Origin of the sequence: Kitasatospora sp. NPDC058063, from assembly GCF_042885395.1 — a bacterium.
GTDB classification, from domain to species: Bacteria; Actinomycetota; Actinomycetes; order Streptomycetales; family Streptomycetaceae; genus Kitasatospora; species Kitasatospora lactacystinica.
Genome location: NZ_JBHVSD010000004.1, coordinates 118,185 through 175,855 on the forward strand (window position 1 = coordinate 118,185; position 57,671 = coordinate 175,855).

Annotated in this window: 39 protein-coding genes (2 of these 39 cut by a window edge); 28 read left to right on the top strand and 11 right to left on the bottom strand. The window is 72.8% G+C overall.

The window, feature by feature from the left end; genetic code table 11:
- Positions 1–34 carry the end of a DUF2306 domain-containing protein gene (locus ACFVUY_RS08595; RefSeq protein ID WP_387728343.1) on the top strand. Its footprint begins 683 nt before the window's first position, so only the last 34 of its 717 coding nucleotides appear in the window; its start codon lies beyond the left edge, outside the window; the stop codon is at positions 32–34.
- Between the two features lie 138 nt (positions 35–172).
- On the top strand, positions 173–535 hold the full coding sequence (locus ACFVUY_RS08600) for a YciI family protein (protein WP_387694960.1): 363 nt from the start codon (positions 173–175) through the stop codon (positions 533–535).
- A 109-nt stretch (positions 536–644) separates the two neighbouring features.
- On the opposite strand, the gene ACFVUY_RS08605 is transcribed toward ACFVUY_RS08600, so the two are convergent.
- The 4 genes from ACFVUY_RS08605 to ACFVUY_RS08620 form a co-directional block, all read right to left on the bottom strand.
- Entirely contained in the window at positions 645–2,099 is a 1,455-nt protein-coding gene (locus tag ACFVUY_RS08605) for a multicopper oxidase family protein (RefSeq protein WP_387728345.1), read from the bottom strand.
- A 54-nt stretch (positions 2,100–2,153) separates the two neighbouring features.
- Positions 2,154–3,173 (bottom strand): alcohol dehydrogenase catalytic domain-containing protein, encoded by a 1,020-nt coding sequence (locus ACFVUY_RS08610; RefSeq protein WP_387728347.1) that lies wholly within the window; start codon positions 3,171–3,173, stop codon positions 2,154–2,156.
- Positions 3,174–3,194: 21 nt separating this feature from the next.
- Entirely contained in the window at positions 3,195–4,427 is a 1,233-nt protein-coding gene (locus tag ACFVUY_RS08615; protein ID WP_387728349.1) for a cytochrome P450, read from the bottom strand.
- An 87-nt stretch (positions 4,428–4,514) separates the two neighbouring features.
- Positions 4,515–5,693, bottom strand: coding sequence for an acyl-CoA dehydrogenase family protein (locus ACFVUY_RS08620; protein WP_387728351.1), 1,179 nt, complete (start codon positions 5,691–5,693; stop codon positions 4,515–4,517).
- A gap of 262 nt (positions 5,694–5,955) precedes the next feature.
- Here ACFVUY_RS08620 and ACFVUY_RS08625 point away from each other — a divergent pair, with 262 nt between their 5' ends.
- From ACFVUY_RS08625 to ACFVUY_RS08675, 11 genes are all read left to right on the top strand, one after another.
- The gene (locus ACFVUY_RS08625) at positions 5,956–6,369 is read left to right on the top strand and encodes an SgcJ/EcaC family oxidoreductase (RefSeq protein WP_359912889.1); all 414 of its coding nucleotides are present in this window, start codon (positions 5,956–5,958) and stop codon (positions 6,367–6,369) included.
- A 70-nt stretch (positions 6,370–6,439) separates the two neighbouring features.
- Entirely contained in the window at positions 6,440–7,597 is a 1,158-nt protein-coding gene (locus ACFVUY_RS08630; protein WP_387694966.1) for an epoxide hydrolase family protein, read from the top strand.
- Positions 7,598–7,730: 133 nt separating this feature from the next.
- Positions 7,731–9,320: a PQQ-binding-like beta-propeller repeat protein gene (locus tag ACFVUY_RS08635; RefSeq protein WP_387728353.1), complete on the top strand. Its 1,590-nt coding sequence runs from the start codon at positions 7,731–7,733 to the stop codon at positions 9,318–9,320.
- Between the two features lie 674 nt (positions 9,321–9,994).
- Complete coding sequence (locus ACFVUY_RS08640) at positions 9,995–11,278, top strand: PQQ-dependent sugar dehydrogenase (protein ID WP_387728355.1); 1,284 nt, start codon at positions 9,995–9,997, stop codon at positions 11,276–11,278.
- 35 nt (positions 11,279–11,313) lie between these two features.
- Positions 11,314–12,480 (top strand): inositol-3-phosphate synthase, encoded by a 1,167-nt coding sequence (locus ACFVUY_RS08645; protein ID WP_387728357.1) that lies wholly within the window; start codon positions 11,314–11,316, stop codon positions 12,478–12,480.
- Positions 12,477–13,379, top strand: coding sequence for an SCO3242 family prenyltransferase (locus ACFVUY_RS08650; protein ID WP_387728359.1), 903 nt, complete (start codon positions 12,477–12,479; stop codon positions 13,377–13,379). Before ACFVUY_RS08645 ends, ACFVUY_RS08650 begins: the two co-directional genes overlap by 4 nt.
- On the top strand, positions 13,376–14,275 hold the full coding sequence (locus tag ACFVUY_RS08655) for a sugar phosphate isomerase/epimerase family protein (RefSeq protein ID WP_387728361.1): 900 nt from the start codon (positions 13,376–13,378) through the stop codon (positions 14,273–14,275). The genes ACFVUY_RS08650 and ACFVUY_RS08655 overlap by 4 nt, the downstream gene beginning before the upstream one ends.
- Positions 14,272–14,985, top strand: coding sequence for an EboA domain-containing protein (locus ACFVUY_RS08660; RefSeq protein WP_387694972.1), 714 nt, complete (start codon positions 14,272–14,274; stop codon positions 14,983–14,985). Before ACFVUY_RS08655 ends, ACFVUY_RS08660 begins: the two co-directional genes overlap by 4 nt.
- Positions 14,982–15,842 (top strand): TatD family hydrolase, encoded by an 861-nt coding sequence (locus ACFVUY_RS08665; protein WP_387694973.1) that lies wholly within the window; start codon positions 14,982–14,984, stop codon positions 15,840–15,842. Before ACFVUY_RS08660 ends, ACFVUY_RS08665 begins: the two co-directional genes overlap by 4 nt.
- Positions 15,839–16,981: a metabolite traffic protein EboE gene (gene eboE / locus ACFVUY_RS08670; protein ID WP_387728363.1), complete on the top strand. Its 1,143-nt coding sequence runs from the start codon at positions 15,839–15,841 to the stop codon at positions 16,979–16,981. Before ACFVUY_RS08665 ends, eboE begins: the two co-directional genes overlap by 4 nt.
- Complete coding sequence (locus tag ACFVUY_RS08675; RefSeq protein WP_387728365.1) at positions 16,978–18,366, top strand: alkaline phosphatase family protein; 1,389 nt, start codon at positions 16,978–16,980, stop codon at positions 18,364–18,366. The genes eboE and ACFVUY_RS08675 overlap by 4 nt, the downstream gene beginning before the upstream one ends.
- A gap of 10 nt (positions 18,367–18,376) precedes the next feature.
- Here the strand turns inward: ACFVUY_RS08675 and ACFVUY_RS08680 are convergent, their stop codons facing one another.
- Both ACFVUY_RS08680 and ACFVUY_RS08685 read right to left on the bottom strand, forming a co-directional pair.
- Complete coding sequence (locus tag ACFVUY_RS08680) at positions 18,377–19,627, bottom strand: RNA polymerase sigma factor (protein WP_387728367.1); 1,251 nt, start codon at positions 19,625–19,627, stop codon at positions 18,377–18,379.
- Positions 19,628–19,631: 4 nt separating this feature from the next.
- On the bottom strand, positions 19,632–19,994 hold the full coding sequence (locus tag ACFVUY_RS08685) for a YciI family protein (protein WP_387694977.1): 363 nt from the start codon (positions 19,992–19,994) through the stop codon (positions 19,632–19,634).
- Between the two features lie 210 nt (positions 19,995–20,204).
- Between ACFVUY_RS08685 and ACFVUY_RS08690 the strand changes: the two genes are divergently transcribed.
- Together ACFVUY_RS08690 and ACFVUY_RS08695 are read left to right on the top strand one after the other, a co-directional pair.
- The gene (locus tag ACFVUY_RS08690) at positions 20,205–21,791 is read left to right on the top strand and encodes an MFS transporter (RefSeq protein ID WP_387694978.1); all 1,587 of its coding nucleotides are present in this window, start codon (positions 20,205–20,207) and stop codon (positions 21,789–21,791) included.
- A gap of 150 nt (positions 21,792–21,941) precedes the next feature.
- Positions 21,942–22,586, top strand: a complete 645-nt coding sequence (locus tag ACFVUY_RS08695; protein WP_387728369.1) for a dihydrofolate reductase family protein — start codon at positions 21,942–21,944, stop codon at positions 22,584–22,586.
- A gap of 75 nt (positions 22,587–22,661) precedes the next feature.
- Here ACFVUY_RS08695 and ACFVUY_RS08700 read toward each other — a convergent pair whose 3' ends face one another.
- From ACFVUY_RS08700 to ACFVUY_RS08715, 4 genes are all read right to left on the bottom strand, one after another.
- Positions 22,662–23,030, bottom strand: coding sequence for a YciI family protein (locus tag ACFVUY_RS08700; protein ID WP_380551084.1), 369 nt, complete (start codon positions 23,028–23,030; stop codon positions 22,662–22,664).
- 127 nt (positions 23,031–23,157) lie between these two features.
- Positions 23,158–24,528 (bottom strand): FAD-dependent oxidoreductase, encoded by a 1,371-nt coding sequence (locus ACFVUY_RS08705; RefSeq protein WP_387728371.1) that lies wholly within the window; start codon positions 24,526–24,528, stop codon positions 23,158–23,160.
- A 39-nt stretch (positions 24,529–24,567) separates the two neighbouring features.
- Positions 24,568–25,374, bottom strand: a complete 807-nt coding sequence (locus ACFVUY_RS08710) for a TIGR03084 family metal-binding protein (RefSeq protein WP_387694981.1) — start codon at positions 25,372–25,374, stop codon at positions 24,568–24,570.
- A gap of 282 nt (positions 25,375–25,656) precedes the next feature.
- Entirely contained in the window at positions 25,657–27,144 is a 1,488-nt protein-coding gene (locus tag ACFVUY_RS08715; protein ID WP_387694982.1) for an MFS transporter, read from the bottom strand.
- Positions 27,145–27,352: 208 nt separating this feature from the next.
- Between ACFVUY_RS08715 and ACFVUY_RS08720 the strand changes: the two genes are divergently transcribed.
- On the top strand, positions 27,353–28,027 hold the full coding sequence (locus ACFVUY_RS08720; RefSeq protein ID WP_387694983.1) for a TetR/AcrR family transcriptional regulator: 675 nt from the start codon (positions 27,353–27,355) through the stop codon (positions 28,025–28,027).
- A gap of 476 nt (positions 28,028–28,503) precedes the next feature.
- Positions 28,504–29,229 (top strand): helix-turn-helix transcriptional regulator, encoded by a 726-nt coding sequence (locus tag ACFVUY_RS08725; RefSeq protein ID WP_387728745.1) that lies wholly within the window; start codon positions 28,504–28,506, stop codon positions 29,227–29,229.
- Positions 29,230–29,404: 175 nt separating this feature from the next.
- Here the strand turns inward: ACFVUY_RS08725 and ACFVUY_RS08730 are convergent, their stop codons facing one another.
- Positions 29,405–30,781, bottom strand: a complete 1,377-nt coding sequence (locus tag ACFVUY_RS08730; protein WP_387694984.1) for an MFS transporter — start codon at positions 30,779–30,781, stop codon at positions 29,405–29,407.
- 664 nt (positions 30,782–31,445) lie between these two features.
- On the opposite strand from ACFVUY_RS08730, the gene ACFVUY_RS08735 reads away from it, so the two are divergent.
- From ACFVUY_RS08735 to ACFVUY_RS08785, 11 genes are all read left to right on the top strand, one after another.
- Positions 31,446–37,478, top strand: a complete 6,033-nt coding sequence (locus tag ACFVUY_RS08735) for an acyltransferase domain-containing protein (protein WP_387728373.1) — start codon at positions 31,446–31,448, stop codon at positions 37,476–37,478.
- Positions 37,475–39,301 carry an amino acid adenylation domain-containing protein gene (locus tag ACFVUY_RS08740; RefSeq protein WP_387694986.1) on the top strand — a complete coding sequence of 609 codons (1,827 nt, stop codon included), beginning with the start codon at positions 37,475–37,477 and terminating at the stop codon, positions 39,299–39,301. The genes ACFVUY_RS08735 and ACFVUY_RS08740 overlap by 4 nt, the downstream gene beginning before the upstream one ends.
- A gap of 37 nt (positions 39,302–39,338) precedes the next feature.
- The gene (locus ACFVUY_RS08745; protein WP_387728375.1) at positions 39,339–41,123 is read left to right on the top strand and encodes a beta-ketoacyl synthase N-terminal-like domain-containing protein; all 1,785 of its coding nucleotides are present in this window, start codon (positions 39,339–39,341) and stop codon (positions 41,121–41,123) included.
- Positions 41,120–42,361, top strand: coding sequence for a cytochrome P450 (locus ACFVUY_RS08750; protein ID WP_387694988.1), 1,242 nt, complete (start codon positions 41,120–41,122; stop codon positions 42,359–42,361). Before ACFVUY_RS08745 ends, ACFVUY_RS08750 begins: the two co-directional genes overlap by 4 nt.
- Positions 42,358–42,555, top strand: coding sequence for an MbtH family protein (locus ACFVUY_RS08755; protein ID WP_359906749.1), 198 nt, complete (start codon positions 42,358–42,360; stop codon positions 42,553–42,555). The genes ACFVUY_RS08750 and ACFVUY_RS08755 overlap by 4 nt, the downstream gene beginning before the upstream one ends.
- A 50-nt stretch (positions 42,556–42,605) precedes the next feature.
- On the top strand, positions 42,606–43,301 hold the full coding sequence (locus tag ACFVUY_RS08760) for a formyltransferase family protein (protein ID WP_387694989.1): 696 nt from the start codon (positions 42,606–42,608) through the stop codon (positions 43,299–43,301).
- Positions 43,302–43,594: 293 nt separating this feature from the next.
- Positions 43,595–44,017, top strand: coding sequence for an XRE family transcriptional regulator (locus ACFVUY_RS08765; RefSeq protein ID WP_387695000.1), 423 nt, complete (start codon positions 43,595–43,597; stop codon positions 44,015–44,017).
- A 109-nt stretch (positions 44,018–44,126) separates the two neighbouring features.
- The gene (locus ACFVUY_RS08770; RefSeq protein ID WP_387728377.1) at positions 44,127–44,642 is read left to right on the top strand and encodes a ParH-like protein; all 516 of its coding nucleotides are present in this window, start codon (positions 44,127–44,129) and stop codon (positions 44,640–44,642) included.
- Positions 44,635–45,981, top strand: coding sequence for an MAB_1171c family putative transporter (locus ACFVUY_RS08775; protein WP_387728379.1), 1,347 nt, complete (start codon positions 44,635–44,637; stop codon positions 45,979–45,981). Before ACFVUY_RS08770 ends, ACFVUY_RS08775 begins: the two co-directional genes overlap by 8 nt.
- Before the next feature lie 532 nt (positions 45,982–46,513).
- Positions 46,514–50,929 carry a LamG-like jellyroll fold domain-containing protein gene (locus ACFVUY_RS08780; RefSeq protein WP_387728381.1) on the top strand — a complete coding sequence of 1,472 codons (4,416 nt, stop codon included), beginning with the start codon at positions 46,514–46,516 and terminating at the stop codon, positions 50,927–50,929.
- Between the two features lie 91 nt (positions 50,930–51,020).
- Positions 51,021–57,671: the 5' portion of a polymorphic toxin-type HINT domain-containing protein gene (locus ACFVUY_RS08785; protein ID WP_387728383.1), read on the top strand. The gene runs 252 nt beyond the window's last position; only the first 6,651 of its 6,903 coding nucleotides appear in the window; the start codon lies at positions 51,021–51,023; the stop codon falls past the right edge of the window.

The following is a 57,671-nucleotide window of genomic DNA, read 5'->3' on the forward strand; positions in this document are numbered from 1 at the left end:
GACCGGCCCCCGGGCCGCCCAGCTGGTGCGCTGACGTCCCTCCCCGCGCGGCCGGCCGTGGATCGCCACGGCCGGCCGCGCGCTTTCGTGTCGAGAACGGGCCGTCGGCTCCGACGTCTCCTGTGACGGCCCCCGGAGACGCCCGGAGGCCACGTCCCGAGGAGTGAGAACCATGAAGTACCTGCTCGTGATGCACATGGACCCGGTGCTCTGGGAGGGCCTGTCCGTCGACGAGCAGCAGGCCGTCTTCACCGGCCACGGCGACTTCATGAAGCTCATCAGGGAGTCCGGCGAGCTGGTCACCACGCAGGCGCTGGCCGAACCGGGGCAGAGCACGACCGTCAGGGTCCGCGACGGCGGCCCGGTGCACACCGACGGCCCGTACCTGGCCGGCAAGGAGTTCGTCTGCGGCTTCTACCTGGTCGACGTCGAGACCAGGGAGCGCGCGGTCGAACTGGCCGCACTGATCCCGGACGCCCGCCACACCGGCGTGGAGGTCCGCCAGGTGATGTTCGAGCAGGGGCTTGAGATGTGACCCGGGGCCCGGCTCCGCCCGCGGGGGCCGGAGCCGGGCCCCGGCTCACTGTGCGAACGCCGACGGCGGGCCGGGCCGGATGCCCGGCCCGGCCCGCCGTCGGGGCGGATCAGTCGACGATCTCCATCTGGCCCATCATGCCCGCCGAGGAGTGCTCCAGCATGTGGCAGTGGTACATGTAGCGGCCGAGGTAGTCGGTGAAGGTCGCCTGGACCCGGACCGAAGTACCGGGCGGAAGCGGCACGGTGTCCTTCAGGCCCGCGTCACCGGGCAGCGGCGGCCGGCCGTCCCGGTCGAGCACCCGGAACTGCGCCAGGTGCAGGTGGAAGGAGTGCTGGATCGGACCGTACTTGGTGGCGCTGTCGCCGTTGGTGACCGTCCAGATCTCGGTGGCACCGCGGCGGACCCGCTGGTCGACCCGGTCCGGGTCGAAGGGCAGGCCGTTGACCAGGCCGGTCGGCGTGCCGTTCAGGTCGAAGGAGAGCGTCAGCTCGCGGTGGACCGTGGCCGGCGGCAGCTCGGGCAGCGGCCGCAGCGTGGCCGGCACACCGCTGCGGTCGCGCGCCCGGCGGTCCACCGCGAACTGCAGCACCGGCTCGATCCGGTCGTCGCCGGTGTACTGCCCCTGGTTGGTGAGCGCGGCCCTGCTGCCGACCGCCAGCCCGGAGAAGTCCACCACCAGGTCCACCCGTTCACCGGCGGCGAGCGGGAAGTCCGTCCCGGTCCGGTCGACCGGCGCGGGCAGCAGACCGCCGTCCGAGCCGATCTGGAGGACCGGCAGGGAGCCGAAGTTCAGCTTCAGGAACCGCAGGGACGAGCTGTTCAGCAGGCGCAGGCGGTACTTGCGGGCGGCCACCGGGAAGTACGGCTTGGAACGGCCGTTGACCAGGATCACGTTCCGCTTCGCCGGATCGCCGTGGACCAACTGCCCCGCGGCGTCGAACTCGGCGTCCCGGATCGCGATCGGCACGTCGTACTCGTCCCTCGGCAGGTCGTGCCGGCGCTCGTCCTCACCCTCGATCAGGTAGAAGGCGTGCAGGCCGCGGTAGACGTGCTCGGCCTCCGCGTGGTGGCTGTGGTCGTGGTACCAGAGGGTGGCCCCGGGCTGCCGGTTCGGGTACTCGTAGCGGCGCTCGCCACCCGGGTCGATCAGCTGCATCGGGTGGCCGTCGCTGTCGGCCGGGACGTGGCCGCCGTGCAGGTGCACGTTGACGGCCTCCGGCAGCCGGTTGCGGTAGGTGACCAGCACCCGGCGGCCCTCCCGGGCCCGGATCGTCGGGCCGACGAAGCTGCCGCCGTAGGTCAGGCAGCTGGTCCTGACCCCGGGGAGCAGTTCCAGGTCGGCGGCCAGGACATCGAGCCGGTAGACGTCGGTGTCGTCGGTCCGCGCCACCGGCCGCAGGGTCGGCGGCACCGGCATCCGCACGGAGAACGGCCCCTTGGGCGGCCCTCCGCCGATCCGTACGGGGGGCAGCGGGTCCCCGCCGGCCATGGCGCCCACCGGCAGGCCCACCCCGGTCACCGCGGCGATGCCGGCGAGGCCCAAAAATCTTCGTCTGAACACAGTGTCCTCCCCACGTCGGTCCCCAGGCGTTCGCCCGGGGTCGCTGCCGGTGCGTCAGGCGTACGACACGACCGCGCGGAAACGGACCTCGCCGCGTTCGACCCGTTCGAGCGCCTCGGCGACCCGCTCCTTGGGGAAGGTCTCGATCATCGGCGTGACGGCCCCGGAGGCGACCAGGTCGAGGGCCTCGGTGAGCTGGTCGAGGCCGTTGTGGGTGGCGCCGATCACCTGCTGGCGCTGCGCCCAGAACGGGCTGGTGGGCGGGATCGTGAAGGAGTCGACCGGGTCGATGGTGGCGAGCACGATCCGGCCGTTCGGGCGCAGTCCCTGGAGGGTCTCGGTGGCGGCCCGGTAGGAGGTGCCGGTCACCAGGACCACATCGGCGCCGCCGGCCGCCCGCAGCTGCTCACCGTCGGCGACCACGTGGTCGGCGCCGAGCGTGCGGGCCAGCTCGTGCTTGTCCGGCGAGCGGGTGACGGCCACCGTCTCGAAGCCGGCGGCCCGGGCGAACTGCACGGCGAGGTGGCCGAGTCCGCCGATCCCGAGGACGGCGACCCGCTCGCCCGGCTCGGGGTTCGCGGCGCGCAGCGCGCTCCACGCGGTGTACCCCGCGCACAGCACGGGCGCTGCGGCCTCGTACGACAGGGCGTCCGGCAGCAGCACCGTGCTGGCGGCCGGCACCGCGACGTACTGGGCGTGGCCGCCCTGCACGGTGAGGCCGCTCATCACCGACTCCGGGCAGTTCATCCCGGACTGCCCGGTGAGCGGAAGGTTGAGCCGGCAGTAGTCGCACCGGCCGCAGGTCGCCTGCACCCAGGTGGTGCCGACCCGGTCCCCGACCCGGCGGGCGGTCACGCCCGGGCCGACCTCGACGACCTCCCCGGCGGCCTCGTGGCCGACCACCACCGGGTCGAGCGGCGGAAAGGGAAAGACGCCCTGGCTGACCCAGAGGTCGTTGTGGCAGACCCCGCAGGCGTGGACCCGGATCAGTACCTGACCCGGACCTGCCGTGGGGGTGGGGATCTCGCGCAGTTCCCAGCGCGCCTTGGCCTCGGGTACGACGGCTGCCCACATCGGACGGACCTCCCTTTCCTGTCAGCGGTTTCGCGGCGTGAGGCGGACCGGGAGGGTCTGCACGCCGTTCATGATGAAGGTGACCTGCGGTGCCAGTTCCTCGGCGGGAACGGCGAGTTCGAGCTCCGGGAAGCGCCGGAACAGCGCGGAGAGCGCGATTTCGGCCTCCATCCGGGCCAGCGGCATGCCGATGCAGCGGTAGACGCCGTGGCCGAAGGAGAGGTGCTCCTTGTCCGACCGGGCGGCGTCGAAGGCGTCCGCGCTGTCGCCGTGCACGGTGCGGTCGCGGCCCACCGCCGCGAAGTTGATCAGGACCGGGTCGCCCTTGGCGATGACGACGCCGCCGATCTCGATGTCCTCGACCGCGAAGCGGAACGGCAGGTGGGCGACCGGTGCCTCGACGCGCAGGGTCTCCTCGATCACGTCCGACCAGCTCACCTCGCCGCTGCGCAGCAGCGCCAGCTGCTCCGGGTGGGTGAGCAGGGCCCGGGTCGCGTTGGCGAGCAGGTTCATCACCGGCTCGGTGCCGGTGGCGAGCAACAGGTGCAGGGTGCCGACGAGTTCGGAGTCGTTCAGCCGGGAGCCGTCCTCCTCCTGGGCCTGGACCAGGTCGCTGGTCAGGTCGTCCCCGGGGCTGCGGCGCTTGGACTCGACGAACTCCTGCATCTCCCGGTGCCACTGCTCGACGTTGGCCGCCGACTCCTCGGGGGTGAGGGTGGTGTCGATGTTCGCCTCGCCGCCGCGGAGCATCTGCACGCGGTCCTCGGCCGGCACGCCGAACAGGTCGCAGATGACCCGGGCGGGCATCGGGCGGGCGAAGCGGGCCTTGAGGTCCACCACCTCGCCGGGCTCGCAGCCGTCCAGCTCGTCCAGCAGCTCGTCGACGGCCTTCTCGACCTCGGCCCGCATGGCCTCGACCCGGCGCGGGGTGAAGGCCCCGGCGGTCAGCCGGCGCAGCCGGGTGTGGTCGGCGCCGTACCGGGTGGTGAGGTTGTCCATCAGCACCCAGCCGATGAGCGGGAAGTCCTCGCCGATCCTGCCCTCGGCGAAGGCCGTCCAGTGCTGGCGCGGGTCCTTGGAGAGCCGGTGGTCGGTGAGGGCCTGGCGGGCGGTCTCGTGGTCGGTGATCGACCAGCCGAGCACGCCGCCGGGCAGTTCGATCCGGGCGACCGGGCCGTTCGCCCGGATCCGCGCGCCCTCGGCGTGGATGTCGTGTCCGGCGGGGTCGATGACGACGGGTTCGGGGATTGCCATGGGGATCCTCCGGGCGGTCGGTGGGAACGGCGGGCAGGGCATGCCGGACAGGGCCGCTCGGTGCGGCCCTGTCCGGTGGGGCGCCGGCTACAGGTAGAGGGTGTTGGGCCCGAGGCCGCAGGCGACCCGTCCGTACAGTTCGAGGTTGGTGTTGGGGTGCAGGATGCCGTGCAGGTTGAGGGTCTGGACGTCCCGCTCGATGCGCTGGATCGGGACGGTGGTGTAGATCGAGGAGCCGCCGCTGGCGGTGTTGAGGATGTCCACCGCCTCCTTGGTGCGCGAGCAGACGGCACCGAGGTCGAGCCTGATCCGGGCCCGCTCCTCCAGGGTCCACTCCTCGCCGGTGGGGCCCTTGGTGTCGATCAGGGCGGCGGCGCGGTGGGCGTGGAACTCCACCTCGTCGATCCTGGTGATGGCATCGGCCACCTGGAGGTGGGTCACCGGGGCCTCGGCCTGGTTGGCGTACTCGGTGTAGCTGATCTTCCGGCCGGGGAGCCGCTCGAAGAACGCCTCCTTGGCGGCCTTGGCCAGCCCGAGGGCCGGTGCGGCCACCGTGGCGCACGCGGTGGGCATGAACGGCGCCCGGTAGATGGGCGATTCGGCGTTCGCCAGGGAACGGTGGTGCCCCTGGAGCACCGGGACCATCGGCAGCACCCGCGGCTCGGGGACGAACAGGTCGGTGGCGACGGTGGTGACGCTGCCGGAGCCGCGCAGGCCGGTGGTGTGCCAGTCGTCGACGATCTCCAGGTCCGCCAGCGGGACGGCCACCATGATCGGCTGCGGCCCCTCGGGGGTCATCAGCACGGCCGCGTTGGTGTTCCAGGAGCTGTGCAGCGCGCCCGAGTTGAACGTCCACTTGCCGTTCAGCAGCACGCCGCCCTCGACCGGCACGGCGACCGCGGTCGGGCTGAGGATGCCGCTCACCCGCACGCCCGGGTCGGCGAAGATCTCGTCCTGCACCTCGTCCGGGAACAGGCCGGCCATCCAGGAGCTGATGGCGTAGACCGCCATGACCCAGGCCGTGGAGCCGTCGCCGCGGGCCAGCTCGGCGATCACGTCCACCGCGGTGCGCATGTCGGACTCGTAGCCGCCGTAGCGGACCGGCACCCGGATCTGCAGCAGTCCGGAGTCCGTCAGCGCGGTCAGCGTCTCGTCGGAGAGCCGGCGGTGCTCCTCGTGCCACAGCGCGTTCTTCTGCAGCAGCGGCACCAACTCGGCGGCGCGGCTCACCAGTTCTTCCCGGGACGGGGATTCCTTGGCTGTCATCGGGGGCTCCTCCGAAGTGGGCGGCCCACGCGGGACGGTTGGCCGTCCGGGCCGCGGTCGTTGATCGGCCCTGTCGAGGCTGGCAGCCGGGCGGGACGCCCGCATCTCCCGGATTGCGGCGCGTCCGGAGCGTGTCCAGGCCACCCGGCGGCCCGACGATCGAGCGCAATCGGGGAGTTGTCACCCTCCGAGGCCCGGTGTGAGGCTGGCCGTCACCCGGCCGCCGTGATCGCGGCCGGGACCACCGGAGAAGGAGAGAGCCATGTCCGCCACTCCCCCGCCCAACTCCCCCGAGGCCTCCGCGCTGCGCGCCGTTCCGGAGCGGATCGTCGCGGCCTGGGCCGCCCAGGACGCCGACGGCTTCGCCGAGGTCTTCACCGAGGACGCGACGCTGATCCTGCCCGGCGACATCTACCTGACGAGCCGTCAGGCGATCCGCGCCTTCATGACCCAGGCGTTCGCCGGCCCGTTCAAGGGAACCCGGGTCACGGGCGAGCCGGTGTCGGTCCGCCCGCTGGCCGCGGACGTGGCCGTGCTGGTCACCCAGGGCGGCGTGCTGGCGCCTGGGGACACCGAGGTGACGGCCGAGCGCGCGATCCGCGCGACCTGGGTGCTGGCCCGTCAGGGCTCCGACTGGCGGATCGCCTCGTACCAGAACACGCCCATCGCCGCCTGAGACCCGGCGGGCCGGCTGCGGCCCGCGCTGCCCGCACCTCCGATCCGAGCGTCCACTGAGAGGACCCGGCATGCGCCCCTTCCGTATCGACATCCCGCAGGAAGCCCTCGACGACCTGGACCGCCGGCTGGCGGCGACCCGCTGGCCCGGTGAACTGCCGGGCGTGGGCTGGCAGCGCGGGGTGCCGCTCGGCTACCTGAAGGAGCTGGCCGAGTACTGGCGCACCGGCTTCGACTGGCGCAAGGCCGAGGAGCACCTCAACACGTTCCCGCAGTTCCTGACCGAGATCGACGGCGTGGACATCCACTTCCTGCACGTGCGCTCGCCGGAGCCGGGTGCCACGCCGTTGATCATCACCCACGGCTGGCCCGGCTCGGTGGTCGAATTCCTGGACGTGATAGGTCCGTTGACCGATCCGCGGGCACACGGCGGCGATCCGGCCGACGCGTTCCACGTGGTCGTCCCCTCGCTGCCCGGCTACGGCTTCTCCGGCCGCCCCCAGGAGGCGGGCTGGGACACCGCCCGGGTCGGCCGGGCCTGGGCCGAGCTGATGCACCGCCTCGACTACGACCGGTACCTCGTCCAGGGCGGCGACTGGGGCATGCCGGTCTCCCTCCAGCTCGGCCTGGCCGATCCGGCGCACGTCGCCGGCGTCCACCTCAACATGCTCGCCACCTTCCCGCCGCAGGACCCGGCCGAGTTCGCGAACCTGGACGGGGCGGACCTGGCCCGGCTGGAGTTCGCCGCACACTTCGAGCAGGACGGGGCCGGCTGGCGGAAGATCCAGTCCACCCGGCCGCAGACGATCGGCTACGGCCTGACCGACTCGCCGGTGGGCCAACTCGCCTGGATCGTGGAGAAGTTCAAGGAGTGGACGGCCGCGGAGTCGGCGCCGGAGGACGCGGTGGCCCGCGACCGGCTGCTGACCAACGCCGCGATCTACTGGTTCACCGCCTCCGCCGGCTCCAGCGCGCAGCTCTACTACGAGTCCAACCGGCTGGACTCCGACTTCATCCGTACCTGGGCCGGCCCCTGGCCGCTCGCCGCGCCGGTCGGGGTGGCCGTCTTCCCGCAGGACGCCGTCCGGCCGATCCGCCGCTGGGCCGAGCAGATCCTCCCGACCCTCGCCCACTGGTCCGAGTTCGAGCGCGGCGGGCACTTCGCCGCGCTGGAGGAGCCCGAGCTGTTCGTCGGCGACGTCCGGGCGTTCGCGCGCCGGGTGCGCTGACCGCCGGCGCACCCGCGAGACCGCCGACGACCCCGGGAGGGACGGCCGGGGAACCCGGTCCGCCGTCCCTCCCCACCCAGGTTTCACCCAGGCCCGGAGTCGAGCAACGACACCGGACGGAAATGGAGTCGATGTGTCCTTGATCCTGAAGTCCCGCGGCACCGGGCGGCGCGGCCGCCGCAGACCCGGCTGGCTGGTGCTCACGGCGCTGGCCGCCGCCGCGCTGGCGATCGGGCCCGGCATGGCCGCCCCGGACCTCGCCTCCGCGGGCCCGGAGGCGGCCGAGGGAAGCCACGGCCGCCCGGTCCACCCGCGGGACTGGCCCCTCTCCAACGGCGATCTGACCAACACCAGGAACGTCACCCGGACGCCGATCAACTCCCACAACGTCAAGAACCTCAAGGTGAAGTGGCGGCTCCCGCTGGAGGGCACGCCGACCTTCGCCGGCATCATGGCCTCCAATCCGGTCGTGGTGGGCGACACGGTGTACCTGATCAATCTCAACTCGGACGTCTACGCGGTGGACAAGGAGACCGGGAAGGTCCGCTGGAAGCGCGTCTTCAACAGCCCCTCGGTCGGGCCGAACGGCGTGGCCTACGCGCGCGGCCTGCTCTTCGGCACCACGTTCACCGGCGCCTTCGCACTCGACCCGGCGACCGGCCGGACCGTCTGGTCGCGGGAGCTGATCGCCGCCGGCCAGGGCGGCATCGACGTCGCCCCCCAGGTGTACGAGGACACCGTCGTGGTCAGCACCGTCCCGAACACCTTCGGCAAGTACGTGCCGGGCGCCATGGGGACGATCTTCGCGCTGGACACCGCCACCGGCAATCCGCGCTGGAGCTTCAACACGGTCAAGGACGGCGACCTCTGGGGCCACCCGGAGATCAACAGCGGCGGCGGGACCTGGTTCGCGCCGGCCCTCGACGAGCACGGACGGCTCTTCGTCTCCATCGCCAACCCCGCCCCGCTCCCCGGCACCCCCGAGTACCCCAACGGCAGCAGCCGGCCGGGCCCCAACCTCTACACCAACTGCCTGCTGGCACTCGACAGCAGGACCGGCAAGCTGCTCTGGTACCAGCAGGCCGCACCGCACGACCTGCGGGACTACGACCTCCAGGAACCCCCGATCGTGACCACCACGAAGGTCCGCGGGGTGCCCACCGAGGTCGTGGTGACGGCGGGCAAGATGGGCAAGGTCTTCGCCTACCGGGCCGACGACGGAACCCCGCTGTGGACCCTGCCGGTCGGCACCCACCTGAACGACGAGGGACCGCTGCCGGACACCCCGGTCACCGTCCTGCCCGGCATCATCGGCGGCATAGAGACGCCGATGGCACTCTCCCGCGGGCGGCTCTTCGTTCCCTGGGTCGACAACCCGAGCAAGCTCGGCGCCACCGGCGGGCTGGAACTGCCCGACAACGCCGCGGGCCGGGGCGGCCTCACCGCCGCCGACGTGGCGACCGGCAAGGTGCTCTGGCAGCGGGACCTGCCGCAGATGGCGCTCGGTGCCGCCACGGTGGCCAACGACGTGGTCTTCACCTCGACCTTCGACGGCCAGGTGTACGCGTTCGACACCGCCACCGGCTCAACCCTGTGGACGGCCAGGACACCGGCCGGCATCATCTCCTTCCCGGCGGTGAGCGGCAACCTGCTGCTGGTCGGCGCGGGCGCCCCCGGGCTCTCGACCAGCCACTCGTTCGAGCTGGTCGCCTACTCGCTCTGACCCTTTCGCACGTACCGCCCCGCTCTCCCACCGCTCCTGCCCCGACGGCCACCGGCCGGCGTCCCACGCCGCGCCGGTGGCCGTCGTGCGTGCGTTCCCGGCGCGTGTTCCGGCGGCGTGCGGCGGGCGCGCGGGCCGGGGCCGCACGGCAGAAGATCTCCCGAAATTTCTGCCGTCCGATGTCGATCCGCGGCGGTCGGCTTCGTCTACCAAGTGCCGGGCCTGGACCCCGGCGGTCGAGGGCCCTGGTGCCTCGACACGGTCGCGGTCGCCGGGGAAGGAGTGGACGCCTTCCCCGGCGGCCGTCGACCACTGCGACCACGAGGGAAGGGAGCCCGCCGGGAACTACCGAGAGTGACCACTGAAGGGCGGCTCGGACTCCGGCCCACGCACGGACGACAGTCGCGCAGGGCCCGTCACCGGTGCGCGGGAGCGCCCGGGACTTCTCGTGTCGTGCGGTGCCCACGCGGGCCCACGGCCCCGGTCCGACCTGCTCCCCACAGCCCTCACACACCGCCTGAACTGCGCATTTCCCGACCGTGTCGATAAACACGCGGCCAACGGCGAGCGCCCGGGCGGTTCTTGACCATGCTTCGTGGACGCTGCTACACATCGACCCGTCGCCGACCTCACCGGGGCGGCGGATCTTCTGTGGGCACGACCGTGGAGGAACCGTGGTGCAATCACCCACCGTACTGGCCGACGGGCTGGACTTCCCGACCAGCCTCACCTTCGACGACGCGGGCCAGGTGTATCTGGCCGAGTCCGGACTGCCCTTCGGGGGCGCCGCCCCCGGCGGCCGGATCTGGCGTCTGGGCCCGGGAACCGACACCTCGTCACGCACGCTGATCGCCGACGGCCTGGCCGCCCCGGTGACCGGACTGCTCTGGCACCAGGACCACCTGTACGTCTCCGAGGGCGGGGCCGGCCGGATCACCCGGATCGGCCCGGACGGGCAGCGGGCCGTCATCGTCGACGGCATGCCGGGGCCCGGCAACTACCACATCGACATGGCCGTGGCCGGCCGGGACGGGAAGCTGTACTTCGCCCAGGGCGCGATGTCCAACCTGGGGATCATCGGGCTGGACGCCTACGAACTCGGCTGGCTGGGACGCCTTCCGCACTCGTACGACATCCCCGGCCTCGACATCGAGCTCACCGGCTTCAACGTCACCACGGACGACCCGCTGGCCGGCCGGCCCGGCGCGCGGACCACCACCGGCGCGTTCGCCCCGTTCGGCACCGCGACCCGGCCGGGGCAGCGGATACCCGCCGGGCTGCCGTGCAGCGCGGCCGTGCTGCGCTGCGACCTCGACGGCGGCAACCTGGAGCTGGTGGCCTGGGGGATGCGCAACGCCTTCGGCCTGGGCTTCCTGCCGGACGGGCGCCTGCTGGCGGTCGACCAGGGCGCCGACGACCGCGGCAGCCGCCCGATCGGCAACGCCCCCGACCTGCTGTTCGAGGTGCGCGAGGGTGCCTGGTACGGCTGGCCGGACTTCATCGGCGGCATCCCGGTGACGGACCCGGCGTTCAAGCCCACCCGCGGCCCGCAGCCGACCTTCCTGCTGGCCAACCACGGCGAACTCCCGCCGCCGGAGCGGCCGGTGCTCGACTTCGAGTCGCACGTCGCGGCCACCAAGTTCGCCGTGGCGCCCCCGCGCTCCCCGCTGGCCGGGCAGCTGGTGGTCACGCTGTTCGGGGACGAGGCGCCGATGACCCTGCCGCCGGGCGGCCCCCAGCTGGGGCGCGACCTGCTGCTGGTCGACCCGGCCGACTGGTCCACCCGGGGCCTGCCGTCCGGTCCCGAACTGCACCGGCCGATCGACGTCGGCTTCGCGCCGGGCGACGACGCGCTGCTGATCCTGGACTTCGGCGAGTTCGAGATGACCGACCACGGCGTCGAGTCCCGGCGGGGCACCGGCCGGCTCTGGCGCTGGGCGGGCTGGGACCGCTCGTAGGACGTCATCCCTCCTCACCGAAAGGCAGTCGCACCATGGCAGGCAGGACCGGACTTTGGCTGGTCGGCGGCAGGGGGTCGGTGGCCACCACGGCCGTCTGCGGCCTCGCCGCGTTGCGGGCCGGGCTCGTCCCCGCGACCGGCAGCGTCAGCGAGCGGCTCGACCTCGATCCGGGCGTCTTCCCCGGCTGGTCCGAGCTGGTCACCGGCGGCCACGACCTCGTTTCCACCCCGCTGGGCAAGCGGGCCGAGGAGCTCGCCGCCGCGGGTGTGCTGCCCGGCCGGCTCCCGTCGGCGGTCGCCGAGGAACTCGCGGCCGCCGACCGGGAGATCCGCCGCGGCCACGACCCGGACGACGACGCCCCGGCCACCCAGGCCGAGGCCGCGGACCGGCTCGCCGCCGACCTCGCGGACTTCCGGCGCTCCCACGGCCTGGAGCGGGTCGTGGTGGTCAACGTCTCCTCCACCGAGCCCCCGCTCCGGGCGCTGCCCGAACACGCCGACCTGGCCGCCCTCGACCGCGCCCTCGCCCAGGAGGGGCGCCGGGTGCTCGGCCCGGCCGCCCTCTCCGCGTACGCGGCGTTCTCGGCCGGCTGCCCGTACGTCGACTTCACCCCGTCGCCCGGTCTGCGCATCCCGGCGGTCACCCAACTGGCCGACCGGCACGGCCTGCCGTACGCGGGCTGCGACGGCAAGACCGGCGAGACCCTGCTGCGCAGCGTGCTGGCACCGATGTTCCTCGCCCGCGGGCTGCGGGTGCGGTCCTGGTCGGGGACCAACCTGCTCGGCGGCGGGGACGGCGCCAACCTCGGGGTGGCGGGCCGCGCGCAGGGCAAGCTGGAGTCCAAGACCCGCGGGCTGGCCGCGCTGCTCGGCGGGGAGGTCACCGCCCCGCTGCACATCGACCACGTCCCCGACCTCGGCGAACGCAAGGTCGCCTGGGACCACGTCTCCTTCGAGGGCTTCCTCGGCACCTCGATGAGCCTGCAACTGAGCTGGGACGGCTACGACTCGGCGCTCGCCGCGCCGCTGGTCCTCGACCTCGCCCGGCTGGTGGCCGGTGCGCACGCGGCCGGGGAGTCCGGGCCGCTCGGCGCACTGGCCTTCTTCTTCAAGGACCCGCTCGGCAGCGACGAGCACCGGCTCGCCCAGCAGGAACAGGACCTGGTGTCCTGGGTGCGGCGGATCGAGGTGGCCCGATGAGGGCCGCCCTGCGTCCGTGGCTCGACCTGGTCCGGGCACCGGCGGCGCTCACCGTCCTCGGGGACACCGTGGCCGGCGCGGTCGCGGCGGGCCGTCCGCTGCGCGGCCGACGGCTGGCCCTGCCGCTCGCCTCCGTCGCCCTGTACTGGTCGGGGATGGCGCTGAACGACTGGGCGGACCGGGCGGTCGACGCGCTGGAGCGCCCCGAGCGCCCCGTCCCGTCCGGTCGGATCGCGCCCGGGGCCGCGCTCGCCGCGGCGGCCGGGCTCGGCGCCACCGGACTGGCCCTGGCCGGTCTCGCGGGCGGGTCCGACGCGCTGCGGATCGCCGTGCCGCTCACCGCCGCGGTGTGGGCGTACGACACCGTGCTGAAGCCGACCCCCGCCGCCCCGCTGGGCATGGCGGCCTGCCGCGGCCTGGACGTCCTGCTCGGCGCCGGATCCGGGCACTGGCGGGCGGCCGGCGTCCCGGCGCTGGCGCTGGCCACCCACACCCTGGGCGTGACCGCGCTGTCCCGCGGCGAGGTCCACGGCGGCCGCTCCGCCGACGCCCGGCTGGCGGTGGCCGCCACCGCGGTCACCGCCCTGCTGACCGGCACGGGCCGGGCCGCCTCGGCCCGGCACCGCACGGCCGGGGCGCTGTGCGCACTGGGGTACGCGGCCGCCACCGGCCCCGCCCAGCTCGCCGCCGGCCCGGTGCGGTCCACCGGACCGACCGCGGACGGCACCGCGGGCGGCACGGCGGCGGCGGTCCGGACCGCGACCGTGGCCGGGATCCACGGCATGGTGCCGCTGCAGGCCGGGCTGGCCGCACGGCTGGGCTCGCTGCCGGCCGCCGCGCTGGTGCTGGGCGCCCTCCCGCTGGCCCGCCGGCTGTCCGCCCGCAGGAGCCCGACGTGAGCGCGATCGCCGTCGGGTACGGCACCAACGGCTTCGCCAACCACCGGCTCGCCGACGCGGTCCGGGTCATCGCCGACCTGGGCTACACCTCGGTCGCCCTCACCCTCGACCACCACCACCTCGATCCCTTCGGCCCGGACCTGGCCCGGGAGACCGACCGGCTGGCCGCGCTGCTCTCCGCCGCGGGCCTGCGCTGCGTGGTCGAGACCGGCGCGCGCTTCCTGCTCGACCCGTACCGCAAGCACCACCCCACGCTGGTGTCCGGGGACGCCGCGCCGAGGATCGACTTCCTGCTCCGCGCCGTCCGGATCGCCGAGTCGCTCGGCGCCGACTGCGTGTCCTTCTGGTCCGGCGTGAGCGAGCCCGGGGTGGACGGACGGACCAACCGCGCACGGCTGGTCCGGCACCTCGGCCCGGTCCTGGCCGAGGCAGGGCGCCGGGCGGTGCGGCTCGGCCTGGAGCCCGAACCCGGCATGGTCGTCCAGCACCTCGACCAGGCCCTCGACCTGCGCCGCGAGCTCGGCGAGCCCGATGCCCTCGGCATCACCCTCGACGTCGGGCACTGCGTGGCCGTGGAGCCGGTGGACGCCGCGCAGTGCGTCCGGCGCGCGGCCGGGCTGCTGGTCAACGTCCAGCTGGACGACATGCTTCCGGGTGTCCACGAGCACCTGGAGTTCGGAGCGGGGCGACTCGATCTCGCCGCGACGCTGGCCGCCCTCGACGGGATCGGCTACAGCGGCGTCGCGGCGGTCGAACTGCCCCGGCACAGCCATGCCGCACCGACCACCGCGCGAACGGCCCTGGCGGCGATACGCCGGGCCCAGGAGACCGTTTCCGTTCCGCCGGCGCACACGGGTGCACCGGCGTCGTCCACGATCGGAGACCGCCCATCATGACCGAGACCGAGAAACACCGCTGGATCGAAACCAGCGTCTACGGCGGGAGCCGGCCGGCCCCGCCGCCGTACCGGCACCCGCAGGACGACTGGCTGACCTGCGCCGAGCGCCGGGTCCGCGAGTGGCCCGGCACGATCCACCAGGAGTTCCCGCTGGCCGGCCGGATGGTCGGGCGCGGGCCGGTGCAGCCCAACTCCGACCCCCAGGGACTGGTGCACGGCACGGTCGACGACCGGGCCCGGGCCCGGCTGCTCGCGGTGCTGGCCGGGTCCCTGCCCGGGGCGGTCCTGGCGGCCGAGGTCGAGAAGCTCTACCGGCACGGCGACGCCGCCGAGCGGCGCGGGGTGCTGCGCGCGCTGCCGGACCTGCCGGACGGCGTACGCCGGCTCGGCCTGGAGCTGGTCGCCGACGGCCTGCGCACTAACGACCCGCGCCTCGTCGCGGCGGCGATGGGCCCCTTCGCGGCCCGGCACCTGGAGCAGGACCAGTGGCGCCACGGCGTGCTGAAGTGCCTGTTCACCGAGGTGCCGCTGGGCGCCGTGGCGGACCTGGTCACCCGCACCGACGCCGAACTGCTGCGGATGGCCCGCGACCTGGCCGAGGAACGGCGGGCGGCCGGCCGGGAGATCGGCTCCGACCTGCGCGTGCTGCTCGGCATGAGCGTCCTGCTGGCCCTCGTCCCCCCGCGACCGCAGGAGGCCCGGTCATGAGGATCTTCGACCCGCACATCCACATGACCTCGCGCACCACCGACGACTACCGGGCCATGCGGGCGGCCGGTGTCCGGGCCGTCGTCGAGCCGGCCTTCTGGCTCGGCCAGCCCCGTACCAACCCGGGGTCCTTCACCGACTACTTCGACGGCCTGCTCGGCTGGGAGCGGTTCCGGGCCTCCCGGTTCGGGATCAGCCACAACTGCGCGCTCGCCCTGAACCCCAAGGAGGCCAACGACCCCCGCTGCGTCGAGGTGCTGGACGTCCTGCCGCGCTACCTCGGCAAGGACGGCGTGGTCGCGGTCGGCGAGATCGGCTACGACTCGATGACCAGGGCCGAGGACGAGGCGTTCGCCCGTCAGCTGGAGCTGGCCGTCGACCACGGACTGCCGGTCCTGGTCCACACCCCGCACCGGGACAAGCACGCCGGTACCCGCCGCACCCTGGACGTGGTCCGCGAGTCCGGCATCGCCCCGGGCTCCGTCCTGGTGGACCACCTCAACGAGGTCACGGTGGCGACGGTCGCCGACTCCGGCTGCTGGATGGGCTTCTCGATCTACCCGGACACCAAGATGGACGAGCACCGGATGGTCGCCGTCCTGAAGGAGTACGGCACCCACCGGATCCTCGTCAACTCGGCCGCCGACTGGGGGAATTCGGACCCCCTCAAGACGCAGAAGGTGGGCCGGGCGATGCTGGCGGCCGGCTTCACCGCGGCGGACGTGGACACCGTGCTCTGGCACAACCCCGTCGAGTTCTACGGCCGCAGCGGGCGGCTGGTCCTCGACGAGGGAATCCGGGACGACGCCGACGGCGCCTCCTTCGCGGGCAACTCGGTGCTCCGGGGCGGATCGTGAACCGGCTCTGCTACTCCACCAACGTCCACCCGGCCGAGGACCTGCCCGGCATCCTGCGGCAGCTCGACACCTGCGCCGGTCCGATCCGCGAACGCACCGGCTTCGACCGGCTCGGGCTGGGCCTGTGGCTGGCCGCCGACGTCGCGTCCGCACTGGCAGCCGACCCGTCCCTGCTCCGCCGGCTGCGGGCCGAACTGGACGCCCGGGACCTGTCCGTGCTCGCCCTGAACGCCTTCCCCTACGGCGGCTTCCACCAGCGGGTGGTCAAGCACGCGGTGTACCGGCCGGACTGGACCGAACCCGCCCGCGCCGCCTACACCGCCGACTGCGCCACCGTGCTGGCCGGCCTGCTGCCCGACGACGCCGAGGGCGGCAGCATCTCCACGCTGCCGCTGGCCTGGCGCAGTCCGTGGTCCCCCGCCGCGGACCGGGCCGCCGAGCAGGCGCTGCGCCGGACGGCGGCGGCGCTGCGCACCGTCTCGGCGCGGGCGGGCCGGCCGATCCGGCTCGCCGTCGAGCCGGAACCGGGCTGCGTGCTGGACACCGTCGAGGACGCCGTCGGCTGGCTCGCCACCCGCGCGGACCTCGAATTCGTCGGCCTCTGCCTCGACACCTGCCACCTGGCGGTCTCCTTCGCCGACCCGGAGCGGACGGTGGCCGCCGTCGAACGGGCCGGCCTGCGCGTGGTCAGGATCCAGGCCTCGGCCGCCCTCCACGTGGACGACCCGAACGACCCGGCGGCCCGCCGGCTGCTCGCCGACTACGCCGAACCCCGCTACCTCCACCAGGTGCGGGAGTCCGACGGCGCCGGCCGGGTGCTCGCGGCCGACGACCTGCCGGAGGCGCTGGACCGGCTGCCCGGCCGGTGGCCCTGGCGGGTGCACTTCCACGTGCCGCTGCACGCCGCGCCCCCCGCGCCGCTGCGCGCCACCACCGATGTGCTCCGCCGGGCGGTGGCGGCCGTGCGGGAGCGGACGGTGATCGAGGTCGAGACCTACACCTGGCCGGTGCTGCCCGGGCGACCGATCGGCGCCCCGACCGGTGCCCCGACCGACGTCCCCGTGGACATCCCGGCCGGGATAGCCGCCGAACTCGTCTGGGCCGAGCGCGAACTGATCGGCGAAAGGGCGGACCGTTGAAACCCGTGGTCCTGCTGGACGTGGTCGGCCTGACCCCGCGCCTGCTGCCGTACATGCCGAACCTCACTCGGCTCGCCGGGCGCGGCGGGTCCGCCCCGCTGCGCACGGTGCTGCCCGCCGTCACCTGCAGCGTGCAGTCCACGCTGCTCACCGGCCGGCTGCCCGCCGAGCACGGCGTCGTCGGCAACGGCTGGTATTTCCGGGAGCTCGGGGAGATCCACCTCTGGCGCCAGCACAACCGGCTGGTCCGGGCGCCGAAGGTGTGGGACACCGCGCGCTCCCGGCATCCCGGCTACCGGGTCGCCAACGTCTGCTGGTGGTACGCCATGGGCGCCACCACCGACCTGCTGGTCACGCCGCGCCCGGTCTACCACGCCGACGGCCGCAAGTCGCCCGACTGCTACACCCGGCCGGCGGCGCTGCGCGACGAACTCACCGCCGAGCTGGGGCCCTTCCCGCTCTTCCAGTACTGGGGCCCGACGGCCGGGATCGCCTCCAGCCGCTGGATCGTCGCGGCGGCCCGCCGGATCCTCGCCGCCGAGCGGCCCGACCTGCTGCTGGTCTACGTCCCGCACCTGGACTACGACCTCCAGCGCTTCGGACCCGACGCGCCGCAGGCCGTGGCGGCGGCCCGGGCGGTGGACGCCGAGCTGGCGCCGCTGCTGGAGCAGGCGGAGCAGTCCGGCGCGACCGTGGTCGCGCTCGGCGAGTACGGCATCACGGCGGTGCGGCGCCCGGTGGACATCAACCGCGAACTGCGCCGGGAGGGCCTGCTGGAGGTGTACACCCAGGCCGGGATGGAGTACCTGGACCCGTGGGCCTCGCGGGCCTTCGCCGTCGCCGACCACCAGATCGCCCACGTGTACGTCCCCGACGAGGCGGACCTGCCCAGGGTGCGCGACCAGCTGCTCCGGCTGCCCGGCGTGGCCGAGGTGCTGGACCGCGCGGACCAGGCCCGCCACGGCCTCGACCACCCCCGGTCCGGCGAACTGGTGGCGGTGGCCGACCCGGACGCCTGGTTCACCTACTACTACTGGCTGGACGACGCGCGGGCCCCCGACTTCGCGCGGTCCGTCGAGATCCACCGCAAGCCCGGCTACGACCCGGCCGAGCTGTTCTTCGACCCGGCGGACCCGCTGGCCAGGGCCCGGGCCGCGCTCGGCCTGGCCCGCAAGAAGCTCGGCCTGCGCCACACCATGAACGTGGTGCCGCTGGACCCCTCCTGGGTCCGCGGTTCGCACGGCCGCCTGCCGGACTCGCCCGCCGACGGCCCGGTGCTGATCTGCTCCGACCCGGCGTGGCGGCCCGTCCTCGACGCGGCGGGCGCGATCGGCGCCACCGACGTCCCCGAGCTGCTGCTGGGACTCCAGGGCCTGGGCCGCTGACGAGCGGCCGTCACCGGTCGTTCAGTGCTTCGGCCCGGGACTCCAGGTAGCGGCGCTCGGGGATGCTGCCGGTGCGCCGGGCGGCCTCCCGGAAGCTGTTCCGGGCGGCCTCCCGGTCGCCGCTCATCTCCAGCAGGTGGGCGCGGACCGCGGCGAGCCGGTGGTGCTCCGCGAGCCGGCCGTCGGCCTCCAGGGTCCCGAGCAGTTCGAGCCCGGCCGCCGGGCCGAGGGCCATCGCGCGGGCGACGGCGTGGTTGAGCGTCACCATCGGGCCGGGGGCCATCTGCTCCAGCACCTCGTACAGGGCCATGATCTGCGGCCAGTCGGTGTCCTCGGCGTGCACGGCCTCGCCGTGCACGGCCGCGATCGCCGCCTGCACCTGGTACGGCCCCGCCACCATCCGCGGGAGGGTCTCGGCTATCAGCGCCAGCCCCTCCTTGAGCGCGGACTGGTCCCAGGCCGAGCGGTTCTGTTCGGCGAGCGGGATCAGGCTGCCGTCGGGCCGGGTGCGGGCCGGCCGGCGGGCGTCGGTCAGCAGCATCAGCGCCAGCAGGCCCGCCGCCTCGCCCTCCCCGGGCAGCAGCCGGTGCAGCTCGCGGGTGAGGCGGATGGCCTCGCGGGCGAGTTCGGGCTGCTGGAGGTCGGGGCCGCTGGTGGTGGTGTAGCCCTCGTTGAAGATCAGGTAGAGCACCTGGAGCACGACCCCCAGCCGTTCCTGGCGCTCGCTCTGCGGGGGCATCCGGAACGACGACCCGGTGGCCTTGATCCGCTGCTTGGCCCGGCTGATCCGCTGGGCCATGGTCGCCTCGGGGACCAGGAAGGCGTGCGCGATCTGCGCGGTGGTCAGGCCGCCGACGGCCCGGAGGGTGAGCGCGACCTGCGAGCCGGGGGTGAGCGAGGGGTGGCAGCACAGGAACAGCAGGGTGAGCACGTCGTCCTGCTCGGCCGCCTTGGGTTCCTCGCCCGGCCCGGGCGTCACGGTCTCGTCGGCCGGGGTGAGCGCGGCGACGGTGGCCTCGCGGCGCTGGCGGGCCTGCTCGCTGCGCAGCCCGTCGATCACCCGGCGGGCGGCCACGGTGATCAGCCAGGCCCGGGGGTTGCCGGGGACCCCCTGTTCGGGCCACTGGACGGCGGCTGCCAGCAGGGCGTCCTGGACGGCGTCCTCGCAGGCGTCGAAGTGCCCGTAGCGGCGGACGACCGCGCCGAGGACCTGCGGTGCGAGCGATCGGAGCAGGTCCTCGACCCGGACGTCGTGGTTCATCGGCTCAGCTCTCCGTATCGGCTTCGAAGACGACCTGACGGACCTCGATGCCGGTGTAGCGGGCGTCGGGGATCAGGCCGGCCAGTTCGATCGCGCGTTCCTTGGACGCACAGTCGACCAGGTAGTAGCCGGCCAGGAACTCCTTGGCGGCCAGGTAGGGGCCGTCGGTGACGGCCGGGCGGCCTTCGCGGACCCGGACCGTGGCGCTGCCGGACGGATCGGCGAGGGCCTGGGTCATCACCATCTCACCGGAGTCGAGGATCTTCTGCTCGAACGTGGCGTGTCCGGAGAAGACCTCGTTGCGTTCCCGCTCCGACAGGCCGTCCCAGACGACCGGGTTCATGTGGATCAACAGCATGTACTTCATCTCATCATTCCTTGGTCCCTCGCGCGGCGGGTCGATCTCTGCACCTGAGACGTCGCCGCGGGCGGCCCGCACTCGACATCCAAGCCGAGATCGCGTCCCTCCGCCCGAGTTTCCGCCGGAGATGTCGAGACCGTACCGGCTGGTCCGACGTACCGGGTGTGACGGCACCCGCGGACGCCGAGTGCCCCGAAAATCCGGAAGGACCCCCTGATGAGTGACACCACATCCCCCGGCGAGCCCGCGCCCCGGGCCGGACGGCGGGAATGGATCGGGCTGGCCGTCCTCGCCATGCCCGCCCTGCTGGTCTCGATCGACGTCTTCGTGATGCTGCTGGCCCTGCCCAGCCTGTCGGACTCCCTCCACGCCAGCGGCGTGCAACAGCTGTGGATCACCGACATCTACCCGTTCATGCTCGCCGGCCTGCTCGTCACCATGGGGTCGCTCGGCGACCGCATCGGACGGCGCCGGCTCCTGCTGATCGGCGCCGGCGCGTTCGGCCTCGCCTCCATCGCCTCCGCGTACGCCGTCAACCCCACCATGCTGATCGCGGCGCGCGCCCTGCTCGGCATCGCCGGCGCCACCCTCGCGCCCGGCACGCTCTCCCTGATCACCACCATGTTCCAGGACCCCAAGCAGCGCGGTGCCGCCTTCGGCATCTGGGGCGCGTGCTTCTCGGCCGGCGCCGTCATCGGCCCGATCATCGGCGGCGTCCTGCTCGCCCACTTCTGGTGGGGCTCGGCCTTCCTGATCGGCGTCCCGCCGATGGTGCTGCTGCTCGTGCTGGGCCCGGTGTTCCTGCCCGAGTTCCGCAACCCCGACGCCGGACGCCTGGACCTGATCAGCGTGCTGGAGTCCATGGCGGCCGTCCTCCTCGCCATCTGGGGGCTCAAGGAGATCGCCAGGGACGGCTGGCAGGCGCTGCCGATCGCGGCCGTGCTGGTCGGCATCGGCTTCGGCATCCTCTTCGCCCACCGCCAGCGCCGGCTGCCGAACCCGCTGCTCGACCTGAGCCTGTTCGGCCACCGCACCTTCTCGGCGGCACTGGTCAGCCTGTTCCTCGGCACCTTGCTCACCGGCGCGGTGATGTTCTTCGTCACCCAGACGCTGCAGCTGATGTACGGCCGTGACCCGCTCCACGCGGGTCTGTGGATGCTGCCGGCGATCATCGCCAACACGATCGGCTTCACCCTCTCCCCCAAGCTCGGTCAGCGCTACCGCCCCGCGTACCTCATCGGCGGCGGGCTGCTCCTCGCGACGGTCGGCATGCTGGTGATGACCAGGGCGGAGCCCGGATCGAGCCCGGCCGTCCTGATCACCGGCTTCGCCATCGTCTTCCTCGGCTCCGGCCCGATGGTCACCCTTGGCATGGGCCTGGTCATGGGCTCCGTGCCGATGGAGAAGGCCGGCTCCGCGGCCGCGCTCAACGAGACCAGCGGCCAGCTCGGCTTCGCCGTCGGCATCGCCGCCCTCGGCAGCATCGGCGCCGCCGTCTACCGCGGCGCGCTCAGCCTGCCCGACGGCCTGCCGGCCGACGCGGTCACGGCGGCCAAGGACTCCCTCGCCGGCGCGCAGGAGGCCGCCGGATCCCTGTCCGGCCAACTCGCCGACGCCCTCCTCACCCCCGCCCGGGCCGCCTTCGCGGACGAACTCCACACGGTGGTCACCATCTCCGGCACCCTGCTGGTCGCCACCGCCGTCCTGGTCGTCGCCCTGCTCCGGCACATGCCGCCCACGGGCCAGCAGGGGGCCGGCGCCGCCCCCGAGCCCAGCGAGGACTCCGTCCCCGCGGCCGGCTGACCGCGCCCGGCCCGCCCGCCCGGTCCGCGCGGGGCGGTCACCCGGACGGCCCACGATGCCCGTGCCCCCGACTCCACGACGGTCGTTGGGGGCACGGGCATCCGGCTGTACGGGTGGCCCGCAGCACCCACGAGGAAAGGTGTGGAGGGCATGACGCAACTGGTGACGGTGCAGTGCTTCAACGTGTCACGGGACGGGTTCGGCACCGGTGAGGGGCAGTCCCTCGAACGGCCCTTCGGCCACGCGGACCCGGCCGCCCTCTTCTCCTGGGCCGGTGCCACCGCGAGTTGGGTGAACCGCACCGACCCCGGCGGCACCCGCGGCCTGGACGACTACCTGACCCGCGACCACGCCCGCCCGCCCGGCGCGGTGATCATGGGACGCAACAAGTTCGGCCCCCAGCGCGGGCCTTGGCAGAACCACGAGTGGAAGGGCTGGTGGGGGGCCGAGCCGCCGTTCCACGCGCCGGTCTTCGTGCTCACCCACCACGCGCGCCCGTCCTTCACCCTGGCCGACACCACCTTCCACTTCATCGAGGCGAAGCCGGCCGAGGCCCTGGAGCAGGCGAGGGAGGCCGCCGGGGACGGGGACGTGCGCATCACCGGCGGTGTCAGCACCGTCCGCGAGTTCCTCCACGCCGACCTGGTCGACCGGATGCACTTCGCCGTCGCACCGGTCGACCTCGGCCGGGGGGAACGGCTCTGGAGGAGCCACACCGACCTGCTCGACCGCTTCCACCTCGACGCGGTGCCCAGCCCGAGCGGGGTCACCCACCTGCTGTTCTGGAGGCGGTGAGCACCGGCCGTCCCGGGGAAGGAACGAGGCCGGCGCGGGACCCGAAGGTCCCGCGCCGGCCTCGTCGACAACCGGTCAGGCGGCCAGGCCATCACTGAACACGATCGGCCGGACCTCGATGCCGAGGCCCTCCACCGCGGCGTCCGGGATCATCGCGGCGATCTCGTGCGCACGCTCCTGGTCCTTGACCTCGATGATGTAGACACCACCCACGTACTCCTTGGCCTCGGCGTACGGGCCGTCCGTCACCGCGGGAACGCCGCCACGGACGCGCACCACGGAGCTCTGCTCGGTGCCGGCCAGCGCCAGGGTCCCGACGAACTCGCCGGTCTCCTTGATCTTCTCCATGAACCCGCCGTGGCCCTGGAAGACGGCGTTGCGCTCCTCCTCCGACAGTGCGTCCAGGACCTCGGCGTTCGGGTACATCATGATCAGGTACTTCATGGTTCCGCTCCCTGCGACGTGAGGCGCTCGCTGCGCCCCCTCCACTTCTTGGTCGGCGCCGACGCGCCGTTCTCGACATGGTCGCGAAAAACCTTTTCCCGACCCAATCGGATCGCCGACGTCCGCTTCACGGTGCCGGTACGCCGAAGGCGGAGGGCGGCACCGGGCGACGGGCGGCGCGCAGGACCCGCAGCAGGGTGCGGGGGCGCATCAGGGACTGCGGGGAGGCCACGAGTCCGGCGATCCGCACCAGCGCGTCGGTCACCCGGGGGTCGTGCACCGCCGCCCGCTGCGCCAGCGCGGCGTACCGGTTGACCAGGGCGGTCTGGAGGTTCCGCTTGCCCTTGACGCCCCGGTAGCCCAGGTCGGTCACCGCGGCGAACGACCACGGGGAGCGGATCTCGCGGGCGATGTCCCGGAAGTACGCCTGGGGCCTGGGCAGCCGCCGCCCGGCGGCGTGCCGGCGCAGCACCAGCGCCTGCAGGGCGGCCGAGGTCATGCCCTGGGCGTAGGCGGGGTTGAAGCTGCAGATCGCGTCGCCCATCACCAGCAGTCCGGCCGGAAAGCGCTCCAGCCGGTGGAAGTCCCGGCGGACGCTGGCCGGAAAACGGAAGCGCAGCGGTTCGTCCAGGGGTTCGGCGTCGCGGATCGCCTCGTAGATCTCGGGGACGGGCAGCGACCGGACGAAGGCGTGGAACCCTTCCGGGTCGGTGGGCGGGTGGTCGCCCAGGAGCCCGGTCACCGACAGCTCCACCTGGTTGTCGTCGCCGGGCACCCGGTAGAAGAACGCTCCGCGCGGGTGCGAGGGCGTGGCGGCCGGGATGATGGCGATGTCACTGTCGAACGGGTCCTTCTCCAGGCGGTAGTGGCGGGTGGTGTACGCCAGGTCGATCTCGATCCGCTCCTCCGGCGGCGCCTGGTACCCGAGGTCGGCCAGCCACCGCGGGGTCCGCGAGCCGCGGCCGGTGGTGTCGACGACCAGGTGCGCGGAGAGCGTCTGTTCCTCGGCCCCGGGGGTGCGTGCCTGCACCCTGACCCCGGTGACCCGGTGTCCGGAGGCGTCCGTCACCGGGGCGACGATGTCGTGCTCCTCCAGGAACGACACCTCCGGCAGCGCCCGCACCCGCTCGCGCAGGTGGTACTCGAGCACCGGCCGGGTGGCGGGCACGGACGGCAGGCCGGTGCGGGCGGGGCTCAGCCGCAGCCCGTTGAAGTACCACTGGATGTCGTTGCTGAAGTCCCCGGGCCGCACCCCTGCGGCGATCAACTCGTCGGTGAGGCCCGGGAACAGCGACTCCATGATCTGGTGGCCGCGGGCGACCAGCCCGTGGGCGTGGTTGCCGTGCGGGACGCCGCGGCGCGGGCCGCGGACCCCGAGGATCTTGTCGCGTTCGACGATCACGACCCTCGGGTAGGACTCGGAGAGCACCCTGGCCGCCAGCAGGCCCGCAATGCTTCCGCCGAGAACCACGGCACATTCGTCGGTACGGGTGGCCATGAAGGTCCCCTCTCTCGGTTGACCGGACGGGTGGGGCGGTCAGTTCCCGGACGGCCGGAACTGGCCGGGGGTGCGGCCGTCCCCGGCCGGGCCGCGGTAGGCCTGGGCGAGGTCGAGCCAGACGTCGGCGTCCTCGCCCTCGGCCGTCAGGGCGAGGTCGTCGCGGTGCCGGCGCCGGGTCACCAGCAGGCAGAAGTCGGCGGCGGGGCCGCTGACGCGCTGCTCCGCGTCGGCGGGGCCGAACTCCCAGCGGGCTCCCGACGGGGCGGTGATCTCGAAGCGGAACTCGGTGTCGGGCGCCGTGAGCCCACGCGCCTGGTAGCCGAAGTCCCAGGTGCGGACCGCGAATTCGACCAGGTAGCGGAGCCGGTCGGTGTACTCGCGCTGCACTCCGAAGGTGTCGGCGATGTCCTGGCCGTGGCCGAAGAGCTCCATCATCCCGGCGGCGGCCAGCACGGGCGCGGGCAGCGGGCGGACCAGCCACGGCACCGGCCGGCCGGCCGGGACGGCCGCGAGGGCCTGCTCGGCGGTCCGGCGCTCGGCGTTCCAGCGCTCCAGCAGGAGCTTCGGCGTGCCGGACGCCAGGTAGGGCTTGAGGGACTGCTGCACCGCACCGTCGAAGTCCTGCCCGACGCCCGCGACCATCGCCTTGAACGCCTCGGGGTCGCCCGCGGCCGTTCCGGCCAGCTTGAAGGTGGCCGCGAGGTGGGCGATCTGGTGGGCGACGGTCCAGCCGGGCGCCGGCGTGGGCCGCGTCCAGTCGGCGTCCGCCAGGTTCGCCACCAGGGCTTCGACGGCGTCGCCGTCCGCCGCCAGTGCGGCTATCACGTCCTGCGAGTCGGCCATGCCTGTTCCTTCCGTCGGGGGGATCCGGGATGCCGACGCCTTCTCAACGCGCGCTGTGGGGCGTCGGATCGGGGGCCAGCCCAGTATCGGCCGGGCGGAGATCGGCGGGCTTCTCTGCTCGTGCTGTGCGCCCGGCCCGCTCTCCGCGGCGCTCCCGTGCCCCCGTGCGTCCGGCCCCGCGACGGAGCACGGCAGGCCGGCCGGCCGACGGGTTCGTCGGTCGGCCGGCCTGCCGTGCTCACGCTCGGTCGGTCGGTTCGGTCGGTCAGGCGGACGGTCGGTTCAGTCGGTCACCGGCTCCAGGCCGACCAGGGCGAGCCGGTGCCGGCGGCTGATGTACCAGGCGGCCGCGCCGCACAGCAGGGCGAGGACGGAGACCGCCGTCAGGACGGCGGAGGGCGAGGACACCAGGCTCGCCAGCAGCAGCGGCCCCATCAGGCCGCCCAGCCGGTTGAACAGGGAGACCCATCCGGTGGTCCGGCCGCGCCGTTCCGGCTCCGCCAGGTCGGCCGCGATCGGGAGGAAGATCGCGGCCATCGAGTTCACCGAGAACAGGGCCGCCACCAGCGCGCCCGCGGCGATCCAGCCCACCTCGGCCACCGCGCCGCTGGCCGTGAGCGCCAGCAGCAGCACCGCGGTGACGGTGGCCAGGCCCGCCGCCATGGAGGTCGGGCCGAAGCGGCGGTAGCCCAGCATCAGCAGCAGGGCGCACGGGATCATCACGACCGCCGCGACGGTGAGCATCAGGTTCGCGGTGTGCACCGGAACGCCGCCGATCCGGGCCAGGCTCGGCACCCAGGTGGTGAGGCCGAAGGTGAGCAGTCCGATGAGGGTGGCGAAGGCGCGCTGCAGGCCGTTGGTGAGGGCCCGTGAGGACCTGGGCAGGTGCTGGACGACCGGTGCGCCCGCGGCCGCCGGGGCGGGGGCCGAGGTGCGGTTGGGGACGAAGGGGGTGAGGAGGGCCAGCGCGGCACCGGTGGGGGCGCCGATCAGCCACAGGATCCGCCAGCCGAACACCGGTTCCAGCCACAGCGCCGAGCCGGCGGCGACCAGGTAGCCGACCGCGGTGGCGACGACGGAGAGCGCCACCACCACCGATCCGCGGACCTTTCCGCCGGCGGTCTCGGTGAGCAGGGTGATCAGCAGCGGGGCGAGGCCGCCGACCGCCACGCCCATCAGGCCGCACATCAGCAGGTTTCCCTCGAAGGTGGGCATGGAGCCGCACATGCTGGTGGCGGTGAACCCGAGGGTGGCGATCAGGTAGGAGCTGCGGCGGCCGATCCGGTCGGTGAGCACGCCGAACAGCAGCGCCCCGGTCGCCGTCCCGGTCAGTCCGCAGACCGCCAGCAGGGAGGCCGAGCGGGGATCGAGCCCGTACTCGGCCCGCATGCCGGGGATGACGAAGCCCAGCGTGGAGGTCTTGCTGATGTCGATGGTGAGGGCGGCCGTACCGATGAGGAGGATCAGCAGCCGGCCGCGACGCCCGGTCCCGGAGTCGGACTCGGCGGATTTCGGCCGTCCGCGCAGGGCGGCGCCGGCCACCACGAGCAGCAGTCCGGCGAGGGCGGTGAACATCTCCGGCATCTCCGACAGGGCCATGCCGTGCAGCTTCCGCCCGCTGTCGGCCGGCATGTGGGCCATGGGCATCGCGGGGTCCATGGCGAAGGAGTGGTGGAAGGCCACTGCCGAGGAGACCAGCACGATCAGGCTGCCCAGGGAGAGGAGCACTGTGGCGCCGGTGGTCCGGCCTGGGGATGTGGTGGTGGACAAGAGCGACCTCCGTCGAGCGCTGGTGTGGTGGTCGCGCGACCGGGCGTCGACATTTCCCCTCCGGCCGTCGGCCGCCCCTGGAATGTCGCGCTGAGTGACTGGAAAGCTATGCCCGGCGCCGTGCGGGCCGCTTCTCGCATTGTGCGGGGATCGAAGGGTTGTGGGCGCGAACGTCCCTGGCATAAGGGCGTTTTGCTTGACTGAGGGAATGAGTCCGCGACGCACGGATCCCGCTGCCCGTCCGGCACTGGTGGACATCGCCGCCCGGTTGCTGGCGGAGGAAGGGCCGCAGGCGCTGTCCGCCCGCCGAATCGCGAGCGAGATCGGCACCTCCACCATGGCCCTCTACACCCACTTCAACGGAATGCGCGGGCTGGTGCGCGCCATGGTTCACGAAGGGTTCACCCGGCTCCAGTACTACTTCACCCTGGTGGAGTTCAGCGACGACCCGGTGAGCGACCTGGCGTTGCTGGGTCGTGCGTACCGGTGCAATGCGCTGGCCAACCCCCACCTGTACGCGGTGATGTTCGGGGGCTCCTCGCTGGCCGGGTTCTCGCTGGGCGAGGAGGACCGGCAATACGGCCGTTACACTCTGGCCGGCGTGGCCGAGTGCGCCGCCCGCTGCATCGAGGTGGGCCGGTTCCGCGCGGAGGATGCCGAGTTGGTGGCGCATCAGATGTGGTCCGCGGTTCACGGTCTGGTCGTCCTGGAGCTCGGTGAGTACCTGACCGAGCCCTGTGACGCCGACCGCCTGCTGGAGGCGCAGCTGGTGGGGCTGATGGTCGCGGCCGGCGACACCCTGGAGGCCGCCGTCGCCTCGGTGGCGGCCTCCGTGGAGCGGCTGTGGGAGGAGGTGGACGTGGCGGCGACCGACTCGGACTGAGGGCGGAACCGCCGCAGGTCCGCGGCGGGTTTCCGTACGGTCCCGCTCCGACGCCGGGCCGGCGCCCGACCGGCACAGCCGTCACAGGAGTTCTCCTGAATCACATCCGCCCCGTCCGCAACATTCCGGATCCCCCCTCCGATGCATCTCGCCAATTGCTTCAATAGTTCAAACACATACCGGCCGGTATTCCACCACTCGACTTTGCCAAATAAACGCTCGAGGAAGTCGTTGAACTTGTCATGTCCGCCTGCTACGGTCATCAGTCGTTATCACGGTGCCACGGTGTGTCACCGTCAGTTAACGGAAGGGAGCAGGCAAACCTCGCGCGCTCCGGTACCCAGAGGCCGCCCCCCTCGGCCGCGTTCCAGGACGCAATACCGGAGTGGAGTTTCCGTCGTCCACCGGTACTGCGAGAACCTGGAGTCATTGTGAAACCCGCAATCGAAGAAGCCGTGGCCCGAGCCATCGAGGTCATGCACGAGAACATCAGCGAAATACTGACCATAGACGATATGGCGCAAGCAGCCGTCTACAGCAAATTCCACTTCTCCCGGGAATTCCAGCGGGTGACCGGTGTCTCCCCGCGACGCTTCCTGTCCGCCATTCGCATCGAAGCCGCCAAACGTCTGCTCATCGAGACGGACCTCAGCGTGACCGAGATCAGCCACCGCGTCGGCTACAACAGCGTCGGTACCTTCAGCTCGCGGTTCGCCAGCAGCGTCGGCACGTCACCCACGATGTTCCGCCAGTTACGCGGCTTCACCACCAGCATCGAACTCGAAAGACGGCACTGGACCCGGCCGACGGATCTCGCCACCGTCCGCGGCGAGATCCGCGCCCCCGTCGCCGACGACCTCGGCCGCGTCTTCGTCGGACTCTTCCGCACCCGCATCCCGGAGGGCCGGCCGGCCGCCTGCACGGTCCTCCCCCGCCCCGGCGCCTTCCACCTCGAACACGTCCCACCCGGGACCTGGTACCTCCTCGCCCACTCCGTCCCCGCCTCCTTCGACGAGGTCCTCACCGGCGAGGTCTCCGTCGGCTCCGTCGGCCCCGTCGAGATCAGGGCGAACGTCCCGCCGAAGCCGCTCGAACTGCGTCTGCGCCCCGTGCACGCCCTCGACCCGCCCGTCCTGCTCGCGCTGCTGGACGTCCGGGCGGCGGCCCTCACCGGGAACGCCAGGCTCCCCGAGGCCGGTTGAGCCGGCCCCGGGGAGCGGGCCGCACGGCCCGGGGCGGGGGCTCCGGGCCACGGGGGAGTACGGCCGGCACGGGGAACGACGGCCGGCGCGGGAGGGGACCGGCGCGGGGCGGGCCCCTCGGGCATGACGAAGGGGCGGCGGCCGGCTCACGCCGGCCACCGCCCCTGGAGGAGGCTCAGGCCCGTCGCCGCACGGCGATGACCGCCGCACCCACCACGCACGCCACCGCGGCGGTGACGTAGGCGAGGTGGTACCCGGCGAGCTGGTCCGTGCTGGTCCCCGCGACCAGGACCATCACCGCCACACCCGCGCTGGCGCCGATCTGCTGCGTCACGACGTTCACCGCGCCGGCGACGGCGTGCTGCCGCTCCGGGACGCCGGAGAGGCCGGCGGACGTCATCGAGGGGAAGTTCAGCCCCTGGCCGATGCCGCTGACCACCAGACCGGGCATCACGTGCAGCACGTAGTTCCCGTCCTGCGGCGTGCCCAGCCACAGCCCGGTGCCCACGCCGATCAGGACGAGGCCGACGGCCATCAGCGTCCGCGGGGAGTACGTGGCCAGCAGCCGGCCGGTGGCGAAGTTGGCGGTGAGGAACACCGCCAGGGACATCGGCACCAGGGCGATGCCGGACTCGAAGGGCGAGTAGTGCAGCATCCCCTGCAGGTACAGGGGCGCGAAGAACAGCATCCCGACCGAGCCCATGTACTGGAGGAACGCGGCCAGGCTCGCCTCCCGCACCGAGCCGATCCGGAAGAGGGCGAGCGGGAGCACCGGGTCGGCGGTGCGGTGCTCGCGCACCACGAACAGCACCAGGGAGAGCACCGCGGCGCCGAGCACGATCCACGCCGTGGCGCCGCTGCTGCTCACGCCGACGACGAGCAGGGTGAGGCCGAGCGTGCCCGTGATCGCTCCGGGCAGGTCCAGCCGGCCGCGGTGCCCGACGCCGTCGGGCAGTCCGATGCGCGTCGCGCCCAGCACACCGAGACCCACCAGCACCGAGAACCACAGCACCGAACGCCAGCCGAAGAACTCGGTCAGGACGCCGCCCAGCAGCACCCCGCCGCTGAAGCTCGCGGCGCCGACGGCCGCGTACACCCCGAAGGCCCGGTTGCGCGCCGGACCGGCCGGGAACGTGTCGGTGAGCAGGGCCAGCGCGGCCGGCCCCGAGAGGGCGGCGCCGATGCCCTGGACCGCTCTCGCGCCCAGCAGCGTCACGGTGTTGGGGGCCACCGCCCCGACCAGCGCGGAGACGGTGAACAGGGCGACGCCGGCCTCGAACACCCGCCGCCGCCCGATCACGTCGGCCAGTCGGCCGCCCACCAGCAGGAAGCCGGCGAACGTGACGGCGTAGGCGGTCATCACCCACTGGAGCGTGCTCTCGTCCAGGTGGAAGCGCTCCCCCACCGAGGGCAGCGCCGCGTTGAGCACTCCGAGGCCGCTCACGTCCAGGGCCAGCGCCCCGGCCAGGACCCCGAGTGCGAGTCCCGGACGGCGGACCGGTGAGGCCGCGGCGCCGGTGGTGTCACCGGTGGTGTCAGTGGTGTCGGTCATGCGGACCTGCCGTGGAAGTCGCGGCCGGCGAGTGTCCGCCCGAGGTGGTCGCCGCGTCCGGGTAAGGGGCTGTTGGCATCGACTGACGCCCTATCAAATTTGTCAACTGCCATGCGGACAGCTTGCATTGGTCGATCGTCCGCTGTCCACTCCACCCCGCGCCCGCAGATGGAACTGAACGGTACCGTCCGAGGAGATCGAATCGGACACTTTGGCGATCAAATCTCGCCAGCGCTTCAACCGGCCCGCAAAGTGCGCAATCCTGGAGTCGCTGGACTCTCCGCGCTCAAGGGCGGACGAAAGAAAGCGGCACTGCGAAATCCCGGCAGCGAGATTGCACGACAGATCCACCGGCAAGGCCGCACGGGGGCGGCGAGAATTCCACAGTGAGCCACTGAATCGCGACCACCCTCGTCACCTCGAAGTTTGCCGTCGTCACCATGCACGGCCGCACCGCACGGCCGGAGCTTCGGGCAGCCCTTCCCCCCTCCCAACGCGAGGAGCGGTGTTGCCCGATCGCACGTCCATGCATGTCATGTACAGGTCGGATCCAGCATTCGTAGTCGAACTGCCTTGATACGGAATCACTGACGAGCCCCCCTTGTGAACGATCGGTTGTGAAGCTCCACCCGCCCATTTCACCAGCCCTGCTGAGGGAGTCGCCATGCCCCAAGAGCGCGCAGCGCGAGACATATCCGCCGTCACGGATTTCCTGCTAACCCGTTTTGCCGAGCTGTTGGACCTGTCCGCGAACTCGGTGGACCGGTGGGCACCGATGCACCGGTACGGATTGGACTCGCTGAAATCGGTGAACCTCGCGGCCGCCCTCTCCGAGTTCCTCGGCTGGCAGGTCCCGGCCACCTGGATGTGGCAGTACCCGACCGTCGACGGCCTGGCCCGGGCACTCGTCGAGGGCCCGCGTGCCGCGGAGCCCGCCCCGACCGCCCGGCGCCGCACGCCCTCGCACGAGCCCGTCGCGGTCGTGGGCATCGGCTGCCGGTTCCCCGGAGGGCCGGACCCGTCCGCGTTCTGGCGGCTGCTGGTCGAGGGCGGCGACGCCGTCGGACCGGTGCCGGGCGCCCGCCGCGAGCTGCTGAACGACCGGGTGCGCTGGGGCGGATTCATCGACGGCATCGACCGCTTCGACCCGCTGTTCTTCGGCATCTCGCCCCGCGAGGCCGTCCAGATGGACCCGCAGCAGCGCCTGATCCTGGAACTGTCCTGGGAGGCGCTGGAGGACGCGGGCATCGCGCCGCACAGCCTGGTCGGCAGTGACACCGGCGTGTTCATGGCCTCCTGTTGGGGCGACTACGCCGCCCTGGCGCACTACCGCGGCCCCGACAGCCAGATCACCCCGCACACCGCGACCGGCATGCACGACGGCATCATCGCCAACCGCGTCTCCTACATCCTCGGCCTGCAGGGCCCCAGCATGGCCATCGACTCCGCCTGCGCGGGCTCGCTGATCTCGGTGCACGTGGGCTGCCAGTCGATCCAGCTGGGCGAGAGCGACCTGGTGCTCGCCGGTGGCGTGAACCTGAGCTTCGTCTCCGACTACTACACCGCCATGGACGCGATGGGCGCGCTCGCCCCGGACGGCCGCTGCAAGTCCTTCGACGCCCGCGCCAACGGCTACGTCCGCGGCGAGGGCGCCGGCGTCGTCGTGCTCGCCCCGCTGAGCGTGGCGCTGGAGCGCGACCTGCCGGTGTACTGCCTGATCAAGGGCAGCTCCTCCAACAACGACGGCCTGAGCAACGGCATGACGGCGCCCAACCCCCAGGCGCAGGAGAAGATGCTCCGCACCGCCTGGCAGCGGGCCGGCGTCTCCCCGGACCTCGTGGACTACATCGAGTGCCACGGCTCCGCGACACCGCTCGGCGACCCGATCGAGGCCAACGCCATCGGTGCCGTCCTGGGCGGCGACCGCCCGCAGCCGCTGCGGCTCGGCTCCGTCAAGTCCAACGTCGGCCACCTGGAGGCGGCCGCCGGGATCGTCGGCCTGGTCAAGCTCGCGATGTCGATGCGCAACGGCGTGCTGCCGCCGAGCCTGCACTACACCGCGCCGAACCCGCAGATCCTGTTCGACGAGTACAACCTCACCGTCCAGGACCGGCTGGAGCCGTGGCCGCGGCACTCCGACGCCCGCCGCGGCGGCGTCAGCTCCTTCGGGTTCGGCGGCTCGATCTGCCACGTCGCCGTCGAGGAACTGCCGCGCCCCGAGGCCTCGCTCCTGCTGCTGGCCGCGGACTCCCGCGAGGCGCTGGCCGAGCGGGCCCGGGCGCTGCGCGACGCGACCGACCTGCGCGCGCTCTGCCGCCGCGCGCCCGGCGACGGCCCGTTCCGGCTCGCGGCCACCGCCCGCGACATGGCCGAACTCAGGAGCAGCCTCGACGCCTTCGGCAGCGGTGCGCAGGCCCCCGGACTGAGCGTCGGCGAGCGGGCCGACCGCCGGCCGCGGGTGGCGTTCCTGTTCTCGGGCAACGGCTCGCAGTGGGTCGGCATGGGCCGGCAACTGCTCGCCGGCCAGCCGGTGTTCCGCCGGTCCATGATGAAGTCCGACCAGCGGATGCGGGAGCTGCTCGGCTTCTCGCTCGTCGAACAGCTGCTGGCCCCCGACGGCCGCCTCGACGACATGGACGTCTTCCAGCCGCTGCTGTTCTCCCTGCAGGTCGCGCTGGCCGAGACCTGGCGCTCGCTGGGGGTGGAGCCGGACGTCGTCGTGGGGCAGAGCGTCGGCGAGTTCGCCGCCTCCCACATCGCCGGCGCCCTCGACTTCGACGACGCCTCCCACCTGGCCGCCCACCACGGCCGGCTCCTCCAGCTGCTGGCCGTGGGCCGCGGCGAGGGCATCGTGGTGATGACCCCCGCGGACGAGGTCCGGCCGCACCTCACCGGCGGGCTCACCCTCTCCGGCTACAACGGCCTCGGCTCCACGCTCGTCACCGGCACGCCGCAGGAGATCGACGACCTCGTCGAGCGGCTGACCGCGGCCGGCGTCACCAACCACCGGGTGCGGATGGGCCACGCCCCGCACTCGGCGCTGGTCGACCACGTCCTCGCCCCGCTGAAGGTCGAGCTCGACGGCATCAGGCCCCGGAGCACCCGCATCCCGATGATCTCGACGGTCACCGGCGAACTCGTCGACGGCGCGGAGCTCGGACCGGACTACTGGGCGGACAACCTGCGCCGGGAGATCCGGGTGGTCGACGCCCTGACGAAGCTGCGCGACCACGACGTCGACGCGGTGATCGAGATCAGCCCGCACCCCCTCCTGCTCAAGTCGGCCTCGGAGATCCTGCCGGCGGCCACCCTGCCCTCGCTGCGGCGCGGCGCCGACGAGGCCTCGACCCTGCTCGGCTCGCTCGGCGCCCTGTACGCCGCCGGGCACCCCGTCGCGGCCCACCCGTTCCTGGCCGGCGACCGGGGACGGCACGTCGCGCCGAGCCCGGGCGACGCCGCGGCCGACGGGCAGCTGCACCTGGTGCCCGTCACCGCCCGGACCGCGGGCGCGCTGACCGACACCTGCCGCGAGCTGTCCAACCACGTCGAACGCGACCCCGGCCTGCGGGTCTCCGACCTCGCCTACACCCTCGCCGCCAGGCGCACCCACCACAGCCACCGGATCGCGCTGTTCGCCCGCAGCCGGCAGGACGTCCTGGACGGACTCGCCCGGGTCGCCGCCGGGCAGCCGCACCCCGACGTGGTCACGGGCACGGTCTCCGGCAACGCCGACCGGCGGGTGGCGCTGGTGTTCTCCGGCGGCGGCACCCAGTGGGTCGGCATGGGCCGCGAACTGCTGCGCTCCCACGCCGGCTTCCGGGCCTCGATGAACGCCTGCGACGCCGCCGTGCGCGCGGCCGGCGGCTTCTCGGTGCTCGACCACCTCGCCGCCCCCGCGGAGGAGGCCCGGTACGAGGAGATGGACTTCCAGCAGCCCGTGCTGTTCGCCCTGCAGGTCTCGCTGGCGAAGGTCTGGCTCGACCTGGGCATCGAGCCGGCGGCCGTCGTCGGGCACAGCCTGGGCGAGGTCGCGGCCGCCTGCGTCGCCGGCGCGCTGTCGCTGGAGGACGCCGCCCGGGTCGTGGTCTCGCGCTCGCACCTGCTGGAGCGCAAGGCCGCCGAGGGCGCCATGATCTCGGTCGACCTGCCGGAGGAGGAGCTGCGGCCGCGGCTCGCCCCGTACGCCGAGCACGCCGCCGTCGCCGTGGTCAACAGCCCCACCAGCGCGGCGGTCTCCGGCTCGCCCGAGGCCGTCGACGCCCTGGAGGCCGACCTCAAGCGGGACGGCGTCTCGGTCCGGCGGATCCGGGTCGAACGGCCGGTGCACAGCCCCGGCATGGACCCGCTGATCGAGCCGCTGCGCGAGAGCATCGAGGGCATCACCCCGCTGGCGCCGGCCATCCCCTTCCACTCCACCGCGCTGGCCGACACGGTGAACCCGGTCGCCGACGTCGACTACTGGGTGCACAACCTGCGCAACCAGGTCCGGTTCGCCGAGACGATCGGTGCGCTGGTCGACCGGGGCGTCTCCACCTTCATCGAGATCGGCCCGCACGAGACGCTGCGCGGCGCGGTCGAGGAGATCGGGCTGTCCCGCGGCGTCCAGGTGCACGCGATCAACTCGCTGCGGCGCGAGGAGAGCGACGTCCGCTGCCTGCTGGGCGCCGCCGCCTCGCTGTACGTCAGGGGCCTGCCGCTGACCTTCGACTCGCTCTTCGCCGACGACGTCGAGCTCGTGGAGACCCCGCTCGTCCAGTGGCAGAAGGAGCGCTACTGGATCGACACCGAGCCCCGCGCCGCGGCGGCGCCCGCCCCGGCCGTCGGGACCGCGGCCGTCGCCGCGGCCGCGACGGTGGCCGCTCCGGTCGAGGTGCGGCCGGCGGCGGCCCCGGCGGACCGGCCGGTGCCGGAGGTCGTCCTCGCCGAACTGGCCGACGCGCTGGGCGTGCCGGTGAGCAGGTTCGACGAGAACGCCGGTCTGCGCGACTTCGGTCTCGACTCGATGCTGGCGATCCGCCTCGTCAACAGGATGCAGGCGGTGCTCGGGCACCGGGTGTCGCCGGTGGTGTTCCTGGACGGGCGCTCCATCGCCGAGGTCGTCGGCCACTTCGTCGGGCTCTCCGGCGGACCGGCCGCGCCCGCCCCCGCGGCAGCGGCACCCCAGGCGCCGGCGGCGGCCGCCCGGCCCGTCCCGGTCCCCGAGGCCGCGCCGAAGCGGTCCTTCCTGGAGGACCTGTCCGAACTGGACGCCGAGGAGCTGGTGGAGGAGCTGGACGCGCGCGGGCTGCTGGAGGCCACCGACGAACCGGCGCTGGAGCAGTTGCGCGCCGAAGGCCTCGGTCTCGAAGTGGCACCGGCCTCGCACGGCCAGGCCTCGCTCTGGTTCATGCAGATGGTCGCGCCGGACGCCGTGCCGTACAACTTCATGGTGACCGCCCGGATCCGGACGGCGGTCGACGAGGAGGCCCTGGAGCACGCCGTCCGGGCCGTGCTGGACCGGCATCCCGCGCTGCGCACCGTCTTCGTGGAGGCGGGCGGCAGCCCGTACCAGGTCGTCCTGGACGAGCCGGTGTACGAGTTCCTCGTGGTGGACACCTCCGACCTGGACGACGAGCAGGCCCGCGAGGAGCTGGCCCAGTACGGGCACGAGCCGCTCGACATGGACAACGGGCCGCTGGTGCGGATCGTCCTCATGCGGCGCGGACCCTCCGACCACTACCTGATGGTGCTCGTCCACCACATCGCGTCGGACGCGGCCTCGGCCGACGTCATGATCCGCGAACTCCAGGAGTACTACGAGGGCGCCGACCCCGCCCGCAGCGCGCCGGTCGCCCCGTACACCGAGTTCGTCGAGTGGGAGCGGCAGTGGCTGGCCGGTCCGGCGGCCGAGGCGGCCCTGGACTGGTGGTCGCGGAAGCTGGCCGACCCGCCCGCCCACCTCGACCTCTCCAGCAAGGAGCGGCCGCCGGGCGTCACCTACGAGGGCCGCGACATCGCGTTCCGCTGGAGCGCCGAGGAGACCCGCCTGCTGCGGGAGTTCGCGGTGCGCGAGGGCGTGTCGGTGAGCACCGTCGTGCTGGCCGGGTTCTTCGCCACGCTCAACCGCGCGGCCGGGACCGAGGACTCGGTGCTGGCCACCGCCATCGCCCAGCGGGCCGAGCCCGGCTGGGAGTCCGCGATCGGCTACTACCTCAACACCGTGCTGGTGCGGGCGAACCCCTCCGGCGGGCGGACCTTCCGCGAGCTGCTGCGCGAGGTCCACGCCTACTCGCTCGGCCTCCTGGAGCACATGAACTACCCGCTCGACCTGCTGGCCTCCCAGCTGAAGCCGCCGCGCGCCGAGGGCCGCTCCCCCTGGTTCGACGTGGTGGTCAACTGGCTGTCCTCGGACGCCTTCCCGCGCTCCGTCAAGCTCTTCCACGGCGTCGGCGAGACCATCGACCCGGACGGCGCGCTGCCGCTCGAACCGCTCCAGGTCCGCCGGCACCTCGCCAAGTTCGACCTGGAGATCTCGATGGCCGACATCGACGGCAGGGTGGCCGGCCACGTCCAGTTCAAGCCGAGCTACCTGGAGCGGCGGACCGTGACGGCCCTGCTCGCGCTGTACCGCACCGTGCTCTTCGACTCGATCGCCCGACCCGACCAGGCCCTCGGCGACATCGCGCCGACCGGCCTCCCCAAGGAGACGGACAAGTGACCGAAACCCTGCACTCCGAGTTCATCGCCCAGGCGGTCAAGAATCCCGACGCGACCGCGGTCTACTCCGACGCCGGCGTCCTGACCTACGGCGAGCTGAACGAGCGGTCCCGGGTGCTGGCCGAGCGGCTGGTCGCCGACGGCGCGGGCCCCGGCGTCCCGGTCGGCATCTGCGTCGAGCGCACCCCCGACCTGCTCGTCGCCGTCCTGGCGGCCCTGCGCTCCGGATCCTGCTACCTGCCGCTGGACCCGAACTACCCCGCCGACCGGCTGACCTTCATGGTCCAGGACAGCGGCACCCGCCTGCTGCTCACCACGCCCGCGTCCCGGGCCAGTTGCCCGCCCGGGCCGACGGTCGTCGTGCTCGGGGACGGCGTGACCACCGAGGCCGGCGCGAAGCCCGTCGCGGTCGTGCCCGAGGACACCGCGTACGTCATCTACACCTCGGGCTCCACCGGCAGGCCCAAGGGCGTGGCCGTGCGGCACTCCGGCGCCGTGGCGATGCTCGCCGAGATGGACCGGGTCCTGGAGGGCTGCGACCTGAGCGGCGTCTCGGCCGCCAGCTCGATCTGCTTCGACCTGTCCGTGATGGAGATCTTCAACGCCCTGTGCCGCGGCGGCGCCGTGGTGCTCGTCGAGAGCGCCGTGCACCTGCCGGAGAGCCGGTACGTGGACCGGGTCACCCACCTGTCCGTCGTCCCGTCGGTGATGAACGGCCTGCTCGACGCCGGCGCCCTGCCCCCGAACGTGCGCTCGATCGTGTTCGGCGGCGAGGCCCTGCGCCGCAAGCTGGTCGACCGGGCCTACCAGGAGACCGGCGCCACCCGGGTGTTCAACGCCTACGGCCCCACCGAGGGCACCGTCTTCTGCTCGTTCGGGCTGGTGCCCGAGGAGGGCACCGACGAGCCGACCATCGGCCCGCCGACCACCACCGACCTGGTCTACGTGCTCGACGACGAGCTGAAGCCGCTGCCGGCCGGCGAGGCCGGCGAGCTCTACCTCGGCGGCGTCGGCCTCGCGCACGGCTACGTCAACCGGCCGCGCACCACCGCCGAGCGGTTCCTGCCGGACCCGTTCCGCAGCGGCGAGCGCATGTACCGCACCGGGGACGTCGTCAAGTTCACCGAGAGCGGCGAACTCCAGTTCCTCGGCCGCTCCGACCACCAGGTCAAGCTGCGCGGCTACCGGATCGAGCTGGAGGAGGTCGAGGCCCGGCTGACCGCCTGCCCCGAGGTCCGGGAGGCCGCCGCCACCGTCCGGGGCAACCGGCTCGTCGGCTACGTCGTGCCCGCGGGCGACGGCGCGCCGCAGGACGGCCCCCGGCTGGACGCCGCGCTCCAGAGCGCCGTCACCGGCAGGCTCGCCGTCGAACTGCCCGACTACATGGTGCCCGCGACGCTCGTGTTCCTGGACGCCCTCCCGCTGGGCCCGGGCGGGAAGCTCGACCGCAACGCGCTGCCCGAGCCGCCGGCCGCCGACACCGACGGGCCGCTGACCGCCGCCACCACGCCGACCGAGATCGCGCTGTCGGAGATCTGGGGCCAGCTGCTCGACCTCGAACCGTCGACCATCGACGTGCAGTCCGCCTTCTACGACCTCGGCGGCGACTCGCTGCTGCTCGTCCGCCTCGCCCGGCTGATGACCCGGCGCTTCGACCGCCGCGTCCGCGTGCCCGACCTCTTCAGCTTCCGCGACATCGCCTCCCTCGCCCGCTGGCTCGACGACGAGTTCGGCGCCACCCCCGAGGTGGTCCAGTCGGCCCGCCAGCGGGCCGGCGCCCGCCGTGCCGCCCTGCGCGGCCGCGGCGGCGCCACCGGCCGCTGAGTCACGCCCCCTACCCGACACGAAGCAGGAGCCTTCCATGACCGACAGCCCCGAGCAGGAGTACGACCCGGGTGACGTGGCCATCATCGGCATGTCCCTGCGGGCACCGGGTGCCCGCACCAAGGAGCAGTTCTGGGACATCCTCGTCAACGGCCGGGAGACCGTGTCCTTCCTGGCCAAGGACGACATCCACGTCGACGAGACCCTGATCCACAGCCCGTTCTACGTCCGGGCCTGCGGCGTGCTCGACACGTACGACAAGTTCGACCCGTCGGTGTTCGGCATCAGCGACCGGATGGCGGCCGCGATGACCCCGGAGAACCGGCTGTTCCTGGAGAGCGCCTGGGAGTCGCTGGAGGACGGCGGCTATGACCCGGACCGGCTCAAGGCCGAGATCGGCATGTACGGCGCCAACAACCCGCAGACCGCCGCGCTCTACAGCTCCCCGCCGGACCGGGTGTCGGTCGGCCCCGAGGCGATCGAGGCCAGCCTGGCGTGGTCGCCGGACACCATGACCTCCAACGCGCTGTACTACATGGGCCTCACCGGCGAGGCCGTCACCGTCGCCGCCGTCTGTGCGGGCTTCCACTACTCGGTGCACCTGGCCTGCCAGTCGCTGCTGCTGGGCCAGAGCGACATGGCGATCGCCGGCGGCTCGATGGTCCGCCTGCCGCACCCCCGCGGTCACCTCTGGGAGGAGAACCGCATCCTGTCGAAGGACGGCCACTGCCGCCCGTTCGACGCCAACGGCACCGGCACCGCGCTGTCCAGCGGCGTGGTCACCGTGCTGCTGAAGCCGCTCGGCCATGCCGTCGCCGACCGCGACCACGTCTACGCCGTGATCCGGGGCTCGGCCGTCAACAACAACGGCGTCAGCGCGATGGCGTACGGCCTGGCCCAGCCCGAGCGGCTGAGCGCCTGCATCGCCGCCGCCATGGAGGTCGGCGGCGTCACCCCGGACACCGTGTCCATGTACGAGGCCAACGGCCTCGGCCTGCCGATGACCGACGAGCTCGAAGTGCACGCGGCGACCATGGCGTTCGGCAAGCAGACCGCGACCACCTCGATCGGCGGGGTCAAGGGCAACGTGGGCCACGGCGGCGTGGTGTCGGGCGGCTTCGGCGCGATCAAGGCCGCGCTGTCGCTGTACCACAAGACGCTCCCGGCGACGATCAACCTGACGGAGGTCAACCAGGACCTCGACTTCCCCAGCACCCCCTTCGTGCCGCAGATCGAGGGCGCGGCCTGGGAGCCGGAGGCCGGCATCCGCCGCGCGGGCATCACCTCGATCGGCGGCGGCGGCTACAACGCCCACCTGCTGCTGGAGGAGGCGCCGGCGCCCGCCGAGCGCGCCCCCGAGGACGCGGGCCGGCCGCGGCTGGCCACCCTGTCCGCTCTGGACGACGACGCGCTGGGCCGCCAGCGCACCCGCCTCAAGGAGTGGCTGGAGGCGAACCCCGGCCTGCGCCTGGACGACGTCTGCTTCACCCTCAACCTCGGCCGCAAGGTGATGGCCCGCAGGTGGGCGGCCGTGGTCCGCAGCCGGGAGGAGCTGATCGCGGCGCTGTCCGACGACGCCGCCCGCGGCGCGGCCACCACGACCGCCGCCGCCCCGCGGACCGACCCGGGCGCCTTCTCGCGCAACGACAGCGGGATCGTGCCGGCGGGCCGGGACCACGAGGCGCTGTCCGACCTGGCCGCCGCCTGGGTGACCGGCCAGCAGGTGGACTTCGACGCCCTGCACCTCGGGGAGGCCGGCCGCCGCGTGCCGCTGCCCACCTACCCGTTCCAGCCCCGCCGGTTCTGGCGTACGGACTGGTGAGCATGAGCACACCGGCACTGGACACCTTGGACCTGGGAGACCCGGCCACCTTCGCGGACCACGACCTCGTCGGGTTCTGGCGCACCCTGCGGGACACCGCACCGATGCACTGGAACCCGCCGGTCGGCGGCCGTCGGGGGTTCTGGGTGCTCTCCCGCTACGACGACATCATGGCCACCTACCGGGACAACGTGAACTTCACGTCCCAGCGCGGCAACGTGCTCGTCACCCTCCTGGAGGGCGGCGACGCCGGGGCCGGCCGGATGCTGGCCGTCACCGACGGACCCCGGCACCTGGAGCTGCGCAAGATCCTCCAGCGGGTGCTCTCGCCGAGGGTGCTCGACGAGGTCGCGCAGACCGTCCGGGTCAACACCCGGCAATGGATCCGCGAGGCGGTCGAGTCCGGCGGCTGCGACTTCGCGGAGCAGATCGCCAGCCGGATCCCGATGACCACGATCTCGAACCTGCTCGGCGTGCCCGAGCGGGACCGGGACTACCTGCTCTCCCTGACCAAGACCGCGCTCTCGGCGGACGACGAGGACGTCGACGAGGTCGACTCCGAGATGGCCCGCAACGAGATCCTGATGTACTTCATGGACATCGTCGAGGAGCGGCGCGAGTCACCGGGCGAGGACGTCATCAGCATGCTGATCGGCAGCGCCATCGACGGGGTGCCGCTGACCGACGAGGACGTCGTGCTGAACTGCTACAGCCTGATCATCGGGGGCGACGAGACCAGCCGGCTGACGATGATCGACTGCGTCCGCACCCTCGCGGCCCAGCCCGAGCAGTGGCGGCGGCTCAAGCAGGGCGAGGTCGCCGTCGAGACCGCCGTGGACGAGGTGCTGCGCTGGGCCTCGCCCACCATGCACTTCGGGCGCAGCGTCGAGCGGGAGACCGAACTGCACGGCGTGCGGCTGCGGCAGGGCGACATCGTCACGCTGTGGCACGCCTCCGGCAACCGCGACGAGCGGGTCTTCGCGCGGCCCGAGGAGTTCGACCTCGGCCGCACCCCCAACAAGCACCTGGCCTTCGGCTACGGCCCGCACTTCTGCGTCGGCTCGTACCTGGCCAAGGTGGAGATCGCCGAACTGCTCAAGGCCCTGCGGGACTTCACCCTCGGCTTCGAGCAGACCGACGAGGCGCTGCCCATCCGGTCCAACTTCCTGACCGGGTTCTCCACCATGCCGGTGCGCTTCGATCCCGATCACTCCGGACTGAAAGAGGTCGACCGATGAGCGGCAACCCCTTCGACGGCGGGGAGGGCGACTGGCTGGTCGTCGTGAACGCCGACGAGCAGTACGCGCTGTGGCGGCCGCACCTGGCCGTCCCGGACGGCTGGCGGATCGTCCACTCCTGCCCGGACCGTGAGGGCGCCCTCGACTACGTCGAGCAGCACTTCACCACCGCGGTGGGAACGCCGGCGGCCTGACCGCGACCCGACGGCGACCACCACCCGAACCAGCGACCGCAGGAGTGCGGATGAACATCTACATGTCAGGACAAGGGGCGTTCGCGGTTCAGGTCGCGGAAGCCCTCCTGGACAACGGTCACAAGATCGTCGGCGCGGCCGCGCCCCGGCTGCGCAAGGGCAAGTCCGACGAGAGCGACGCGATGGCCTGGGACCGCCTGCGCGCCTGGGCGTTCCCCCGGGACATCCCCTGGACGGACTCGGCCGAACTGCGCGCGATGCACATCCCGGACGGGGTGGACATCATCGTCGCGGCGCACTCGCACGCCTTCCTCGGCCGCAACACGCGCGCCAGGGCCACCGTCGCCACCATCGGGTACCACCCCAGCCTGCTGCCGCTGCACCGCGGCCGGGACGCGATCCGATGGACCATCCGCGACGGCGACAAGGTGACGGGCGGGAGCGTCTACCACCTCACCGAGCGCACCGACGGCGGCCCGCTCGCCGCCCAGGAGCACCTGTTCGTGCCCCCGGGCTCGACCGCGCAGAGCCTGTGGCGCGACCACCTGGCTCCGCTGGGCGTGCGGCTGCTGCTGAAGGTGGTCGCCGACCTCGCCGCGGACCGGCGGATCGAGGTCCCCCAGGACGAGAAGCTGGCGACCTGGGAACCCGCGATGGACACCCAGCCGCTGTTCAAGCCGGAACTGATCGCCCTGCCCGGCAACACCCGGGTCGACAGCGACAAGTGGGCGCTGCACGAGGGGTGACCACCGCGTACCGGCCCGACGACCGGACCGGATCGATCAGGTCGACCCAGCAGGTGCCCCCGGGTGTTCGGCACTCCGGGGGCACCTGCCGCGGCGTCCTCCACGGCTGCCGCCGTCCCGCGCCCGACACCCCCTCCCGCCCGGGAGGGGGCCGGGAAGCGGCACGGCCCGACACCGGCGCCGCGCCCGAAGCTACGATGGTTCCCCGGCGGCCGAACCCGTGCACCAGCGCCGCCCGAACCGGCAGTGGTGGCGCAGGAGGCCAGGTGACGCAGGAGGCGGAGATGGCGGAGATGGCGGGAGCCGGGGCGAGTTCGCTCGCCGAGAAGATCGAGACGCTGTTCCGCACGGTCCGGCGCCCCAACCGGGAGCAGTACAGCAACGAGGACGTGGCGCGCGCCTGCCGCGAGGCCACCGGCGAGACCTTCTCGGCCACCTACCTGTGGCAGCTGCGCACCGGCAGGCGCGACAACCCGACCAAACGTCACCTGGAAGCCCTGGCACGGTTCTTCCAGGTCTCGCCCGCCTACTTCTTCGACGACCGCTCCGAGGAGATCCTCGCCGAACTCGCCGTCCTGGAGGCGCTGCGGGACGCCGGCGTCCGGAACATGGCGCTGCGGGCGGTGGAACTCTCGCCCGAAGCCCTGGACACGGTCTCCGATGTGATCGAGACTATCGCTCGCCGGGAGGCTGCCAGGGGCAAACCCTCCCGGTGAGCACGACGCGGTGCCACCGGGAGGCACCCCGCGACGGCTGACCGGCCACGCCGGCCCCGGCGGACAGGTGAGGCGCGCATTGCGGTGGATCCGGCGGTACGGCGGACTGATGCGGCGCTGCCGCGCGATCAGCGACTCGCTCGAACTCCCCGACCCGTTCGACGCCGCCGAGCTCGTCGCCCGCCTCGCCCGCGACCGCGGCCGGCCCATCGACCTGATCGCCGTACCCGCACGGCCCGGGGCGCCGTGCGGACTGCTCGTGACGACCGGTCAGGCCGACTACATCGTCTACGCCGAGGACACCAGCGAGGTGCACCGCCAGCACATCCTGGTGCACGAGTACGCCCACCTCCTGCTGGGCCACACCGACGGCACCCCGGCCGGCCCGGGACTCACTCGCGGCCTGCTGCCGCACCTCTCCCCGGCACTGATCGGGAAGGTCCTGGGACGCACCGTCTACCTCGAACCGCAGGAGCGGGAGGCCGAGTTGCTCGCCTCACTGATCCTCAAGCGCGCCCTGCTGACCGGCGCCCGGCCGTCCGGCGCCGAGCCCCGCGACGCCGAGTGGGCGCACCGGCTCGCCCCCCTGCTGGGCACCCGCCGCCCGACCGGCCCGCATGACTGACCCCGTCCTCGCCCTCGCCGCGGCCTTCCTGCTCGGCCTGGGCAGCTACCGCTTCCTCGCGGGCCGGCGCCGCGGCCGCTCGCCGGCCCTGCTCTTCACCTGCTGCTTCGCCTGGTGCTTCGGGGTCTTCCTGGCGCTGACGGCCGCCCGGGCCAGGGTGGACCTCGACCACGGAACCGGCCTGGCGGGCCTGTCCGGCATGCTCGCCGACCACCTCAGGACGGGCTCCGCCGGATTCCTCGCACTGACCGCCGTCGCGCTGCGCCGCCCCGAGGCCGACGCCCGCGCGCTGCGCCGCCGCTGTGTCGGCACCGCCCTCGCGGTCCTCGCCGCGACCGTCCTGTTCCTGCTCGCCCGGCCCAGGGAGGACGGCGGCCAACTGGTGGCCACCGGCGCCCTCGGCCCCGTGGCGCTGGCCGGCTACGACCTGGTCATCACCGGCTACGCGACCGGCTGCCTGGTCACCCTGCTGCGCCAGACGCTGCACTGGATCCGCCGGGCCGACGACACGGCCCTGCGCACGGCCCTCGGCCTGGTCGCCCTCACCACCGCCGTCGGTCTGATCTGGACCGCCTGGGGCCTCGACGACGTCCTCGGCGCCCTGCGCACGGGCCGTCAGCTGACCACCGAGGACACCGTCTCGCTGGCGCTCGGACGCGTGTGCGCGATCCTGCTGCTGGCCGGCGCCACCACGCTGCTGTGGGCGCGCACCGGGCGTGCCGTCCGGCGGTGGCGGGCCGCGTACCGCGGCTACCGGGCGCTCGGGCCGCTGTGGCGGGCCCTGCACGCGGCCTTCCCGCAGATCGCCCTCACCACGGGCCGGATCACCACGGGCCGAATCACCGGCGGCCGGATCACCGCGGGCCGGATGCCTCCCGCCGACGCCGAACTCGCCCTCTACCGCCGGGTCATCGAGATCCGCGACGGGCTGCTGATCCTGCGCCGCTACCGCACGGCCGAGGACTCCCCCTCCCCCGACGGCAGCCCCGGTGGGGCCCCTTCCACCGACGCCCCCTCCGCCGAAGCCGACGCCTCCGCCGACACCGACGCCGCCGCGCGGGCCGAGGCCGTCCGGATCGCCGCCGCCCTGCACCGCGCCCGCACCCGGGCTCCCGACGCCCTCCTCCGCAGCGGCCCGTCACCGGCCGAACCGCACCTGCCGCACACCGGCGGCATGGAGGCCGAGACCCGCTGGCTGGGGCAGATCGCCCAGGCGCTGCGGAACCTGCCGCCGCTGCCGGCCGGGCCGGCGGCGGACCGGAGCCCGGACGCGGCGCCTTCCGCTCCCGAATCGGCATTTCCCGGATCCCGATTCGGCATTTCCGATTCACCGACCTGACGACAACTTGACCGCAACAAGGCCGAGTTATTCTGCCAAAGAAATCTGACGAACAGCCAGGCGGAAAGAGCGGAAATGTCCTGAGGGCCGCTCCCCTCGGCCGCTCCGCGCCCGGGAACCGTCCACCCCCGCACCGGCGTCCCGTTTCCGGGGCACGTCGGTGACCGTCCGCAGCCCCCGCAGTCGCCCGGACCGCGCCGCCTCCATCCGCGACACCCCGGGTGACCAGCATCGACAACCAGAAGATGGGATGCCCGCCACTCGCCGCGGCGCCGCATCGAAGCTGTCGGTCACCGTTCGCCGCCGTCGCCCGGGGGCGACAACGCTCCGCGGCGGCCCGTCGGGCATGTGACTTCCGCCACAGCGCATCAAGTGGTTTGTCCGGTTTTACCTGCGCTGCTCCCCTTCTGACGACTCATCGACACGGGCACGCGTCCACGCGGTTTTCTCATGAACCTTTGACACCTGATTAAGCGTCCATAAAGATCCGCTCAAACTTCGCCCACATATCGGAAGTCGGAGCTTACGCACAGTGAGAACAGCAGCAAGACGGTCGGGCAGTCTGCTCGCCGCGGCACTCGCCGCGGTCGCCCTGACCGCGACCGCGGTGGTGCCGGCCGCCGCCGCGACCGGCGGAACGCCACCGCCCGGCATGACGGGCTCCCAGGACACCGCCGAGAGCCTGGCCGTCAAGGATGCCGCCCGCAGCGGCAAGCCGGTCGAGGTGCTCGCCAAGCGCAGCGAGACCAGTGACACCGTCGCCCAGCCCGACGGCAAGCTGAAGACCACCACCTACGTCCAGCCCAAGCGGGTGCGCAAGAACGGCGCCTGGGTGGACCTCGACCCGACGCTGCAGACGCTGCCCGGCGGCGCCGTCGCCCCCAAGGGGTCCACCGCCGACCTGCGGTTCTCCGGCGGCGGCAGCGGACCGCTGGTCACGATGGCCCGGGCCGGCAAGGAGCTGAAGCTCAGCTGGCCGAAGCCGCTGCCCAAGCCGAAGGTCAACGGCGCGACCGCCGAGTACGCGTCGATCCTGCCGGACGTGGACCTGCGGCTGTCCGCCACCAGGACCGGGTTCACCCAGGTCATCGTGGTGCACACCGCCGAGGCCGCCAAGAACCCCGAGCTGGACCAGCTCCGGCTCGGCCTGCAGGGCACCGGCCTGACGGTCGGCCAGGAGGCGGACGGCACCCTCAAGGCGAAGGACCCGTCCGGCGGCGGCACCGTCTTCGAGGCGCCCGTCCCGGTGATGTGGGACTCCTCCAAGCCGGCCGCCGTCACGCCGGACACCCCGGCGACCGCCACGCCGAACGCCGCACCGAACGCGCCGGCGAACGCGCCGGCCGCCGCCCCGAAGACGCTCAAGGCCGCCCCGCAGGCCGAGGCCCCCGCCGCGGCCCCCGCCCCGGGCGCCCCCGCGGCCGGTCCGGGCGACCTCGCCGCCGCCGGCTACGGCGACCTGCCCGGCGAGGGCGCCAAGATGACCCGGCTCAAGGTCGACCTGCCCAAGGACGGCCTGGTCCTGTCGCCCGACCAGGGCATGCTGGACGCCGCGGACACCGTCTACCCGGTGATGATCGACCCGGCGTGGAACACCCCGCACGCCGGTGACTGGGCGGGCGTCTCGCGCAGCTACCCGAACCAGGCGTACTGGCACTTCACGTACAACAGCAGCTACGTCCACGACTGGGGCGTCGGCTATTGCGGCGACACCTCGCGGTGCGCGCCGACCGACGTGAAGCGGGCCTTCTTCCAGGTCTCCAACCCCTTCGTGGGCAAGCAGATCCTCAGCGCCACCTTCGGCACCTACGAGAGCTGGTCGTACTCCTGCGACGCCCGGCCCGTCGAGCTGTGGAACACCGGCTACATCTCCCCCGGCCTGAACTGGAACGGCCAGAACGCCTCCGGGTTCTGGAGCCGCTACCTGCAGACCATCAACACCGCGAAGGGCTGGAGCGGCAGCTGCCCCGGCGGCTGGCTGGAGTACGGCGAGGACGGCGCGGTGCGCAACCTGGTCCAGGACGCCGCCAACTGGGGCTGGCCGACCATCAGTTTCGGCCTGAAGGCGCAGAACGAGGGCGACACCCTCGCCTGGAAGCGCTTCACCGACGACGCCTACCTGTCGGTGTACTACAACCTGCGGCCCAACCAGATCCCGATGTCCGACATGACGATGTCGCCGGGCTCGGTCTGCCAGTACCCGGGCATCAAGATCAACAAGATGCCGCAGGTCACCACCCGGGCGAGCGACCCGGACGGCGAGGCCATCGGCGTGCAGTTCGCGGTCGGCTGGAACGACGGCAGCGGCCTGCGCCGCCGCTGGTGGTCCACCGGCTCGGAGGACGCCGCACCCGGGTGGGACACCTTCAAGGCCTCCGGCTCGATGTTCTCCTGGCCGCTGCCCACCGGCCTGCCGCAGAACCTCCAGCTCGACTGGGAGGCCCGCGCCTGGGACGGCGCGCAGTGGGGGCCGTGGTCCTCCGACGGTGACCCGACCGGCTGCTACTTCATCGTCGACACCTCCGCACCGGACGGCCCGGCGATCACCTCGGACGCCTACCCGGGCTCCAAGGACGCCACCGCCGCGCTCCCGTGGACCGACGGCGTCGGCAAGAACGGCTACTTCACCCTGAAGTCGGCCGCGACCGACGTGGTCAAGTACCAGTGGGGCCTGGACACCTCGCCGTCCGCGGCGAACGAGATCGCCACCGGCGGCGGCGCCGGACAGACCGTCCGCGTCCAGCCGCAGACCGCCGGCGTGCACTTCCTCTCCGCCCGGGCCGTCGACGGCGCGGGCAACGCCTCGCAGCCCGAGACGTACTACTTCAACGTGCTCTCCGGCCAGACCCAGCGCACCGGCTGGTCGATGGACGACGCCGCCGGCGGCACCTCCGTCGCCGGCACCGGCGGCAGCTTCGAGGCCACCCTCGGCTCCGGCACCACCCCCGGGGCGCCCGGCCACCTCGCCGAGGGCCTCGCCTTCGACGGCACCGCCAACGGCTACGCCGAGACCCAGGGCAACGTGCTGGACACCACTCGCGGCTTCGCCGTCTCCGCCTGGGTCAACCTCACCGGCGACACCACCCGCAACCGGGTCGCGGTCAGTGAGAACGGCAACTGGGCCGCCCGCTTCGCCCTCGGCCTGATGAACGGCAAGTGGGCGATGTGGACCTCCAGCCAGGACACCAACGCCGTCTACACCCTGGAGGCCGCGAGCTCGGACACTCCGGTCGTGCTCGGCCAGTGGACCCACCTGGTCGGCGTCTACGACCCGACCGCCAAGACCAGCACCCTGTACGTCAACGGCGTGCCCGGCACCCCGGTGCCCGTCATCGCCGCCTGGGACGCGCGCGGCCCGCTGGAGTTCGGCCGCTCCAAGTGGCACGGCAACTGGACCGACCCGTGGAAGGGCTCGGTCGACGAGGTCCGGCTCTGGGACCGCAACCTGAGCAAGGCCGAGGCCGCCGACGTCGCCGCCGACAAGCAGCTCGCCACCGGCCGCCCCGCCAAGTCGGTCTGGCACCTGGACGGCGCCTCCGCCAAGCCGGTCGGCACCGCCGAGACCGACAGCCTGACCGCCTACAGCGGCGTCGCGCTCGGCACCCCCGGCATCGCCGACAAGGCGATCCACCTGGACGGCGTCGACGACTACCTGCGCGGCACCCGCCCGCAGGTGGACGGCAGCCGGGACTTCTCCGTCTCGGCCTGGGTGAAGCTGCCCGCGCCGACCCCCGGTGACACCACCGCCAAGATCGCGGTCAGCCAGATCGGCCAGCACAACAGCGAGTTCTCGCTGTACTACTCCAGCTACTGGAAGCGCTGGATCTTCGGCCGCTACAAGGAGGACACCTCGGTCGACACCCTGGTCCGCACCTGGCAGCCCGACTGCACCCCGGGCACCCAGATCAACGGCGCGCCCTGCTTCGCCGGCACCACCGGCGAGTGGACCCACCTGCTGGGCGTCTCCGACACCGCCGCCAAGAAGCTGCGCTTCTACATCAACGGCTTCCTGGTCGGCGAGTCCGACTACACCCAGAACGCGCCGTGGGCCAACCCCGGCCCGATCCAGATCGGTGCCGTCAACCGCGAGGGCGCCAACGGCGAGTTCTTCGGCGGCGACATCGACGACGTGCGCCTCTACGACCGCGTCGTCACCGGCCCGGAGGCCGGCGCGATGGTCCAGCAGCGCCCGCAGCTGGCCGGCCGCTGGAAGCTCTCCTCGGCCACCGGCACCCCGGCCGTCACCCCGGACGAGGGCCCGGCCAAGGCCGGCGCCCAGCTCGGCGGCGGCGCCTCGATCAAGGCCGACGGCGGCGTGCTGCCCGCCCCCGGCACCCTGCTGCTGGACGGCTCCACCGGCTACGCGGCCACCGGCTCCGTCCCGCTGCACACCGGCCAGAGCTTCACCCTGGCCGGCTGGGCGAACACCGCGGGCGTCCCGACCCGGGACATGACGGTGCTGTCCGTCGCCGGCGCCAACAACAGCGCGGTCACCCTGCGCTGGCACACCCTGGGCAAGGACGCCAACGGCCAGCCCACCGGCCAGTGGCAGGCCGAGGTGCGCGACTCCGACGCCACCGGCGCGGGCCGCACCCTGACCGCCCACACCCCGGCCACCTCCGTCCTGGAGAACTGGACGCACCTGGCGGTCAGTTACGACGCCTTCGCGGACCGGCTCGCCCTGTACGTCGGCGGCCAGATCGAGAACCAGGGCTGCCCGGACGGTTCGACCGGCTGCACCCCGCACATCTCCTGGACCGGCGCCCCGCAGCCCTACGAGGCGACGGGCGGCGTGCAGTTCGGCCGCAACAAGGCGGCCGGCGCCTGGGGCGAGTACTTCTCCGGTGAGCTGGACGACGTCTGGCTGTACCAAGGCGTACTGAGCCCCGCGCAGATCACCAAGCTCGCCGACTACAACGTCGAGCTGAACACCTCCACCGGGGTCTGATTCCCCCCTCCGTTTCGCGGGCCGGGCGGCTTCCTGCCGCCCGGCCCGTGGTCCGTCACACCCGTTTTCTCCCAGAGGAGTTGTCCCACCCATGAGCAGGAAGAGGTCGGTGCCGCGGCCGACCCGCACCAGAATGTCCGCGATCATCGCGGGCACCCTGGTCGGGTCGCTGCTGCCGGCACTGCCGCTGGCCGCCGTCGCGGCGGCCGCGGAACCGTACACCAAGCCGTCCGCGGTCTCACCCGAGAAGCCCGTCAAGGGCTCCGACGCCAAGGCCAAGGGCCGCAAGGCCGACACCACCGTCAGCAGGACGGACGGCAAGCAGGGCGCCCTGCCCGGCGCGGGCAGCGCCACCGTCGACGTCCCCGGCGAGAAGGGCAGGGCCGTCAAGGCCGGCAAGCTGCCGGTCGCGCTCTCGTCCTCGGGCGCGGCGGGCAGGGCCGAGGTCGAGCTGCTCGGCCAGGACGCCGCCGCCAAGGCCGGCATCAACGGCGTCCTGCTGACCGTCACGGGCGCCGACGAGAACAGCGGCCTGGCCGTCGACTACTCGTCCTTCGCCCAGGCCGCCGGCTCCGGCTTCGGCTCGCGCCTGAAGCTGGTCCGCCTGCCCGAGTGCGCGCTCACCACGCCCGACCTGCCCGAATGCCGGGTACAGACCCCGCTGCCGGGCGGCAACGACGTGGCGAAGCAGACCGTCGCCGCCGACGCCCTGACCACGGCCCCGGCCGGGTCGATGCGCCTGCAGTCCGCGCCGGGGGCGATGGTGCTCGCGGCCACCACCGGCAGCGCCGGACCGAGCGGCGACTACCGGGCGACGCCGCTGTCGAGCGCGTCGAGCTGGTCGACCGCGCTGAACAGCGGCGCGTTCACCTGGTCCTACGACATGCCGCTCACGGCGATGCCGGGCGGGCTGACCCCGAAGGTCGGCCTGTCCTACAACTCCGGTGCGATCGACGGCCGGACGGCCAACAGCAACAACCAGGCCTCCTGGGCCGGTGACGGCTTCGACCTGTCGCCGGGCTTCGTCGAGCGCAGCTACAAGGCCTGCGCCGACGACGGCGCGCCCAAGACCGGGAAGTCCAGCCCCGGTGACCTGTGCTGGGGCACGGACAACGCCACCATCAGCTTCGCGGGGCACTCGGGTGAGCTGATCCCGGTCTCCGGCGACGAGTGGCGGATCAAGAACGACGACGCCACCAAGGTCGTGCGGGTCCGCGACACCGGCCGCGGCAACGGCGACAACGACGGCGAGTACTTCCGCGCCACCACCACCGACGGCACCAGCTACTACTTCGGCTACAACCGCCTGCCGAACTGGTCGGCGGGCAAGCCGGAGACCAGGTCCGTCTACACCGTGCCGGTCTACGGCAACAACGCGGGCGAGCCCTGCAACGGCGCCGACTTCGGGTCCTCGTGGTGCCAGCAGGGCTGGCGGTGGAACCTGGACCTGGTGGTCGACGCCCACGGCAACGACATCACCTACTGGTACACCCCCGAGACCAACAACTACGGCCGCAACCTCAAGGCCACCGACCGCACCTCGTACATGCGCGGCGGGCGCCTGGACCACATCGAGTACGGCCAGCAGCAGGGCGACCTGTACTCGGCCAGCGTCAAGCCGATGGGCCGGGTCGACTTCGGCACCGCCGAACGCTGCCTGGAGACCGGCGCGGGCGTGTGCGACCCGGCGAAGATCGACGCCAACCGGCAGTACTGGTACGACACCCCGTGGGACCAGAACTGCAAGGACGGCACCGACTGCACCACGCAGTACTCGCCGACCTTCTTCACCCGCACCCGCCTCACCCAGATCGCGGCCAAGACCCTTCAGGCCGACGGCAGCTACGCCACCGTCGACACCTGGGACCTGACCCACAAGTGGGGCACCGCCGACTTCGACTACCAGCTGCTGCTGGACTCGATCAAGCACACCGGGTCCTCCGCGGCCCCGTCCGTCGCCCTGCCGAAGACCACCCTCGCCTACAAGCAGATGGCCAACCGGCTCGACAAGGTCGGCGACGGCCGGATGCCGTTCATCAAGCAGCGGCTCGGCACCGTCACCGACGAGCAGGGCGGCCAGCTCGACGTCAACTACTCGGCCGCGGCCTGCGACTGGAACAACCTGCCCACCCCGCAGTCCAACACCACCCGCTGCTTCCCGCAGATGTACCAGGCCTCCGACGAGACCCCGGTCACCACGGAGTGGTTCAACAAGTACGTCGTCGACGCGGTCATCGCCACCGACCGCACCGGCGGCGCACCCGACATGGTCACCCACTACACCTACCTCGGCGACGCCGCCTGGCACTTCGACGACGAGGACGGCCTGACCAAGGACAAGCTCAAGACCTGGTCCCAGTGGCGCGGCTACGCCCGCACCCGGGTCGAGACCGGTGGCGTCACCGGCATGACCACCCAGGCCGACCACTGGTTCCTGCGCGGCATGGACCAGGACCGCAACAACCCCGCCGACAAGAACGGCAAGCGCGGCGTCACCGTCGACGACGGGCAGGGCACCGTCCTGACCGACGACGACGCCTGGGCCGGCTACGAGTACCGCACCGAGCAGTACGACAGGCCCGGCGGCGTGATCCTCGGCAAGAACGTCAACACGCCGTGGAAGCAGGAGACCGCCAAGCGCGTCCGCGACTGGGGCACCACCACCGCCAACATCACCGGCACCGCGGTCACCCGCACCTTCACCTCGCTCGACAAGGGTGCGGGCAGCAGCTGGCGCGAGACCCGTACCAACAACACCCGCGACGGCTACGGCCGGGTCACCTCGGTCGAGAACCAGGGTGACGTCGCGGTCCCCGACGACGACACCTGCACCCGCACCACGTACGCCGACAACGCCGGCGCCTGGATCCTCAGGAGCGCCACCCGTGTCGAGGTGGTCGCCGCGAACTGCGCCACCGACGTCAACCGGGACACCCGGGCCGACGGCACCTCGGCGGTGCTCTCCGACATCCGCTACCGGTTCGACGGACAGGGCTTCGGCGCCGCACCCGCCAAGGGCGACATCACCCTCATCCAGACGCTCAAGTCCCGCACCGGCAACAGCGCCACCTACCTGGACCACGCCGTCGCCTACGACGGCTACGGCCGTCCGCTGAGCAGCACCGAGCTGGCCTCCAGCACGGTCCACGACCTCAGCGGCGCCACCAACCCGGTCACCACGGCCTCGCCGAACGCCCGGACCAGCACCACCGCCTACACCCCGGCCACCGGCCGGCCCACCAGGACGCTGGAGACCACCCCGCCCGCCAAGGCCGGCGACGCCACCACCACGCAGACCACCACCACGGACTACGACCTGCTGCGCGGCCTGGCCGTCGACACGATCGACGCCAACAACCGCCGCACCGACACGCTCTACGACGCCCTCGGCCGCACCCTGAAGGTCTGGCTGCCCGACCGCTCCAAGGCCACCGGGCAGACCCCCGACCAGGAGTACGCCTACACGGTCGCCGACAACCAGATCGTCTCCGTCGCCGGCCGGACCCTCAACGAGGACGGCTCCCAGCAGACCGCCTACACCCTGTACGACGGCCTCGGCCGCTTCCGGCAGGGCCAGGCCCCGGGCGACAACGGCGGTCGCGTCATCGCGGACACCTTCTACGACGAGCGCGGTCAGACGGCGCTCGCCTACTCCCCGTACTACGCCACCGGCGCGCCCTCCGGCACCCTGCGCAGCATCGACGACACCACCGGCCTGGAGACCCAGGCGGCAACGGAGTACGACGGCCTCGGACGGGTCGTCAGGGCCACCGCGCTCTCGGGCAACGGTGTCGGCACCCCGCTGGCCACCACGCTCACCGAGTACGGCGGCGACCGGGTCACCGTCACCCCGCCCACCGGCGGCACCCCCACCACGACCGTCTTCGACGCGGTCGGCCGGGCTGTGGAGCTGCGCCAGTACAAGTCCGCCGCGCCCACCGGCGCCTACGACTCCACCACCTACGGCTACGACGCGGCGGGCAACCTCTCCCGGCTCACCGGCCCGGCGGGCAGTGTCTGGACCTGGCAGTACGACCAGCTCGGCCGGCGCACCAAGGCGGTCGACCCGGACTCCGGGACCACCACCAGCACGTACAACGACCGAGGCGAGCTGACCGGCACCACCGACGGCGGCGGCAGGACCGTCGCCACCGCCTACGACAACCTCTCCCGGCCGATCGAGACGCGCGACGGCTCGGCGACCGGCCCGCTGCTGACCTCCCGAGCGTGGGACCCGGCCGGCAACAAGGGCCAACTGTCGTCCAGCACCCGCTACAGCACGGTCGGCGGCACCACCTACCAGTACAAGACCACCTACTCGCTGTTCGACACCCTCGCCCGGCCCACCCGCACCACGGTCACCATTCCGTCCGTCCCCGGCCAGGAAGCCCTGGCAGGCAGCTACGTCAGCGGCACCATCTACCGCCTCGACGGGCAGGCCAAGTCGATCGCGTACCCGGCCGTCGGGAACCTGGCGGCCGAGTCGGTGGCGTTCACCTACGACGCGCTGCACCGGCCCACGGCCGCCGAGGGCCTGACGAAGTACCTCACCAACCAGACCTACAGCCTCACCGGCAAGCCGCTGCAGTCCACGCTCAGCAACGGCACCGCCGGCAAGGACGTGTACATCACCAACGGCTACGAGTGGGGCACCCAGCGCCTCGCGTCCAGCCGCACCGACCAGTACGGCGTCACCGGCGCCACCCGCGCCGCCGCCTACACCTACGACCAGGCCGGCAACGTCACCTCGGTCACCGACACCTCGCGCTCCGGCACCGACCGGCAGTGCTTCCGCTACGACTCCCTGGCCCGCCTCACCGAGGCCTACACCCCCAGCACCGGCAGCTGCACGGCCCCCGGCGGCACCCAGCTCGGCGGCCCCGCCCCGTACTGGACCAGCTGGACCTACAACACCAACGGCACCCGTGCCACCGAGACCCGGCACGACACCACCGGCAACACCGGCCAGGACGCCACCACCACCTACACCTACCCCGCCGCCACCGCGGCCCGACCGCACAGCCTGAGCTCCACCTCCACGGTCACCGGCACGGTCGGCGCTCCGGTCGTGGAGAGCTACGACTACGACACCGCGGGCAACACCACCGGTCGGCACCTCAAGTCGCCGTCCGGCAACCAGACCAGCGACCAGGCCCTGACCTGGGACTCCGAGGGTCGGGTCGGCCGACTCGCCGCGACCGTCAAGACCACCAGCGGCACTACCACCGCGACGACCAACCAGACCACCGACTACCTCTACGACGCTGTCGGCAACCGTCTGCTGGGCCACACCCTCGACACCGCCGACCCGGCGGCCGAGAGCTGGACCCTCTACCTCGACCGCGTCGAGCTGAAGCTGGTCAAGGGCGCCGCCAAGGCCACCGCCACCCGCTACTACCCGCTCGGCGCGGCCACCGCGGTCCGCACCGACGACAACCGCCTGACCTTCCAGGTCAAGGACCACCACGGCACGGCCGAGATCGGCGTCGACGCCACCACCGGCGCCGTGGACCAGCGCCGCTCGCTGCCCTTCGGCGGCAGCCGCGGCACCAGCCCCGCCACCTGGGCCGGCACCCGGGGCTTCCTCGGCGGCACGGCCGAGCCCACCGGCCTCACCCACCTCGGGGCCCGCGACTACGACCCGGCCACCGGCCGGTTCATCAGCGTGGACCCGGTCCTGGCCGGCACCGACCCGCAGTCGCTGGCGGGCTACACGTACAGCAACAACAACCCGCTCACCCTCAGCGACCCGTCCGGGCTCCGGCCCGACGGCACCTGCGGCGGTACGGCCCAGTGCCGCACCCCCGAAGGCCAGCTGGTCCAGGACTACTGGATGCCGGTCAACGGCGGCGACTGGGTCGTCGAGACCGTCAAGAGCGTGAAGTCGGTCCTCCCCGGCGGCGTGCAGATCACCACCGGCAAGACCGACTTCAACAAGCTGATCCAGCAGACCAACAAGAACCTGAAGATCCTCCAGAAGCAGCGTCACCGCTTCGGAGAGGACCCGGACTCCGACGCCCACGACTACGTGGCGGCAGCGCTGAACGCCTGCCACATGATCAAGGAATGCCAGAAGTCCCCGATCTACAACGAGCTCTGGGACCAGCTCAAGAACTGGCAGTTCGAGAACATCGCCATGTTCGGCCCGGGCGAGATAGGCGTCGGCGCCGGTGCCCTCGGCAAGGGCCTGGCCAAGTTCAACAAGTCGGCCAAGCCCAAGCCGGCCGCGGCCGCGGCCGAGAAGCCCGCACCCGGCAACCAGATCGCCATGTCCTGCGACAGCTTCCCGGCGGGCGTCGCGGTTCGGATGGCGGACGGGACGACCAGGCCCATCGAGCAGCTGAAGGTCGGGGACCTCGTCCTCGCCACCGACCCGGAGACCGGGAAGACGGCCGCTCGCGAGGTCGACGCCACCATGGTGACCCCGGACGACGCCGACTTCACCACGCTCCTCCTCGCCGACGGCCGGGGCGAGATCACCGCGACCGACCACCACCCGTTCTGGAGCGTCAACCGGGACGCCTGGGTCAACGCCGGGGACCTCACCGCGGACGACACCGTCCGCAGCTCCGACGGCACGGTCGTCGCCCTGGCCCAGGTCCGGCACTTCCACCTGGTCCAGCCCGCCCACAACCTGACGGTGCGAGACCTGCACACGTACTACGTGCTGGCAGGGAACACGCCGGTACTGGTCCACAATTCCGGGCCGAACTGTTTCACCGCCAACTCCTCCCAGGTGGCG

What these genes read in the sequence shown, in the direction of transcription:
- ACFVUY_RS08705 (WP_387728371.1), bottom strand. Translation starts at nt 24,528, where the DNA reads ATGGCCACCCGTACCGACGAATGTGCCGTGGTTCTCGGCGGAAGCATT.
- ACFVUY_RS08770 (WP_387728377.1), top strand. Translation starts at nt 44,127, where the DNA reads ATGCGGCGCTGCCGCGCGATCAGCGACTCGCTCGAACTCCCCGACCCG.
- ACFVUY_RS08625 (WP_359912889.1), top strand. Translation starts at nt 5,956, where the DNA reads ATGTCCGCCACTCCCCCGCCCAACTCCCCCGAGGCCTCCGCGCTGCGC.
- ACFVUY_RS08710 (WP_387694981.1), bottom strand. Translation starts at nt 25,374, where the DNA reads ATGGCCGACTCGCAGGACGTGATAGCCGCACTGGCGGCGGACGGCGAC.
- ACFVUY_RS08690 (WP_387694978.1), top strand. Translation starts at nt 20,205, where the DNA reads ATGAGTGACACCACATCCCCCGGCGAGCCCGCGCCCCGGGCCGGACGG.
- ACFVUY_RS08735 (WP_387728373.1), top strand. Translation starts at nt 31,446, where the DNA reads ATGCCCCAAGAGCGCGCAGCGCGAGACATATCCGCCGTCACGGATTTC.
- ACFVUY_RS08745 (WP_387728375.1), top strand. Translation starts at nt 39,339, where the DNA reads ATGACCGACAGCCCCGAGCAGGAGTACGACCCGGGTGACGTGGCCATC.
- ACFVUY_RS08630 (WP_387694966.1), top strand. Translation starts at nt 6,440, where the DNA reads ATGCGCCCCTTCCGTATCGACATCCCGCAGGAAGCCCTCGACGACCTG.
- ACFVUY_RS08765 (WP_387695000.1), top strand. Translation starts at nt 43,595, where the DNA reads ATGGCGGGAGCCGGGGCGAGTTCGCTCGCCGAGAAGATCGAGACGCTG.
- ACFVUY_RS08680 (WP_387728367.1), bottom strand. Translation starts at nt 19,627, where the DNA reads ATGAACCACGACGTCCGGGTCGAGGACCTGCTCCGATCGCTCGCACCG.
- ACFVUY_RS08695 (WP_387728369.1), top strand. Translation starts at nt 21,942, where the DNA reads ATGACGCAACTGGTGACGGTGCAGTGCTTCAACGTGTCACGGGACGGG.
- ACFVUY_RS08645 (WP_387728357.1), top strand. Translation starts at nt 11,314, where the DNA reads ATGGCAGGCAGGACCGGACTTTGGCTGGTCGGCGGCAGGGGGTCGGTG.
- ACFVUY_RS08600 (WP_387694960.1), top strand. Translation starts at nt 173, where the DNA reads ATGAAGTACCTGCTCGTGATGCACATGGACCCGGTGCTCTGGGAGGGC.
- ACFVUY_RS08660 (WP_387694972.1), top strand. Translation starts at nt 14,272, where the DNA reads ATGACCGAGACCGAGAAACACCGCTGGATCGAAACCAGCGTCTACGGC.
- ACFVUY_RS08720 (WP_387694983.1), top strand. Translation starts at nt 27,353, where the DNA reads ATGAGTCCGCGACGCACGGATCCCGCTGCCCGTCCGGCACTGGTGGAC.
- ACFVUY_RS08775 (WP_387728379.1), top strand. Translation starts at nt 44,635, where the DNA reads ATGACTGACCCCGTCCTCGCCCTCGCCGCGGCCTTCCTGCTCGGCCTG.
- ACFVUY_RS08665 (WP_387694973.1), top strand. Translation starts at nt 14,982, where the DNA reads ATGAGGATCTTCGACCCGCACATCCACATGACCTCGCGCACCACCGAC.
- ACFVUY_RS08755 (WP_359906749.1), top strand. Translation starts at nt 42,358, where the DNA reads ATGAGCGGCAACCCCTTCGACGGCGGGGAGGGCGACTGGCTGGTCGTC.
- ACFVUY_RS08685 (WP_387694977.1), bottom strand. Translation starts at nt 19,994, where the DNA reads ATGAAGTACATGCTGTTGATCCACATGAACCCGGTCGTCTGGGACGGC.
- ACFVUY_RS08700 (WP_380551084.1), bottom strand. Translation starts at nt 23,030, where the DNA reads ATGAAGTACCTGATCATGATGTACCCGAACGCCGAGGTCCTGGACGCA.
- ACFVUY_RS08760 (WP_387694989.1), top strand. Translation starts at nt 42,606, where the DNA reads ATGAACATCTACATGTCAGGACAAGGGGCGTTCGCGGTTCAGGTCGCG.
- ACFVUY_RS08620 (WP_387728351.1), bottom strand. Translation starts at nt 5,693, where the DNA reads ATGACAGCCAAGGAATCCCCGTCCCGGGAAGAACTGGTGAGCCGCGCC.
- ACFVUY_RS08725 (WP_387728745.1), top strand. Translation starts at nt 28,504, where the DNA reads ATGCACGAGAACATCAGCGAAATACTGACCATAGACGATATGGCGCAA.
- ACFVUY_RS08610 (WP_387728347.1), bottom strand. Translation starts at nt 3,173, where the DNA reads ATGTGGGCAGCCGTCGTACCCGAGGCCAAGGCGCGCTGGGAACTGCGC.
- ACFVUY_RS08650 (WP_387728359.1), top strand. Translation starts at nt 12,477, where the DNA reads ATGAGGGCCGCCCTGCGTCCGTGGCTCGACCTGGTCCGGGCACCGGCG.
- ACFVUY_RS08615 (WP_387728349.1), bottom strand. Translation starts at nt 4,427, where the DNA reads ATGGCAATCCCCGAACCCGTCGTCATCGACCCCGCCGGACACGACATC.
- ACFVUY_RS08730 (WP_387694984.1), bottom strand. Translation starts at nt 30,781, where the DNA reads ATGACCGACACCACTGACACCACCGGTGACACCACCGGCGCCGCGGCC.